Here is a 57000-nt window from a genome sequence, read left to right as displayed (position 1 = left end):
TGAGCGCCGTCGAGACTGCCGGGCGGAACACGATGACCGAGCTGCGGCACCTGCTCGGCCTGCTCGCACCCGCGCAGAACGGCGACGACGAGCCCTACGACATCGACCTGTCACCACAGCCGAGCCTGAGCCGCCTCAGCCCTCTGATCGACCGGATCGCCTTTGCCGGCCTGCCCGTGGAGATGCGCATCTCGGGCGAGCCGCGCCCGCTGCCGACCGGGATCGACGTCACCGCCTATCGGATCATTCAGGAGGCCCTGACCAATGCCCTCAAGCACGGGGACGGAGCGAAAGCCGAGGTGACGGTGCGATACGCGGACCACTACCTGCGAGTCGAGGTACTGAACAGCGGGCCGAGCGTCCTGTCGGGCAGCCGGCCGGCGCGGAGAGAGCCGGTCCCGGGCCAGGCGGACGGAACGGGCCGCGGGCTGCTCGGCCTGCGGGAGCGGGTCGCCGTCTACGGCGGCGACCTGGATGCCCGCCGCCGCCTCGGCGGCGGCTACCGCGTCCGCGCCCGGATCCCGCTGGACCGGCCATGACGACGCGCACCGAGCCCGCCCCTCGCGTCGTGATCGCCGACGACCAGGAACTGGTCCGCACCGGCTTCCGCCTGATCCTGACCGCCCGCGGCATCGACGTGGTGGGCGAGGCCGGCGACGGAGCCGAGGCCGTGGCCGCCGTTCGGAGGCTGCGGCCCGACGTCGTACTGATGGACATCCGGATGCCCATCATGGACGGCCTGGAAGCCGCCCGCCGCATACTCGCGCAGGCCCCGGACTGCCGGGTGATCATGCTGACCACGTTCGACCTCGACCACTACGTCTACGCCGCCCTCGCCGCCGGAGCCAGCGGATTCCTGCTCAAGGACGTCACCCCCGCGCATCTGGCCGCCGCCGTACGCCTGGTCAACACCGGTGACGCCCTGCTCGCACCCTCGATCACCCGCCGCCTGGTGGAACGCTTCGCCCCCAGCGCCCCCAGAACCGGTTCGGACCTCGCAACCCCAGCCGTCCACCGAGACCTGGCCGCGCTGACGCCGCGCGAGCGCGAGGTACTGACGCTCATGGGCCGAGGTCTTTCCAATTCCGAACTGGCACGCGAACTGACGCTCAGTGAGGCGACAGTGAAGACCCACGTGGCCCGGATCTTCGCCAAACTGACCCTGCGCGACCGGGCCCAGGCCGTCGTCCTCGCCTACGAGACAGGACTCGTCTCACCGGGCGAGTCCGCTGACACCGCCAACCCCTGCCGATAGCCGGCAATCTGGAGATCAAGCGTGAATCAGCCAGAGTGTGCAGTTTGGTGTCACACGAGGTGACACCTCGGCTCAGCGCTCCGTTCGGAAACGATGGCGAGCTCAAGCGGTCAGTGCATCAACGCTGTTCAGGAGTCAGCGTAGACCTCTGCCGGAGTGCGGTAGCCGTGGGTCCTGCGCGGACGATGGTTGAGCTCATGGGCGATGGCGTCCAGGTCGGCCTGGCTGATTGTACGGAGGTCCGCGCCCTTGGGGAGGTACTGCCGAAGCAGCCGGCCGAGGGTGAGGAACTCGACACCCTCCAGCCCGGCCGTCCAAGCACCGCGAGCCCCGCCAGGCCCGTCCCGGCGGGGCTCGCGTGGTCGGCTACGGTCGCGCATCAGCGGCGGCTTTGTTCGCGAACAGGTGCATCGAGGAACTCGCCTGGCGAAGGTACGAGGCGATTGCGCCCGTGGACGACCGGGTCGAGAAGGGCCGCTGCGCGCAGGGCGTGTTGACCTCGCAGCAGCGGTAGGCCCGCCGGCGGATCTGTATCTCGGTGGCAACCATCGGCGGGGCCAAGGAACCGGCAAGGGTGTCTCGACTTGAGAGAACTGCCGCCAGCGGGTGGTTCAGGTGACGGTGTGTACTGGACCATGACATCCACACAGGGGGCGTCGGCGAAACACCGCCCTTTGGATGGCCGGAAGTCAGGCGCGCACGTCCCTTTGCTGCACTTCCTTGAGGACCGCCGCCACAGCGGCGAAGTCGTTGTCCACGTGGAGCACCGTGTGACCGTGATGGACCGCTGTCGCACACACCAGGAGATCAACGGCTCCGGCGGCGCGGTGCTGCGCCCGCTGGGTGAGCTTGTACTGCGCGGTGTCGACCCAGCGCCACGCGTTCTTGGGAACCGGCGAGAAACGGCAGAGAGCATCCAGCTCTTCTGCCAACTCGTCCCGATGGGCCGGGCTCATGGCCGAGTAGAGGAACTCCGCCCTCGTGGGCTCGCAGATGTGGAACACACCGGCCGCGATATGCCCTTCCCAGGACCGCAACGCCCCCGACGTACGGAAGAGATGCCACAAGGCGGACGTGTCGAGGAGGTACGTGATCACTCGAAGGCTGCCCGCCGAGCGCGCTTGGCCGCCACTCGCGCCGCAGCCGCAGCCTCGAACTCGCCCCGCTCACCCCGAGCGGCCAGCTTCTCCGCGGCCTCCAGCCGCTTGACGCGCGCCACGTAATCCCGCAGAGCCCCGTTGACCGTCTCCTTCTTCGTCGAGGTGCCCATGAGCCGCATCGCCTCGGCCAGCGCCTCGTCATCAAGATCGACCTGGGTCACAGACATACCAGCCACTCCTCACCGCTAGTCCATGATGTACATAACCATGATACGTCACCAACATTCACGGCGGGCGCTCATCGCGTACGAGGTGGTCGACGTACGGAGAGGGCAATGTCGCGCCGATGCGGTGAGGTTGGGCGGAGTGCGACGCCTCCGTCAACGGCCGTGGGATCGTTCATCGACGCCGCACGGCGACGTCGATAAAAGACCCAGGTCAAAGCCATGCAGGCTCGTCTTCGATATGCGAAGGCCCGCGTTCGCCACACCCCCGCGAGGCGAACGCCGCACGCGAAACGCCCCGCACAACACGTTTCCCCAGGTCAGAACGTTTCTGCCTGGGGATCTTGGTGGGGCGGGTGGGACTCGAACCCACGGCCGACGGATTATGAGTCCGCTGCTCTAACCGGCTGAGCTACCGCCCCGTTTCGGCGTGGCGCGTACAACTGTGCGCCCGTCTGCCGCAGCATAGCCGGTCATACGATCTCTCGCTTCGGATGCCCCGCTTCGCATGACCATGAGGACTGTGCTGGTGGCTGCCCGGTTCCGGCCGTCGCGAAGTCCCCACGAAAGTGTCACGGCCGGGGTCCGTCCAAGAGGTGTGGGCGGGTGCGGTGGGCACGCGAAAAAGGACCCCGAGGGGTCCTTTTCCTGTTTGCTCCTCCGACTGGACTCGAACCAGTAACCTGCCGGTTAACAGCCGGCTGCTCTGCCAATTGAGCTACAGAGGATCGCGCTCCCCCGACTGGACTCGAACCAGTAACCTGCCGGTTAACAGCCGGCTGCTCTGCCAATTGAGCTACAGGGGATTGTGGCGTTGCCTCGAATCGTACCTACCTGGCGGCTGCCGGGCGGCGCGCGTTCGCTGCGACACATACATTAGCGCAAGCAGGGGGGTGCTCCGCCAATCGGTTCCGCCCGGGGTGATCTCGGGTGCCCACGGGTAGGCGGGCAAGCACACGTCGCACGGAGCGAAGGAAGGGTGGCAGCCATGCGGTACCGGCTCACGTTCATCGCCGGAATGGCCCTCGGTTACGTGCTCGGCACGCGAGCCGGGCGCGAGCGTTACGAGCAACTGAAGAAGTCCGCCCAGCAGCTGGCCCAGAACCCCGCTGTCCGGAATGCCGCGGAGTCGGCGGCCCAGGGCGGCCGGGAGTTCGCCGGCAAGGCCTACCACTCGGTGAGCGAGAAGGTCGGCGACAAGGTCGGGGACCGGGTGCCCGCGTCCGTCGCCGACCGGGTGCGCTCGCTGCGCGAACGCAGCGCGCACAACGGTGGCGACGACTGGGGCACCACCAATACCTAGGGCGGCCTGACGGGCCCGCGCCGGACGTCCGACGGCCGTCCGGTGCGGGAAAGCCCGCCGGTGCGGCAGAATCCTGGGTATGGGCATAGTCGCCGGCTTGGACAGTTCTTCCGCCTTCACTCACATCGTCGTCTGTGACACGGACACGGGCGCCGTGCTGCGGCAGGGGTATGCCGCACACCCTGTCGAGGCGAAGGCCTCCGAGGTCGATCCGCAGGTCTGGCTGCTCTCGCTCGGCGAGGCGGCCTCCGGCGGGCTGCTCGAAGGCGTGGAGGCCATCGGCGTCTCCGCCCAGCAGCACGGCCTCGTCCCCCTGGACCACCAGGGCAATCTCGTACGTCCCGCGCTGCTCGGCAACGACCGGCGGGCGCAGGTCGCCGCCGCCGATCTGATCGACGGGCTCGGTGGCCGCCAGGCCTGGGCCGAGGCGGTCGGTGCCGTGCCGCAGGCCGCTCAGCCGGTGGCGAAGCTGCGCTGGCTGGCGCGGACCGAGCCGGAGAACGCCCAGCGCGTCGCCGCCGTCATGCAGCCGCACGACTGGCTGGTGTGGCAGCTGCTCGGCCGCCCGTCCCGGCGGACCACCGACCGCGGCGCCGCCTCCGGGACGGGGTACTGGTCGGCGGGTTCCGCCTCCTACCGTCCCGATCTCGTCGAGCTCGCGCTCGGCCACCAGGCGACCCTCCCCGAGGTGCTCGGCCCGTCGGAATCCGCCGGGACCACGCCGGAGGGGCTGCTGATCTCCGCGGGTACGGGCGAGACGATGGCCGCGGCCTTCGGGCTCGGGGTGGCGGTCGGTGACGCCGTGGTGTCGCTGGGGGCCTCCGGTTCCGTGATGGCCGTGCACCACGAGGCGCTGGCCGATCCGACCGGGATGATCACCTCGTTCGCCGACGCCACCGGGATGCATCTGCCGGTCGTGCACACGTCCAACGCGGTACGGGCCCTGCGCGGTACCGCCGAGATGCTGGGGGTCGAAGGGCTCGACGAGCTGTCCGCTCTGGCGCTGAAGTCGACGCCGGGCGCCTCCGGGCTCGTACTCCTGCCGTATCTGGAAGGTGAGCGCACCCCGCAACTGCCGCACACCGCGGGAACGCTGAGCGGGCTGCGGCGCGAGTCGATGAAGCCGGAGCATCTGGCGCGGGCCGCGTTCGAGGGGATGCTGTGCTCGCTGGCCGACGCGCTGGACGTGCTGCGCGGCCGTGGGGTCGAGGTGCGCCGGGTGTTCCTGCTGGGCGCCGCGGCCGAACTGCCCGCCGTGCAGGCGCTGGCGCCCGCGGTGTTCGGTACGCAGGTCGTCGTGCCGCAGCCCGCCGAGTACGCGGCGCTGGGTGCGGCCCGGCAGGCGGCATGGTCGCTCGGGGTCTCGAAGGGGACGCTCGACCCTCGTACTCCCCCGGCCTGGCAGGGCGCCTCGGCGCAGGTGCTGGAGCCCGGCGACGAGCTGCCGGTCGGGCGGGCCGTGCGCCAGCAGTACGGGGCCACCCGGGATCAGATCCACCCCGGGGCGTTCGGCGGTTCCGTCTGAGGCTGCGCCGGCGGGGGCGCCTCGCAGGTTTGACCTGGGCTTGAGGAAAAGCGTTCGCGGTCGTGGTGCGGAGTGCCGGAAAATGGTTCGGCCTCTGCCCAACGCCGACTCCGAGAGACACGCGTGCTCATAAAAATTCTGCGGACCTATCTCGGCCCGTACCGAAAACCCATCGCACTGCTGGTCTTTCTCCAGCTGCTGCAGACCTGCGCCAGCCTCTACCTGCCCAGCCTCAACGCGGACATCATTGACAACGGTGTCGTGAAGGGGGACACGGGCTACATCCTGGAGTTCGGCGGCGTCATGATCGCCGTGAGCGTCGTCCAGGTCCTGTGCAACGTCGGGGCGGTCTACTACGGTGCGCGGACCGCGTCCGCGCTCGGACGGGATCTCCGGGCCTCGGTCTTCGACCGGGTGCAGTCCTTCTCCGCGCGTGAGCTCGGCCGCTTCGGTGCGCCGTCACTGATCACCCGTACGACCAATGACGTGCAGCAGGTCCAGATGCTGGTCCTGATGGCGTTCACCCTGATGGTCTCGGCGCCGATCATGTGTGTCGGCGGCATCATCATGGCGCTCGGGCAGGACGTGCCGCTCTCCGCCGTGCTGCTGGCCGTGGTGCCGGTCCTCGGCATCTCGGTGAGCCTCATCGTGAAGAAGATGCGCCCGCTGTTCCGCACGATGCAGGAGCGGCTCGACACGGTGAACCGGGTGCTGCGCGAGCAGATCACCGGCAACCGCGTCATCCGCGCCTTCGTCCGGGACGCGTACGAGGAGGAGCGGTTCCGGGGTGCGAACACCGGTCTGACGGACGTGTCGGTGGCGACCGGCCGGCTGATGTCGTTCATGTTCCCGATCGTCATGACGGTGGTGAACCTGTCGTCCATCGCCGTGGTCTGGTTCGGTGCGCACCGAATCGACAGCGGCGGGATGCAGATCGGCGCGCTGACCGCGTTCCTCGCGTATCTGATGCAGATCGTGATGGCGGTGATGATGGCCACCTTCATGTTCATGATGGTGCCGCGCGCCGAGGTCTGCGCCGAGCGCATCCAGGAGGTCCTGGAGACCGATTCGAGCGTGGTGCCGCCCGTGGCCCCCGTCACGGAGCTGCGCCGTCACGGCCATCTGGAGGTGCGGGGAGCGGAGTTCCGCTACCCGGGCGCCGAGGAGCCCGTGCTGCGTGCGGTGGACCTGGTGGCGCGGCCCGGTGAGACGACCGCGATCATCGGGTCGACGGGCAGCGGGAAGTCGACGCTGCTCGGACTCGTACCGCGGCTGTTCGACGCGACGGGCGGCGAGGTGCTGGTCGACGGTGTGGACGTGCGCACGCTCGAACCGGTGCTGCTGGCGAAGACCGTGAGCCTGGTGCCGCAGAAGCCGTATCTGTTCTCCGGGACGGTCGCGACGAATCTGCGGTACGGGAATCCGGACGCGACCGACGAGGAGCTCTGGCACGCCCTGGAGGTCGCACAGGCCAAGGAGTTCGTGGCAGAGCTGGAGCAGGGGCTGAACGCGCCGATCGCGCAGGGTGGGACGAATGTCTCCGGTGGGCAGCGGCAGCGTCTGGCGATCGCCAGGACGCTGGTGCAGCGCCCGGAGATCTACCTCTTCGACGACTCGTTCTCGGCGCTGGACTACGCGACGGACGCCGCGCTGCGCGGGGCGCTCGCGCGGGAGACGGCGGGGGCGACGGTACTGATCGTGGCGCAGCGGGTGTCGACCATCCGTGACGCCGACCGGATTCTGGTGCTGGACGAGGGCCGGGTCGTCGGGACCGGCACCCATCACGAGCTGATGGACGGCAATGAAACGTACCGGGAGATCGTGCTCTCCCAGCTGACGGAAGCGGAGGCCGCGTAATGGCCGGGCCTGGCGGACGCATGATGGCGGGCGGCGCTCCGACCGAGCGGTCCATGGACTTCAAGGGGTCCGGGAAGCGGCTGCTGAAGAGGTTCAGCCAGGAGAAGTCCTCGCTGTACGCGATGCTCGTCGCCGTCGCGCTGAGCGTGGGGCTCTCGGTGGTCGGTCCGAAGATCCTCGGGAAGGCGACCGACCTGATCTTCGCGGGGGTCGTCGGCCGCGGGATGCGGGAGGGGACCACGAAGGCCGAGGCCATCGAGGGGCTGCGGGAGGAGGGCAGCGGCGGTCTCGCCGACATGCTGTCCAAGGTGGACTTCACCCCTGGCGACGGCATCGACTTCGGTGCGGTGGGGAACGTCCTGCTGGTGGCGCTGGCGGTCTATGTGGGCGCGGGGCTGCTGATGCTGGTGTCGACGCGGCTGTCGATCCGGGTGATCAACCGGATCGTGTTCCAGCTGCGCGAGGACCTCCAGACGAAGCTGGCGCGGCTGCCGCTCTCGTACTTCGACCGGCAGAAGCGCGGCGAGGTGCTGAGCCGTGCGACGAACGACATCGACAACATCTCGCAGACGATGCAGCAGACGATGGGTCAGCTCATCAACTCCCTGCTGACCATCATCGGCGTCCTGATCATGATGTTCTGGATCTCGCCGCTGCTGGCGCTGGTCGCCCTGGTGACGATCCCGGTGTCGGTGTTCGTCGCGGCCCGGGTCGGGAAGCGCTCGCAGCCGCAGTTCGTGCAGCAGTGGAAGGTGACGGGCAGGCTCAACGCCCATATCGAGGAGATGTACACCGGTCACACCCTGGTGAAGGTCTTCGGGCGGCAGGAGGAGTCCGCGCGGGACTTCGCCGAGCAGAACGACGGGCTGTACGAGGCGGGCTTCAAGGCCCAGTTCAACAGCGGGATCATGCAGCCGCTGATGATGTTCGTGTCGAACCTGAACTACGTGCTGGTCGCGGTCGTCGGCGGGCTGCGGGTCGCTTCCGGCGCCCTGTCCATCGGCGATGTGCAGGCGTTCATCCAGTACTCGCGGCAGTTCTCGATGCCGCTGACGCAGGTCGCTTCGATGGCGAACCTGGTGCAGTCGGGCGTCGCGTCGGCCGAGCGGGTCTTCGAGCTGCTGGACGCCGAGGAGCAGGAGCCGGACCCGGACCCCGAGCCGCGTGAGCGTCCCGGCAAGCCGCTGGGCGGCGCCTCGCCGGCGAAGGTGGGCAGCGTCTCGCTGGAGAAGGTGTCCTTCCGCTACGAACCGGACAAGCCGCTCATCGAGAACCTGTCGCTGAGCGTGGAGCCGGGTCACACCGTCGCGATCGTCGGCCCGACCGGGGCCGGCAAGACGACGCTCGTCAATCTGCTGATGCGGTTCTACGAGGTGACGGGCGGCCGGATCGTCCTCGACGGCACCGACGTGTCGACGATGTCGCGCGACGAGCTGCGGTCGGGGATAGGCATGGTCCTCCAGGACACCTGGCTGTTCGGCGGAACGATCGCGGACAACATCGCGTACGGCGCTTCGCGCGAGGTCGGCCGGGAAGAGATCGAGGAGGCGGCCAGGGCGGCCCACGCCGACCGCTTCATCCGCACCCTGCCGGACGGTTACGACACGGTGATCGACGACGAGGGTTCCGGGGTCAGCGCGGGCGAGAAGCAACTGATCACCATCGCGCGGGCGTTCCTGTCCGACCCGGTGATCCTGGTGCTCGACGAGGCGACGAGCTCGGTGGACACCCGTACCGAGGTGCTGATCCAGAAGGCGATGGCACGCCTCGCGCACGGCCGGACCAGCTTCGTGATCGCGCACCGGCTCTCCACGATCCGGGACGCGGACGTGATCCTGGTGATGGAGAACGGGTCGATCGTCGAGCAGGGCACGCACGACGGTCTGCTGGCGGCCAAGGGTGCGTATGCCCGGCTGTACGCGGCGCAGTTCGCCGAGGCGCTGGCCGAGGTGGACTAGGGCACGGCCTGGGGCAGGTCCGGTCAGTCGAGGTAGCCGCGGAGCTGGTCGGCGAAGGCGTGGTCCCGCAGTTTGTTGAGGGTCTTGGATTCGATCTGGCGGATGCGTTCGCGCGTCACGCCGAAGATCCGGCCGATCTCTTCGAGCGTGCGGGGCCGCCCGTCGGCCAGCCCGTAGCGCAGCTGGACGACCTTGCGCTCGCGCTCCCCGAGCGTGGAGAGCACGGCCTCCAGGTGTTCGCGCAGCAGCAGGAACGCGGCGGACTCGACGGGGGACGTCGCGTCGCCGTCCTCGATGAGGTCACCGAAGGCGACGTCGTCCTCCTCGCCGACCGGGGCGTGCAGCGAGACGGGTTCCTGGGCGAGGCGCAGCACCTCGCCGACCCGTTCGGGCGTCAGGTCGAGCTGGGCGGCGACCTCTTCGGCCGTCGGTTCGTAGCCCCGCTCCTGGAGCATGCGGCGCTGGACCCGTACGACGCGGTTGATCAGTTCGACGACGTGGACGGGGACCCGGATGGTCCGTGCCTGGTCGGCGAGTGCGCGGGACATGGCCTGGCGTATCCACCAGGTCGCGTACGTGGAGAATTTGTAGCCCCGGGCGTAGTCGAACTTCTCGACGGCCCTGATCAGTCCGAGGTTTCCCTCCTGGACGAGATCGAGCATCGTGAGCCCGCGGCCCACATAGCGTTTGGCGACGGAGACGACGAGGCGGAGATTGGCCTCGATGAGCCGGCGCTTCGCCATCCGTCCCATGACCACGAGACGGTCCAGGTCGACGGCGAGGCGGGAGTCGGGGTCCGGGGTGCGGGCCAGCCGTTCCTCGGCGAAGAGCCCCGCTTCGACGCGGCGGGCGAGCTCCACCTCCTCCGCGGCGGTGAGCAGCGGAATCCTGCCGATCTCGCGCAGATACTGGCGGAACAGGTCGGACGAGGTGCCTCCGGTGTCCGGGCGGCTCGGCCGCTCCGGGCGTTCGGGCACCTCCGGGAGCTCCTCCATCACTGTGTCGCCCACCTCCCCGGGTGGAGCCGCTGCGGCCTCCGGATGGCGCACGGCCCGGTTCTGCGAGGGGATCGCCGGGACATGCTCGGTCGGGCTCGTCACGGTCCGGGTCTGCACGGGGGCGACCTCCAGGTGATCGCGCTGCCGGAGCGCGGCGGGTGTGGGGTCCGCCTCCGGTGGACCGACCGCGCTCCGATGACTCAGGCACCGCCACCCAGTGTGGGGTACGACACATCGCTGCCACGAGGGGCGTGCGGTGACTTTCTGAGTCCTGTGCGTGACCGGCCGGTTACCGGGCGGGTCCGCTCGGGGCGGTGCGGGCGCGTCAGAGCGCGTCTGCGCCGTTGCCGCGGAGGGACTGGGCGTACTGCTGGAGGACCCAGACCTCGTTCTGCGCAGCGGCCAGATGCTCGGGGGCCACGTTGCTGCCGAGGCGGGCGAGGCTGCCCTGCACGTCGTCGATGCGGCGGTCGACGGCGCGCAGCCGGACCTGGACGAGCTGCATGCCCGCGTACGTCTCGTCGATGGACTTGCCGTGGAAGACCTCGACGGCCAGCTCGGTGACGAGGTTGCGCACGGTGTCGTCGGGGGCGGCGTCCAGGACGTTGACCAGGTACTCGCGGGTCTCGGCCAGGCCCTGTTCGGCGCCGCCCGCCTCCGCGATGCACTGCCGGACCGCCGCGTAGGGCGGGGCGGTGAACTCGTCGATCCCGTAGGCGTCGAAGGCCGGTGACACCAGGGCGGGCTTCTGGAGGGCCAGCTTGAGCAGCTCGCGCTCGGTGCGGTGGGCGGGGCTGCGGAGGTTGAGCGCGGGGCCGGAGGGGCCCGAAGGGGCGGCGGAGGAGGGGCCGGGCTGCTGGTGGTGGGAGCCGCCACGGGACGGGCCCTGTGCGGGGCCGCGGTCGCCCCGGTCGCGGGCCCAGCGGGCGATCTGTGCCACGCGGCGTACGACGAACTCCTGGTCGAGGATGCCGACGAAGCCGGCGAGCTGGACGGCCACCTCGCGCTGCACACTGCTCGTCTTGATCTTCGCGACGACGGGTGCGGCCTCGTCGAGCGCGGCGGCGCGGCCGGCCGGGGTCTCCAGGTCGTACCGGCCGACGATCTGGCGCAGTGCGAACTCGAAGAGCGGGGTACGGGGTTCGACGAGGTCGCGGACGGCCTCGTCGCCCTTGGCCAGCCGCAGATCGCACGGGTCCATGTTGTCCGGGGCGATCGCGATGTAGGTCTCGGCGGCGAACTTCTGGTCGTCCTCGAAGGCGCGCAGGGCGGCCTTCTGGCCCGCGGAGTCACCGTCGAAGGTGAAGATCACCCGGGCGCTGCCGTTGTCCATCAGGAGGCGGCGCAGGAGCTTGATGTGGTCGTTGCCGAAGGCCGTGCCGCAGGTGGCGATGGCGGTGGTGACCCCGGCGAGGTGGCAGGCCATGACGTCGGTGTAGCCCTCGACGACGACGGCCCGGCTGGCCTTGGCGATGTCCTTCTTGGCCAGGTCGATCCCGTACAGCACCTGGGACTTCTTGTAGATCGACGTTTCCGGGGTGTTGAGGTACTTCGGTCCGTTGTCGTCGTCGCGCAGCTTGCGCGCGCCGAAGCCGACGATCTCTCCGGAGGTGTCGCTGATCGGCCACATCAGCCGGCCGCGGAAGCGGTCGATGGGGCCGCGGCGGCCGTCCTGGGAGAGGCCGGAGGTGATGAGCTCCTTGTCGCTGAAGCCCTGGCCGCGCAGATAGCGGGTGAGGTGGTCCCAGCCGGCGGGGCTGTAGCCGACGCCGAAGTGGGCGGCGGCAGCCTGGTCGAAGCCGCGTCCCGCGAGGAACTTCCGGCCGATCTCGGCCTCGGCACTGTCCAGCTGCTCGATGTAGAACTGGGCGGCGGCCTTGTGCGCCTCGACCAGCCTGATGCGTTCGCCGCGCTGGTGGGAGGGGTTGTAGCCGCCCTCCTCGTACCGCAGGGTGATGCCCGCCTTGGCGGCGAGGCGCTCGACCGTCTCGGAGAAGGTGAGGTGGTCGATCTTCATCACGAAGGCGATCGTGTCGCCGCCCTCCTGGCAGCCGAAGCAGTGGAACAGCCCCTTGCTGGGGCTGACCTGGAAGGAGGGAGACTTCTCGTCGTGGAAGGGGCAGAGTCCCTTGAGATTTCCGCCGCCCGCGTTGCGCAGCTGGAGGTACTCGGAAACGACGGCGTCGATCGGGACCGCGTCCCGGACCGCCTTCACGTCGTCGTCATTGATCCTGCCTGCCACCCGTGAAGTCTACGGGTGGGCTACGACACCCGGACCGCACGACGGTGTGATCCGTGGAACGGGCGGGGCGGCCGGGAGCATCCTTGCAGGGCTCCCGGCCGCTCCTGCACGGTCAGAGCAGGGATTCCAGCGGTACCGACGGATCGGCGAGCGCGTCGGGATCGATCTGCCCGCCGGCCCGGATCAGCTGCTGGATGCTCTCGGTGACGTCCCAGACGTTGACGTTCATCCCGGCCAGGACCTTGCGGTCCTTCAGCCAGAAGGCGATGAACTCGCGCTTGCCCGCGTCGCCGCGGATGACGACCTGGTCGTAGCTGCCGGGCGGTGCCCAGCCCGAGTATTCGAGGCCGAGGTCGTACTGGTCGGAGAAGAAGTAGGGCACCCGGTCGTAGCTGACCTCCTGGCCGAGCATGGCGCGGGCGGCGGCCGGGCCGCCGTTCAGCGCGTTCGCCCAGTGCTCCACCCGCAGCCGGGTGCCGAGCAGCGGGTGCTGCACGGCGGCCACGTCGCCCGCGGCGAAGATGTGCGGGTCGGAGGTGCGCAGCGAGGCGTCGACGGCGATGCCGCCGCCGTGCGCCCGGTCCGCCAGTTCGAGTCCTGCCGCCTCGGCGAGGGCCGAACGTGGGGCGGCGCCGATCGCGGCGAGCACGTCGTGGGCGGGGTGCTCCTCGCCGTCGTCGGTGCGGACGGCGAGGACCATGCCGTCCTGGCCGGTGATCTCGGTGAGGCGGGCACCGAAGCGGAAGCGGACGCCGTGCTCGCTGTGCAGATCGGTGAAGATCTGACCGAGCTCGGGGCCGATGACCTGTTGCAGCGGGGTCTGCTCGGGTTCGACGACGGTCACCTCCGCGCCGTAGCCACGGGCCGCCGACGCCACCTCCAGGCCGATCCAGCCCGCTCCGGCGATGATCAGGTGGCCGTTGTCCCGGCCGAGGGCGGCCAGGACGTTGCGCAGCCGGTCGGCGTGGGCGAGGCGGCGCAGATGGTGGACGCCGACCAGATCCGTACCCGGGATGTCGAGCCGGCGGGGTTCGGCGCCGGTGACGAGGAGCAGCTTGTCGTAGTGGATGACGGTGTTGTCACCGAGCTGCACGGAGCGGGCGGCACGGTCGATGGCCGTGACCGGCTGGCCGAGGTGGAGCTCGATGTCGGCCCCGGCGTACCAGGCCGTCTCGTGGACGAAGACGCTGTCCCGTTCCTCCTTGCCGCCCAGATATCCCTTGGAGAGCGGAGGCCGTTCGTACGGATGGTCACGCTCATCGCCGATCAGGATCACCCGGCCGCTGAAGCCCTCGGCACGGAGTGTTTCCGCTGCCTTCGCTCCTGCCAGTCCTCCGCCGACGATGACGAACGTGCGATGTGCGTCGACCACTTGTGCCTCCTCGGTGCTGGTGCTGTGCTCCGCCGCCACCTGCGAGCGTCCCGCACACAGCGTGATGGCGAAAGGGGGTGTGCCCCGATCAGGTCACACCCAGTGGTCAGCACACCACTTGTGGCACGGTCGGCCGCATCGCCGCGCCCGGCGCCCGGTGCCTGCCGGTGGCGGGTCAGGAGCTGCGCATGGTGAGGGCCGTGTGCAGGGAGAGCGCGGAGGCGTCGGTGAGGGCGGCGATCTGGTCGACCAGGACGCGCTTGCGGGCCCGGTCGTCCGCCGCGCTCTCGTACTGCGCGCGGAACTGCGGTTCCAGTCCTTCCGGTGCGCGGGCGGTGAGTGCGGCGGCCAGCTCGGCGATGACGACGCGCTGGTCGGCGCGGATGACCTCCTGCTCGGCGCGCTGCATGACGTAACGGTCGGCGACGGCCTTCAGGACGGCGCATTCGTTGCGCGCCTCGCGGGGGACGACGAGCTCCGCGCCGTAACGGCTGAGGCGTCCGGGGCCGTGCTGCTCGTACGTGGCGGCCTCGGCGGCCTGGCAGAACCGGCCGATGAGCTGGCTCGTCGCGTCCTTCAGCCGGGCCTGGGCGACAGCCGATCCGTCGTAGTTGTGCGGCCACCAGTCCTGGTCGATGAGCCGGTCCAGGGCGTCCGCGAGCTCCTGCGGGTCGGTGTCCGCCGGTACGTACCGGCCGATGGCGACGGCCCAGATGTCGCGCCGCTCCGGTTCGGCGAAGAGGCAGTTGGGGTCGATGTGCCCGGCGTGCAGTCCGTCCTCGAAGTCGTGCACCGAGTACGCGACGTCGTCGGACCAGTCCATGACCTGGGCCTCGAAGCAGATGCGGTCCCCAGGGGCGCCTTCGCGGACCCAGTCGAAGACCGGCAGGTCGTCCTCGTACACCCCGAATTTCGGCGAGGCGGGGTCGGTGGGGTGGCCGCCGCGCGGCCAGGGGTACTTCGTGGCGGCGTCCAGGGCGGCACGGGTCAGATTGAGCCCGACGCTGACGAGCTCGCCGCTGTGGGTGTCGCGCACGAACCGCTTGGGTTCGAGGCGGGTGAGCAGACGCAGCGACTGGGCATTGCCCTCGAAACCGCCGCAGTCCGATGCGAAGTCGTTGAGCGCCTGCTCCCCGTTGTGCCCGAACGGCGGGTGGCCCATGTCGTGGGAGAGGCACGCCGTCTCGACCAGATCGGGGTCGCAGCCGAGCGCGGCCCCCAGCTCGCGGCCGACCTGGGCGCACTCCAGGGAGTGCGTGAGCCGGGTCCTGGGGCTGGCGTCCCAGGCGGGGCTGCGGGTGCCGGGGGTGACCACCTGGGTCTTCCCGGCGAGTCGGCGCAGGGCGGCCGAGTGCAGCACGCGGGCGCGGTCGCGCTGGAACGCGGTGCGGCCCGGCCGTTTGTCGGGCTCGGTGTCCCAGCGCTCGGTGTCCCTGGCCCCGTATGCGGCCGTGTGTGTGTCGTGGCTGCCGTGCGTACCGTCCATGGTTCCGACAGTAATCGGCGGGGCTGACAAACCGGGGTCAGGCGGACGTCAGGAGCCGCTCGTTCACCGGGGATTCGTGTCCGAGTGCCGCGTCGTACCGGTGCAGGAGCAGCCGGGCCATCGCCGGGTGCGCGCCGAGCGGGGCCGCGGCGGCCCCCGGTGCGGCGGCTGCCGCGGCGGTGGCGAAGCGGCCGGGTGCGGTGAAGTACGAGGCGATGGCGATCCGGTGGCGGCCCCGGGCGGCGAGGGCGCGTACGGCGGCCGGGACGGTGGGTGCGGCGGCGGACGCGTAGGCGGGTACGACGGGTATGCCGCCGAGCCGGTCGCTGAGCATCCGGGCCGTGCGGCGGGTGTCGGCCGCGGAGTCGGGGTCGCGCGAACCGGCGGCTGCGAGCACGACGGCGGCGCTGCGGCTCGTGCCGTCCGCGGGGTCCCAGCCGGCCTCGGCGAGCCGCCCGCACAGTGCTTCGACGAGCAGCGGGTGCGGGCCGAGCGGTGCGGCGATCCGGCTCCGCAGGGCGGGCGCGCCGGCCGCGGCTGCGGGCAGGTCGTGCTTGACGTGGTGGCCGCGGGAGAGGAGCAGCGGTACGAGTACGGCTTCTCCGGCGCCCACGGCGGCCAGCGTCCGGGGCAGGAGGGGTTCGTTCAGCTCGATGTGGCCCAGGCGGACGTCGAGGCCGGGGCGGAGTTCCCTGACCCGGTCGAGGAGTTCCAGGACGGTGCGCAGGGCCCGGGGGTCCCGGCTGCCGTGCGCGACGGCGACCAGCGTGGGGGCGGGGGTGAGGTGCATGGGCCTGCGGGTTCCGTTCAGGGAGACGAGGCTGAGCTGGGTGCCGAGTTGATCGGTGATGCGGGTCAGGAGTTGCGCGGTGCTGTCGAGGGGCAGGGACTCACGGGGGTGTTCCGATGCCGGCGCCGTCATGAACCGATGGTGCCCGGTGGAGGTTGCCGTGCCGTTGCGCGAGGGTGACGGGTGTTTGCCATGGGCTCACCGCGGATGTCGTGGACGAGTGAACTCTTTCGGCCTTTCGTTCGTCCGGTCATAGGGGACAGCAGAACGTGAAGACGGCGGACCGACAGGGGGCTTGCATGCCGCGGGGACGAGTGAGACTGCCGGGAATGCCCGGATGGGTGGGGCGGCTGAGGTGGCCGATTCGGCGGGGGCCGTCACTGCTGCGGCTGCCGCGTATGGCGCGGCTGCCGCGGACCCGCCGTGGGCAGCGGCTGGTCGTGCAGGGGCTCATGGTGGCCTGCGTGGTGGGTCTCGCGCCCTCCACCTGGATGCACGCCACGGCCGACGCGCGGGTACGGACGACGGCCGACGCGCCCGCGCAGAAGGTCGCGCTCGTGTTCGGGGCCGGGCTGTGGCGGGGCAGGCCGTCGCCGTATCTCGCGCACCGGCTCGACGCGGCCGCCGAGCTGTACCGGACGGGCAAGGTGAAGGTCGTGCTGGTCACCGGGGACAACAGCCGGGTGGAGTACGACGAGCCGGACGCGATGCGGACGTATCTCACCGAGCGCGGGGTGCCGGACGGGCGGATCGTCAGCGACTACGCCGGGTTCGACACCTGGGACTCCTGTGTGCGGGCCAAGAAGATCTTCGGGGTCGACCGGGCGGTCCTGGTGAGCCAGGGATTCCACATCCGGCGGGCGATCGCGCTGTGCCGTACGGCCGGGATCGACGCGTACGGGGTCGGGGTCGACGCCGTACACGACGCGACCTGGTACTACGGCGGCGCGCGGGAGCTGTTCGCCTCGGCGAAGGCGGGGCTGGACGTCGTGTTCCGGCCGGATCCGCAGTTCCTGGGGCCGCGGGAGCAGGGCGTCACGGAGGCGCTGGCGGCCGGCGGGCGGTAGAAGTCCCGAACCTCACCGCCGGGTCCGGGCCGGGCTGAGGCGGGTGTACCCGGTGCGTAACCGGAAGCAGTGGCCCTCGTAATACCCGGCTCGCACGCTGGGCATATGGCCAGCACCGAGACGTCCACCCACTGCCCGTACTGCGCCCTGCAGTGCGGGATGAATCTGCGACCCGTCACCGATGGCACGGTGGTCGAGGTCGTGGAGCGTACCGACTTCCCCGTCAACCGCGGAGCCCTGTGCGGCAAGGGCAGGACCGCGCCCGCCGTGCTCTCGTCGGCGGTACGGCTGACCGGACCGCTCGTACGCAGCGCCGTGAGCGGTGAGCTGGAACCGGCCGGCTGGGACGAGGCCCTGGAGCGGATCGCGGACGGGCTGCGCGGGACCCGGGCGGCGCACGGGGCGGACGCCGTGGGCGTGTTCGGCGGTGGCGGGCTGACCAACGAGAAGGCGTACACGCTCGGGAAGTTCGCCCGGGTGGTGCTCGGCACCTCGCAGATCGACTACAACGGCCGTTTCTGCATGTCGTCGGCGGCTGCCGCGCACCAGCGGGCCTTCGGCCTCGACCGCGGGCTGCCGTTCCCCCTGGAGGACATCCCCCGCACCGGGTGCGTGATCCTCGTGGGGTCGAACATCGCCGAGACGATGCCGCCCGCGCTGCGCTATCTGACGGAGCTGCGCGAGAACGGCGGCAAGCTGATCGTCATCGATCCGCGCCGCACCAGGACCGCCGAGCAGGCGGATCTCCATCTGGCGCCCAGGCCGGGCACCGATCTGGCGCTGGCGCTCGGCATGCTGCATCTGGTGGTGGCGGACGGCCGGGTCGACGAGGAGTTCATCGGCTCCCGTACGAGCGGCTGGGACGAGGCCAGGGCCGGGGTGATGGCGCACTGGCCGGAGCTGGTGGAGCGCATCACCGGCGTCGCGGTGCCGCAGCTGCGCGCGGCCGTGGAGATGTTCTGCGATGCGGAGACCGGCATGGTGCTGACCGCCCGGGGCCCCGAGCAGCAGGCGAAGGGCACGGACACGGTCGGTGCCTGGATCAACCTCTGTCTGGCCACCGGCCGGGCCGGGCGCCCGCTGTCCGGCTACGGCTGTCTGACCGGTCAGGGCAACGGGCAGGGTGGCCGCGAGCACGGCCAGAAGGCCGACCAGCTGCCCGGCTACCGCAAGCTCACCGATCCGGCGGCACGCCGCCATGTGGCCGGGGTGTGGGGCGTGGACCCCGACTCGCTGCCGGGGCCCGGCCGCAGTGCGTACGAGCTGCTGGACGCGCTGGGGTCGGATGTAAAGACGCTGCTGGTGATGGGCTCCAACCCGGTCGTCTCCGCCCCGCGCGCCGGGCACATCGAGGAGCGGCTGCGGTCGCTGGACTTCCTGGCGGTCGCGGACGTGGTGCTGTCGGAGACGGCGGCGCTGGCCGATGTGGTGCTGCCGGTCACGCAGTGGGCGGAGGAGAGCGGGACCACGACCAATCTGGAGGGCCGGGTGCTGCTGCGGCAGAAGGCGGTGACCGCTCCGGAAGGGGTACGCAGTGACCTGGAGGTGCTGAACGGTCTGGCCGCGCTCCTGGGGCACGGCAAGGGCTTCCCGACCGATCCGCGGGAGGTCTTCGACGAGCTGCGGCGGGCCTCGGCGGGCGGCCCCGCCGACTACGCGGGCATCACCTACGAGCGGATCGTGGCGGAGGACGGGGTGTTCTGGCCCTGCCCGGACGAGGAGCACTCCGGTACGCCGCGGCTCTTCCTGGACCGGTTCGCCACGGACGACGGGCGGGCCAGGTTCGTCCCGGTGACGCACCGTCCGGCGGCGGAGGAGACGGACGAGGAGTACCCGGTGGTGCTGACGACCGGGCGGGTCGTCTCCCAGTACCAGTCGGGGGCGCAGACCCGGCGGGTGGCGGAGCTGAACGCGGCGGCGCCAGGACCGTTCGTGGAGCTGCATCCCCGGCTCGCGGAGCGGATCGGGGTGGCCGAGGGCGACCGGGTCGCGGTCACCTCGCGCCGGGGGCGGGCGGTCGCGCCCGCGCGGATCACCGGGGCGATCCGGCAGGACACGGTGTTCATGCCGTTCCACTGGGCGGGCGAGGGCCGGGCCAACACACTGACGAACCCGGCCCTGGACCCGGTGTCGCGGATGCCCGAGTTCAAGGTGTGCGCGGTGCGGGTGGAGCCTGCCGGGTGAGACCGACCGGCAAATAGGGCGACGCCGCCCCCTATTTGCCGGTCGGTCTGCGCCAGTTCCCGCCGGGTATCGGGGTGCCGCCCGTTCTCAGGGAGCGGGTGACGGCGGCTCCGGCGAGGTAGACCCAGGCGGCGGTCGTGGTGCCTTCCACCCGGACGTCCCTGGCCACCCGCTCGTACAGATTGCGCGGGTGGCCGGGGCCCAGGTAGCCCTCCAGCTCGTCGAGCAGTCCGAGCAGTTCCCCGTACGCACCGGGCGCCGCCGTGACGAGGGCGCCGTGGACCGTGCCGTGGCCCTCGATGGCGTACGGGTAGCCGGGACCCTCGTAGAGGAGCGCGCCCGGCAGCAGGGCCGGCCGCTCCCCCGCCGTACGGCCGTCGAGGAACCGGTCGTGATTGCGCTGACCCGGCAGCAACGTGCCGTAGACGAAGAACGGCAGTTCGCCGACGGTCACAGCGCCACGACGGGTGCGGTCTGGGCCGTCACCCAGGCGAGATAGCGGGCGCTGCCCCGCACCACGGGTGTCGCGATGATCTCCGGGGTGTCGTAGTCGTGCACCGCCTCGATGTGCTCCTCCAGCTCGTCGTAACGCTCGGCCGTCGTCTTGAACAGCACCTGCCACTCCTCGGTGGCCTCGATGGCGTTCTCCCACCGGTAGACGGAGGTGACGGGCGCGGAGACCTGCGCGCAGGCCGCCACCCGGGCCTCCACGGCGCTCCGGGCCAGGGACTGGGCCTTCTCCTCGCTGTCCGTCGTGGTCAGTACGGTCAGCCATGCCGGCTCGGTCATCGTCGGGCTCCTCGGGAGTGCGTGGACAAGGCTCTCTCCCTGGATTGTCGGCCGGGACCGGGTCAGGCGCCGTACGGGCGGTGTGTCTTGGCGTCGCGCAGTGCGTGGCCCCACCAGACCAGCTGGTCGAGCATCGACTTGGCCGCCGCGTCCGGGGCCGTCGGGTCCTTGTGGCGGCCCTCGTCGTCGAAGTGGGCTCCGGCGTTGTGGAAGGAGACCGTGTCGCGCATCGTGACGGCGTGCAGTTCGGCGAAGACCTGCCGGAGCTGTTCGACGGCCCGGAGACCGCCGGAGATCCCTCCGTACGAGACGAAGGCGACGGGCTTGGCGTGCCATTCGGCGTTGTGCCAGTCGATGAGGTTCTTGAGCGGGGCGGGGAAGGAGTGGTTGTACTCGGGAGTGAGGACGACGAACGCGTCTGCCTCGGCCAGTCGGGGCGTGACCTGTGCGAGTTGGGCCTGCGCGGTGGGATCGGGGCGGTAGGAGAGGGCGTACGGGAGGTCCAGCTCGCCGACGTCGACCAGTTCGGTCTCGATGCCGGGGTGACGGGCCGCCCTGGAGAGGAACCAGTCGGCGACGACGGGGCCGAAGCGCCCTTCGCGGTTGCTGCCGAGGATGACGGCCACCTTGAGCGGCGCGGTGGTGGCGGTGGATACGGATGCGGGTGCGGATGCCGAAGCGGTGAGGTCCATGACCAGAGACTCACGCCTCAACCATGGTTGAGGTCAAGCCCGTCGGTCATCGCGCCCCACGGCATACGGTGGAGGCATGACAACTTCCCCACAGGCGCTGTACGTCGAGGTCGACGGGCACCCGGCCACCGAGGACGATCTGCGCGTCGCCGCGTTCTTCGGCTACGGCCACTTCACGGCCATGCAGATCCGGGACGGAAAGGTACGTGGCCTGGATCTGCACCTCGGCCGGCTGGCCGCCGCGAACCGGGAGCTGTTCGGCCTCCCTCTGGACGGCGAGCAGGTACGCGGACTGATCGGGCACGCGCTGAAGGGCGCCGGGGTCCAGGACGCCTCGGTGCGGGTCATGGGCCTCCTGCCGCCGGGCGACACGGCGACGACGGTGATGGTGACGGTGCGGGAGCCCGCGTGGACGGCCGCCGCCCCGAGGAGCCTGATGTCCGTCCCGTACGCCCGCGTGGTGCCGCACATCAAGCGCCCCGGCGAGTTCGGCCAGACGTACTACGGCCTGCTGGCCCAGCGGGAGGGCTTCGACGACGCGTTGCTGACCGCGCCCGGCGGCGTGGTCACGGAGGGGGCCGTCACCAACATCGCGTTCTGGGACGGCACTTCGGTGGTCTGGCCGGACGCACCGGCACTGACCGGCATCACCATGGCACTCCTGGAGCGCGGCCTTGCCCGAGCCGGGATGGCGTCGGTGCGGCGGCCGGTGACGCTGGAGGACCTGGGGGCGTACCGGGCGGCGTTCGTCACCAACTCGCAGGGCATCGCACCCGTGCACCGGATCGACGACGTCTCCTTCGAGGTCGACGAGGAACTGATGGGACGGATCGGGAAGGTGTACGAGGACGCCCCCTGGGACACGGTCTGAGCCCGTGGCGCAGCATGGGCCCATGCAGATCCACATCGAAGCCTCCGCACTCCCGGGCCGCAGCTGCGGGCCGGACACCGATTTTCCCGGCTACGAGAACATCCACGTCGGCGTGCAGCGCAAGGACAGGCCGGGCGAGCTGCTCGGGCTGCACCCCGGCGACGCACCCTCCGCCACCTGGACGCTGGACTGCGTCACCGCGGCCACGGAGGAGGGCGTGGAGGTGTCGGGGCCGTACGTTCAGAACCGGCTCGGCGGGCGCTTCGTCTATCTGTCCTGGGGCACCGTGGACGAGTCCGGGGTGTTCACCATGTTCCGGCGGGCCAAACTGATGTTCAGCGACATCGACCCGGCCGTCCTCGACGAGGCCGTAAAGACCGGGCACCTCACCGCACGGCTGCGGCTCACCGACGCGAAGGGCCAGCCGCTGTGCGCCCGGGTGCGCGCGCCGTACGTGGAGTGGGCCGCCACGGACAACGCCTGAGCTCCGGACACGACACCGCCCCCACGAGCCCGGGGGGGGGCGGGCCCGTGGGGGCGGTTGCCGTGGGGCGACGGCGGGGGGATGCCGTGTCCCGTGGGGGGTGTGATGCGTGTGCCCTCGACCGCGGGAGCCATGCATGTGAGGCGCGTCACATCTAACCCGTGGCTCGTCACTCGATCGGCGCGAGTCACCCCGCAGCCGACCGAACGGCCCAGCCGCACCACCGCGACCTGCGCCGATGCCCCGTGGCAAGGGTGCCGCGCCGGTCCGTACGGGTGAAAGCTGACCGGGCGTCAGCAGGCGTGGGCCGCGGGACGCCCGTTACCTCGGAGGCAGGACACACCCGCTCGCGCCGTCTGCCCGGAGGAACTCCCCATGCGCAGTCCTGCCCGCCTCGTGACCGGTACCGCCGCCGCGGCGCTCACCGTCGCCGCGCTCGGCCTCACCCTCGCCACCCCGTCCGCGTACGCGGGAGACCTCGGCCGGCTGGAGATCACTCCGGCGACCGCCGCCCCCGGCTCGACCGTCACCGTGAGCACCACCGCGTGCGGACCCGACGGGTCGGGCATCGGCGACGCGAACTCCCTGGACGCCGGTGACTTCGAGCTGAGCTCCGGGAAGCGCAAGGACGTCACGGTCGGCCGGTTCACCGTGCCGCACGACACCAAGCCCGGGACGTACGGCATCGGTGTCTCCTGCGACAACGGCAAGGAGGCCGGCGGAGACCTCGAAGTGACCGGTGGCGGTGGCCGTCACAAGCCCGACCCCCTCAAGCCCGACCACGACCGGCCCGCCGGGCACGTCAGGACGGGCGTCGGCGGCAGCGTCGGACCCGACACCACCCAGATCGCGGCGGGCGTCGGCGTCATCGCCGCGGCAGCCGTCGGCGGGGCGGTGCTGATGCGCCGCCGGGCGAACGGCACGCACGGGAACTGACGGGCCGGCCGCGAGGACAACGACCGTGTCCCGGAAGACACAGAAGGCCAAGGGCTGGCTGGTCGGCATCGCCGTGCTGTGCGGTGTGTGGCTGATCCAGAACGGGTCCGACACCCTGCTGGTGCCGCCCCAGCCGTCCACGGCCGAGTCCTTCGCCGCCGGCCCCCAGCTCCAGCCCGGCTCCCCCGTCGCCGAGCCGATGCGCCCGTCCGAACCGGTCCGCATCCGCATCCCCGGCATCGAGGTGGACGCGCCGATGATGCGGCTGGGGCTGGGCGAGGACGGCAGCCTCGACGTGCCGCCCGACGGGAACCGCAACGTCGCGGGCTGGTTCAAGAACGGGACACCGCCCGGGGCCAAGGGCACCGCGATCGTCGCCGGTCATGTCGACAACGCGCAGGGCCCGTCCGTCTTCTACGCCCTGGGAGCGCTGAAGCGGGGGACCCTGGTCGAGATCGACCGCAAGGACGGGCGCACGGCGGTCTTCTCGATCGACGCGATCGAGGTGTACGACAACGAGGACTTCCCCGACCAGCGGGTCTACGGCGAATCGCCGCACGCCTCACTGCGGCTGATCACCTGCGGCGGCGGGTTCTCGGAGAAGACCGGCTACCAGGGCAACGTCGTGGCGTACGCGCACCTCACCGAGGTGCGCTGAGCGAACGCCAGGTCAGGCCGTCCACTGATCGAATCCGAGCTTGGCGACCAGCGAGAACACCACGACCAGCAGTACCCCGCGGACAAACTCGCTGCCCTTCCTGAGCGCCATCCGCGCCCCGAGCATGCCGCCCGCCAGATTGAATACGGCCATCAGGGCGGCCAGCTGCCAGAGCACCGTGCCCTGGTAGGCGAACATCGCCAGCGCCCCGGCGTTCGTACAGACGTTGACGATCTTGGCGGTGGCGGAGGCGGTCACCAGATCGAGGTGGAGCACGGCGGTCAGCGCGAGCACCAGGAAGGTGCCGGTGCCGGGCCCGAACAGTCCGTCGTAGAAGCCGATGCCGCCGCCGACCAGGACGATCGCCGTGACGGTACGGGCCCTGGTGACCTTCCGGCCCGTGCCGTCGCCCGCGACCGCCGTGCCGAACGACGGCCGCAGCAGCACGAAGGCCGCGACCCCGAGCAGCACCACCATGATCACCGGGCGCAGGACCTCGCTGCTGATCCCGGCGGCGAAGAACGCACCGGCCATCGAGCCGGTCAGCGCCATGAGCCCGATCCGTACGGCCGTCTTCACCTGGACCGGCGTTTTGCGTACGTACGTCACGGCCGCGCCCGAGGTACCGACGATCGCGACCGCCTTGTTGGTGCCCAGGATGTGCGCGGCCGGCACCTGCGGCAGGCCCAGCAGCAGCGCGGGCAGGAGCAGCAGCCCGCCGCCGCCCACCACGGCATCGATCCAGCCGGCAGCCAGGGCGGCGAGGCAGAGGAAGACGAGCGTGGTCAGTGTTATCTCGGGCATGATCCCGACCCTAAGCTCCCCGCCGGGCCGGCCCGCACGCCCCCTCACACGCTCCCCGGCACCGCCCGTCAGCCCCCTCACACACCCCCGTGTACCGCGCTGAGCGCAAGGTTCCTCCCGGGAAACAGGAGGGATCCCGCCGGGTAACACCCGCCACGCAGTCTCGTCGTCATGAGGACACAGACGGAGAACACGGCGCGCGTGGTGGTGATCGGCGCCGGGATGGCGGGCGCACGGCTCGCCGCCCGGGTCCCCGGCGTCACCGTCATCGGCGAGGAGGCGCACGCCCCGTACAACCGGGTGCTGCTGGCCGAGGTGCTGGCCGGACGGTACGCACCGGACGTGATCGCCCTGCCGCCCGCCGAGGTGCGGCGCGGGGTGCGGGTGGTCCGTATCGATCCCGCCGACCGGCTGGTGCACTGCGACGACGGCAGCGTCGTCCGGTACGGGCGGCTGGTGCTGGCCACCGGATCCAACCCGGTCCTGCCGCCGCTGCGGGGTCTCGGGAACACGCTGCCGGACGGGGTGCATCCGTTCCGCACGCTCGACGACTGCCTGGCCCTGCGCGCCGCGGTACGTCCCGGAACGCGCGCCGTCGTCATCGGCGGCGGCCTCCTCGGGGTGTCCGCCGCCCGCGCGCTCGCCGAGTGCGGCGCCCAGGTGGTGCTGGCCCAGCAGGGCGAGCACCTCATGGAGCGACAGCTGGACGCCGAGTCGGCCGGGCTGCTGCGGCGCCACCTCGAAGCCCTCGGGGTCGAGGTGCACACCGAGTGCCGGGTCAGGGGGCTGCGCTGCACGGACTCGGCGGTGCGCGCCGTGGAACTCGCCGACGGCTACGAGCTGGAGGCCGAGATCACGGTGCTGGCCTGCGGGGTCCGCCCCCGGACGGGGCTGGCCCGCGCGGCCGGTCTCGACGTCCGCAAGGGCATCGTCGTGGACGACGAACTGCGCACGTCCGACCCGTACATCCACGCGGTCGGCGACTGCGCCGAACACGACTCGACCGTCTACGGGCTCGCGGGCGCCGCACTGGAACAGGCGGACGTGCTCGCCGAGGTACTGGCCGGCCGGCCCGCCCGCTACACCGGTACCCGGGCCCTGACCCGGCTGACCCTGCGCTCCCCCGCCCCGGCACTCGCCACCACGGTCCCCGCCTCCCCCAGCACCGGAGGACTCGACCTGGCCGCGTTCGGCGATTCCCGGCCGCTGCCGGGTGACGACGTGGTCCGGCTGGCCGACGCCACCAAGGGCGCCTACCGCTCGGTCGTCGTCCGCGGCGACCGGCTGGCCGGAGGCGTGCTGTTCGGCGACCTCGGCGCCGTCGGCACCCTCGCCCGTACCTGGCAGAACGACGAACCGCTTCCCGCCGACATGTCCCTGCTCCACCTGCTCACCAACGACGGAGGCCTCTGAGATGCCGCTGCCCACTTCCCCGAACGCTCCCGCCGCAGGAGTGCCGACGATCGTGGTCGTCGGGCACGGCATGGTCGGCCAGCGGTTCCTGGAGGCACTCGCCGACCGCGGACTGACCGCCGCTGCGGGCACCGCCCGGGTCGTCGTGCTCTGCGAGGAGCCCCGCCCGGCGTACGACAGGGTCCAGCTCACCTCGTACTTCTCCGGGAAGACCCCGGACGGCCTGTCGCTCGTCGAGCCGGACTTCATGGAGCGGCACGGCATCGAGCTGCACCTCGGCGACCCGGCCGAGACCGTCGACCGCGAGGCGCGCCGGGTGGTCTCGCGCTCCGGGCTGGCCTTCACGTACGACACGCTGGTCCTGGCGACCGGCTCATACCCCTTCGTGCCGCCGGTCCCCGGCAAGGACACCGAGGGCTGCTTCGTCTACCGCACCATCGAGGACCTCCTCGCGATCGAGGAGTACGCGAAGACGGCCACGACCGGCGCGGTCGTCGGCGGCGGGCTGCTCGGCCTGGAGGCGGCGGGCGCGCTGAAGGGGCTCGGACTCGACACGCACGTGGTGGAGTTCGCGCCCCGGCTGATGCCGGTCCAGGTCGACGCGGGCGGCGGCGCCGCACTGCTGCGCACCATCGAGAACATGGGCCTCACCGTCCACACGGGCGTCGGTACGCAGGAGGTCACCGCGGGCGAGAACGGCGCGGTGAACGGGATGTCCCTCTCCGACGGCTCCTCCCTCGCCACGGACCTCGTGGTCTTCTCGGCGGGTGTACGCCCCCGGGACCAGCTGGCCCGTGACTGCGGTCTGGCGGTCGGCCAGCGCGGCGGCATCATCGTCGACGAGGAGTGCCGTACGTCCGACGGCGACGTGTTCGCGATCGGCGAGTGCGCCCTGGCCGCGGACGGCCGGGTGTACGGGCTGGTGGCGCCGGGGTACGAGATGGCGCAGACGGTGGCCGGGGTGATCGCGGGCGAGACGGCCTCGTTCACCGGCGCCGATCTGTCGACGAAGCTGAAGCTGCTCGGCGTGGACGTGGCCTCGTTCGGTGACGCGCACGGCGCGGCCGACGGCTGCCTCGACGTCGTCTACTCGGACTCCCGCTCGGGTGTCTACAAGAAGCTGGTGATCGGCCGGGACGGCACCCTGCTGGGCGGGGTGCTCGTCGGGGACGCCGACCAGTACGGCACGCTGCGGCCGATGACCGGCACGGTCCTGCCCGTGGCGCCCGAGCAGCTGGTGCTGCCGGCGGGCGCGGGCGGTCCGGTCACGCTCGGCCCGTCCTCGCTGCCGGACGACGCGGTGATCTGCTCCTGCCACAACGTCACCAAGGGTGCGATCTGCGAGCACAGCACCCTGCCCGAGGTGAAGAAGTGCACCAAGGCGGGCACGGGCTGCGGGAGTTGCGTCAAGGTCATCGGACAGCTGCTGCCGCAGAGCGCCGACAAGGGCCTGTGCGGCTGCTTCTCGTACACCCGCAGCGAGCTGTACGAGATCGTACGGACGCTTGGCACCACCTCGTACGCGGCGCTGCTCGACTCGCACGGCCGGGAATCGGCGCGCGGCGGTGACGGCTGCGAGATCTGCAAGCCGACGGTCGGTTCGATCATCGCCTCGCTGGCGCCCACGCTCGGCGCGAGCGGCTATGTGCTGGACGGCGAGCAGGCGGCCCTCCAGGACACCAACGACCACTTCCTGGCCAACCTCCAGCGCAACGGCTCGTACTCGATCGTGCCGCGCATCCCGGGCGGTGAGATCACCCCGGAGAAGCTGATCGTGATCGGTGAGGTGGCCCGGGACTTCGGGCTCTACACGAAGATCACCGGCGGACAGCGCATCGATATGTTCGGCGCCCGCGTCGACCAGCTGCCGCTGATCTGGACCCGGCTCGTGGACGCCGGCTTCGAGTCCGGGCACGCGTACGGGAAGTCGCTGCGGACGGTCAAGTCCTGTGTGGGGCAGACCTGGTGCCGCTACGGCGTGCAGGACTCGGTGAAGATGGCCATCGACCTGGAGCTGCGCTACCGGGGACTGCGCTCCCCGCACAAGCTGAAGTCCGCGGTCTCGGGTTGCGCCCGCGAGTGCGCCGAGGCCCGCGGCAAGGACTTCGGGATCATCGCCACCGCCAACGGCTGGAACCTGTACGTCGGCGGCAACGGCGGCGCCGAACCCCGCCACGCGGACCTGCTGGCCCAGGATCTCTCGGACGCCGAACTGGTGCGCCTCATCGACCGGTTCCTGATGTTCTACATCCGTACGGCGGAACGCCTCGAGCGCACCTCGACCTGGCTGGACCGGATCGAGGGCGGCCTCGACCACGTACGGGACGTGGTGGTCCACGACTCGCTGGGCATCTGCGCGGAGCTGGAACGGCTGATGAGCGACCACGTCACCGGCTACCGCGACGAGTGGGCCGAGACCATCAACGACCCCGAGCGGCTGCGCCGCTTCGTCACCTTCGTCAACGCACCCGACGCACCCGACCCCTCGGTGAAGTTCGTCCCCGAACGGGATCAGGTCAAGCCCGACCTGGACATCCTCGCGGGACCCGTGCTCGCCATCCGCACGCTTGAAGGGACCGCCTCCTGATGACCGTACAGACGGCACTGACGACCGAGCAGTCGCAGGACACCCGGGTGATCCAACTCGCCCACGGAGACGCCTGGTTCACGGTCTGCGAGCGCTCGTTGCTGACCCCGGGGCGCGGCGTCGCGGCCCTGCTCCCGGACGGCCGGCAGGTCGCCCTCTTCATGGACAGGTCGGGGCAGGCGTACGCGATCGACAACCGTGATCCGTTCACCGGGGCGTACGTCCTCTCGCGGGGTCTGATCGGCTCCTCGGCGGGCCGGCCGTTCGTCGCGTCGCCCCTGCTGAAGCAGCGGTTCGATCTGGCGACGGGCGCCTGCCTGGACGACGACGAGGTCTCCGTACCGGTGTTCGGAGTCCGGGCGGACTGACCGCATGTGCGGTCCGTTCACTGTCCGTTGACGTCCCGTCAAGGGCGTCGCTCTACTGTCCTGACGCGCGACCCGCCGCCCGACCGGGCGGCGGGCCCTCACGTCACCTGTGGAGTGATCGTGGAACGTCGGAACTTTCTGCGCACAGCGGTGATCGGCACCTCGGCGGCTGCCTTCGGCGGCACGCTGTGGCGGGGCGCCGCCTTCGCGGCCCCGGCCCAGCCTGCCCCCGGCCCGTACGGCGCGCTGCAGCCGGCCAACGCCAACGGCATCCTGCTGCCCAGCGGATTCACCAGCAGAATCATCGCCCGCTCGGGTCAGACCGTCGCCGGAACCTCGTACACCTGGCACAGCGCACCCGACGGCGGCGCCACCTTCGCCGACGGCAGCGGCTGGATCTACGTCTCCAACGCCGAGGTCTCCTCGGGCAGCGGCGGCGGCGCGAGTGCCGTGCGCTTCAACTCCTCGGGCACCGTCACCTCCGCCTCACGCATCCTGTCCGGCACCAACAACAACTGCGCCGGCGGCCACACCCCGTGGAACACCTGGCTGTCCTGCGAGGAGGTCAGCCGCGGATTCGTGTACGAGACGGACCCGTGGGGCGTCAAGGCGGCCGTGCAGCGCCCGGCGCTGGGCCGTTTCAAGCACGAGGCGGCGGCCGCCGACGCGGATCACGGCTACATCTACCTCACCGAGGACGAGTCGGACGGCCGCTTCTACCGCTTCAAGCCCACCACCTGGGGCAATCTGTCGAGCGGCACCCTTCAGGTGCTCGTGGCGGGTACCGGCACCTCGGGCCCGGTGACCTGGAGCACTGTCCCCGACCCGGACGGCTCGCCCACCCTGACCCGCTACCAGGTCTCCGGCGCCAAGGTCTTCAACGGCGGCGAGGGGTGCTTCTACGCGGCGGGCACCTGCTGGTTCACCACGAAGGGCGACAACCGGGTGTGGGCGTACGACGCCAACAACTCCTCCCTGTCGCTCGCCTACGACGACTCGCTCGTCACCGGCGGTTCGGCGCCGCTCACGGGCGTCGACAACGTCACCCGGTCGGGCTCCGGTGACCTCTACGTCGCGGAGGACGGCGGCAACATGGAGATCTGTCTGATCACGCCGGCCAGCACCATCGCGCCGTTCCTGCGGATCAGCGGTCAGTCCGGCTCGGAGATCACCGGCCCGGCCTTCTCCCCCGACGGCACACGCCTCTACTTCTCCTCGCAGCGTGGCACGAGCGGGAGTTCGTCCGGTGGCATCACCTACGAGGTGACCGGGCCGTTCCGCAGCTAGTCGGGCTGTCCGGCGGTGGTGGCGGGTCAGGCCTGGCCCTCCACCGCTGCCGGGTCCATCCACATGACCTCCCAGATGTGGTGGTCGGGGTCCTGGAAGGAGCGGCCATACATGGTGCCGTAGTCCATGGGGTCGTTGGCGGGGAAGCCACCGGCGGCGAGGGCGGCGTCGGCGAGCTCGTCGACCTTCTCGCGGCTCTCGGCGCTCAGACAGAGGATGACCTCGGTCGACTTCTCGGAGTCGGCGATCTCCTTCTTGGTGAACTCCTTGAACTTCGGCTCGGTGATCAGCATGGCGAAGATCGTGTCGCTGATGACCAGGCAGGCGGTCGTCTCGTCGCTGAACTGCGGGTTGGTGCCGTAGCCGAGCTTCTCGAAGAAGCCCTTCGTCGTCTCCAGGTCCTTGACCGGCAGGTTCACGAAGATCATCTGAGGCATGACGTCCCACTCTTCCTTCTCGGTACTTTGTGGTGCTCCGCGGCGCTCTGTGCGGGCGCTTTCGATGGTTAGACGACCGGGCCGCACGGAACTCATCGCTCTGCGGACAGGAAATTTTCCGGAGAGGTCCTACGGTCGGGGTATGAGCGGAACGACGGACAGCGGGGCCACGGGCAGACGCATCACCGAGAAGGTGTCGGCGGACGTCCTGCGCGGGTCGACGGGCCGGGACTGGGACGGCTGGTTCGCCGTCCTGGACGCCTGGGACGCCACACGGCGCACCCACACCGAGATCGCCACCCACCTGCGGGACGAGCACGGCGTGGACGGCTGGTACGCCCAGACGGTCTCCGTCGGCTACGAGCAGGAACGCGGCATGCGCGAGGTCGGCCAGTCCTCGACCGGCGACTGGAACACCTCCGGCAGCCGGACCATCACCGCCTCGCCGCAGCAGGTTTTCGACGCCTTCACGGACCCGGCGGTACGCGAACGCTGGCTGCCCGGCGCCGTGCTCACCGAACGCTCCCGGCAGCCCGCCAAGTCCCTCTCCGCTGACTTCGGCGACGCCACAGGGGACGCGGGACGGCTCACGCTCTGGCTGACCGCCCTGCCCGACGGACGCACCCGGCTGGGCGTGGGCCACGAGAAACTGGCGGACGCCGCCGCCGTCGCCGCGTACAAGGCGTACTGGAAGGAGCGGCTGGCCGCGCTCAAGGCCCTCCTGGAGGAGACCGGCTGACGCTGCGCACGGCGCTAGGAGAGTACGAGCGGGGCGCCGCCCCTGAGCAGCGATCCGCCCAGCGGGGTGAGCGTGTGCAGGACCGAGCTGCCGTGCCGCAGGGTGCGGACCAGGCCCGCTTCGCGCAGCACGCAGGCGTGCTGGCTGGCCGAGGCCATGGATATCCCGGCCCTGCGGGCGAGTTCGCTGGTCGTGCAGCCGTTGCCGATCGCCCCGAGGACGGCCGAGCGGGTGTGCCCGAGGAGCCGGCCGAGCCAGGGGCCCGGTCCGGCGAAGGCAGGGGCGCCGGGATGGGTGACGGGATAGACGAGCACCGGCATGAGCCGCGGGTCGCGGTAGACGACCGGGGTGCCGCGGCAGAAGAAGGAGGGCTGGAGGAGCAGCCCGCGTCCGTCCAGGCGCAGTTCGCGGTCGACGGGGTAGTCGGCCTCCAGCACGGGTGCCCGCCAGCGGATCATGGGCGGCAGGCCGGCCAGGAGTTCGTCGGCGCCCCCGTCGAGCAGGGCCCGGCCCCGGACGGCCCGGTCTGCCTCCACGCTCGCCTGGATGTGCGGCCAGTACGGTTCGACGGCGGCGCGGTGGTAGCCGCGCACGGCGGCGATGAGCCGGCCGAGCGGCTCGGCGCGGCCCTCGGAGAGCGCGCCCAGCAGTGCCTCGGGCGACCGGCCGCCGTCCTGCCGCTCCCGCCCGGCCCCCAGCTCGGCCAGTTCGCTCTGGAGCCGGCCGACGGGGGTGTCGCGCAGGGCCTCGATCCCGGCGTCCAGCGAGAAGGGCTCCGAGCCCTGCTGGGAAGGTGTCAGGAAGTCCGGGAAATAACCGCGCGGCGGGACCACCGCGGCCAGCAGACGTGTTTCACCATTCAACCGGTTCCGGGATTCCGTACGCCATTTCCCGAACACCGAGGAAGCACGCCGGTCCCTCAGCCGGTGAAAACTGAGAATGGTTTCCCATAATGCGTCCGGCCGAGTGGCCATCCGCACCTTGGAAAGGTCCATTCCGGACACATGGATACGCAGCACCGAACCCCCACTTGTTGCAACCGCAATCGCCCCGATCGAAGGGTATGCACACGGTCACACGACGTCACCACGGGGTTTCGGCCAGAGTTGAAACGTCTCGCTTGCATCCGCTTCACCCGAAAAGCTGTACGACGTCGGGCACGAAACCGGAGCCGCCGAAAGAACGAGTGAAGGCCGTGGGGGGCTTTGCCCGTTCGGCGGCGGTCGGCTCCGGTTACGGCTCCGTGTCCGGCGGGGGTAAGCCGGGTGCGGTCCATGGGTGGGGATCCATGGACCGCACCCCGGTCCCCTACGCGCGGAATTTGCGCAACGAACGAGAAAAGGAACAGCTCTCAACCATCCGAAATTCAACGGAATCCACCATCGACGCGATTCCGCGGGTGTCCGGATGTACGCCGGCTGTCCCCCAGGTGTCCCTCGCGCATATTCGTAAGGAACACGGCGAAGCGGCGGCACCCCCGCACAGGGTGCCGCCGCTTCTTCGTAGCTCCCACAGCCGCCGTCGGCCCGGCGAGGGTCGATACGGTCCGCCGGCGGCCCGGGAGTCAGGCAGTCAGTACCGCGTCAGCGGCTGTCGCTCCCCTTGTCCGTCGAGTTCACAGCTGCCGCCCGGCCCGCCTCCAGGCGCGCCACCGGGATGCGGAACGGGGAGCAGGACACGTAGTCCAGGCCCACCTCGTGGAAGAAGTGCACCGACTCCGGGTCACCGCCGTGCTCGCCGCAGACGCCGAGCTTGAGGTCGGGGCGGGTCGCGCGGCCGGCCTCGACGGCGCTGCGCACGAGCGCGCCGACACCGTCGCGGTCGATCGTCTCGAACGGCGAGACCCCGAAGATGCCCTTCTCCAGGTACGCGGTGAAGAACGAGGCCTCCACGTCGTCACGGGAGAAGCCCCACACGGTCTGCGTCAGGTCGTTCGTGCCGAAGGAGAAGAACTGCGCGGCCTCGGCGATCTGACCGGCGGTCAGCGCGGCCCGCGGCAGCTCGATCATCGTGCCGATGGTCAGCTTCAGCTCCGTGCCGGTGGCGGCCTCGACCTCGGCGATGACCTGGTCGGCCTCGTCCTTGACGATCTCCAGCTCCTGGACCGTGCCGACGAGCGGAATCATGATCTCGGGGCGCGGGTCGCCCTTGGCGTTCTTGCGCTGCGCCGCCGCCTCCGCGATGGCGCGGACCTGCATCGCGAAGAGGCCGGGGATGACCAGACCGAGGCGCACGCCGCGCAGACCCAGCATCGGGTTCTGCTCGTGCAGCTTGTGCACGGCCTGGAGGAGGCGCAGGTCGTTCTCGTTCGCGTCCTTGCGGGACTCGGCGAGGGCGACCCGTACCGACAGCTCGGTGATGTCGGGCAGGAACTCGTGCAGCGGCGGGTCGAGCAGCCGTACGGTGACGGGCAGCCCGTCCATCGACTCGAACAGCTCGATGAAGTCGGCCTTCTGGAGCGGCAGCAGCTCGGCGAGCGCGGTCTCGCGCTCCTCGTCGGTGTCGGCCAGGATCAGCTTCTCGACCATCTCGCGGCGCTCACCGAGGAACATGTGCTCGGTGCGGCACAGGCCGATGCCCTGGGCTCCGAAGCGGCGCGCCCGCAGGGCGTCCTCGGCGTTGTCCGCGTTGGCCCGTACGCGCAGCCGGCGCACTCGGTCCGCGTACGCCATGATCCGGTGCACGGCGGCGACGAGCTCGTCGGCGTCGTCGGCGCCCGCGTGCATCCGGCCCTCGAAGTACTCGACGACCGGGGACGGCACGACGGGGACCTCACCGAGGTAGACCTTGCCGGTGGAGCCGTCGATGGAGACGGTGTCGCCCTCCTCGATCACCCGGCCGCCGACGGTCATCCGGCGGCGCTTGGTGTCGACCTCCAGGTCCTCCGCTCCGCAGACACAGGTCTTGCCCATGCCGCGGGCCACGACGGCCGCGTGCGAGGTCTTGCCGCCGCGTGAGGTCAGGATGCCCTCGGCGGCGATCATGCCGTCGAGGTCGTCGGGGTTGGTCTCGCGGCGGATGAGGATGACCTTCTCGCCCGACCGGGACCACTTGACCGCGGTGTACGAGTCGAAGACGGCCTTGCCGACGGCCGCTCCCGGGGACGCGGCGATGCCGCGGCCCAGCAGCTCGGGCCCCTTCCCGTCGGCGACTCCAGCGTCATCAAAGCGCGGGAACATCAGCTGCGCGAGCTGCGCGCCGTTGACGCGCTGGAGCGCCTCGGCCTCGTCGATGAGGCCCTGGTCGACGAGCTGGGTGGCGATCCGGAAGGCGGCACCGGCGGTGCGCTTGCCGACCCGGGTCTGGAGCATCCAGAGCTGGCCGCGCTCGATGGTGAACTCGATGTCGCAGAGATCCTTGTAGTGGGTCTCCAGCGTCTCCATGATCTTCATCAGCTCGTCGTACGACTTCTTGTCGATCGACTCGAGATCGGCGAGCGCCACGGTGTTGCGGATACCCGCGACGACGTCCTCGCCCTGCGCGTTCTCCAGGTAGTCGCCGTAGACGCCCTGGTGGCCGCTGGCCGGGTCACGGGTGAAGGCGACACCCGTACCGGAGCCCGCGCCGAGGTTGCCGAAGACCATCGAGCAGATGTTGACGGCCGTGCCGAGGTCGCCGGGGATGCGCTCCTGGCGGCGGTAGAGCTTGGCGCGGTCGGTGTTCCACGAGTCGAAGACCGCGTTTATGGCGAGGTCCATCTGCTCACGCGGGTCCTGCGGGAAGTCGCGTCCGGCCTCCTGCTTGACGATCTTCTTGAAGTGCTTGACCAGCTTCTTCAGATCGTCGGCGCCGAGGTCGGTGTCGACGGTGACCTTCTTGGCGTGCTTGGCGGCCTCCAGGGCCTCCTCGAACAGCTCGCCGTCGACGCCGAGGACCGTCTTGCCGAACATCTGGATGAGGCGGCGGTAGGAGTCCCACGCGAAGCGCTCCTCACCGGCCTGGGCGGCGAGACCGACGACGGACTCGTCGGAGAGGCCGATGTTGAGAACCGTGTCCATCATGCCGGGCATCGAGAACTTGGCACCGGAGCGGACGGAGACCAGCAGCGGGTCGTCGGACTGACCGAGCTTCTTGCCCATCTTCTGCTCGAGGGCGTCGAGGTGGGCGCTCACCTCGTCGCGCAGCGCGGTCGGAGCGTCGCCGCTGTCGAGGTAGACCTTGCAGGCCTCGGTGGTGATGGTGAAGCCGGGAGGAACGGGCAGCCCGAGATTGGTCATCTCGGCAAGGTTGGCGCCCTTGCCACCCAGGAGATCTTTCAGATCCTTGTTGCCCTCGGTGAAGTCGTAGACGAACTTCTGGCGATCTTTGTTTTCCGACACGGGTCTCGACTCCTCGACGACGCGGTGGCTGCCCTGACGGCGAGGAACATACCCAGATCGAAGGTGTCTGGGTACGTCCACTTGCGCGTCATGCGGCCTCAACCACCCGTCCGCCAGCAGATCGAAAGTGGCACGGCGTGCAGGTGGACGGGAGACGTTCGTTCATTTCTTGAACACATAACTACCAAACGTCATCACTATCGGCCACATCGACCACTCTGGGTAGCAGAAGCGTCGATCGATCAAAGTAAAGTCACCTGGCACCCAGTGCCATCATTTGAGAAATACACCGTCCAAATTATTGCTCATCTGAGCAATGGACTCCTCAGGGGTGGCGAGAATCACGCCCCCGAGCGCGCTCAGATGTCACCATCCGGACGCCATATGGGCACCGACCGGTCACCCAATGCCGCGAAAGCGGGTGCGGAGCGTGATACCGGCGCCGAAATCGCGCCGTATCTCTCCGCACCCGCTTCGAAACAGCCGCTCAGATGAGCAATCATGTACGGGGCACTCGGTGCCCGCCTCAGCCGCCCGAGGTGTCGAGCTCCGCGTCCGCGCTCACGCCCGAGCAGTCGTAGGGATCCTTGAGCCAGCCGTCCGGCAGCACGACCCGGTTGTTGCCCGAGGTCCGCCCGCGCGGCCCGTCCGCGCCGTCCGGCCACGGCTGGTCCAGGTCCAGTTCGTGCAGCTGACCGCCGAGCTCCTCCAGCGAAGAAGTGACGGCGAGCTTCTTGCGCATCTCGGAGCCCACCGCGAAGCCCTTGAGGTACCAGGCCACGTGCTTACGGAAGTCGATCACGCCGCGCGCCTCGTCGCCGATCCACTCCCCCAGCAGCGTCGCGTGCCGCAGCATCACGTCCGCGACCTCCCGGAGACCGGGCGCCCGCCGCGCCTGAGTGCCCTCGAAGGCGCTCACGAGGTCACTGAAGAGCCAGGGACGGCCCAGGCAGCCCCGGCCGACCACCACGCCGTCACAGCCCGTCTCACGCATCATCCGCAGGGCGTCGTCCGCGCACCAGATGTCACCGTTGCCGAGGACGGGGATCTCCGGGACGTGCTCCTTGAGGCGGGCGATGGCCTCCCAGTCGGCGGTGCCGCCGTAGTGCTGGGCCGTGGTCCTGCCGTGCAGGGCGACCGCCGTGATGCCCTCCTCGACGGCGATCCGGCCCGCGTCCAGGAAGGTGATGTGGTCGTCGTCGATGCCCTTGCGCATCTTGATGGTGACCGGGAGGTCACCGGCGTTGGCGACGGCCTGCTTGAGGATCGCGCGCAGCAGGGGCCGCTTGTACGGGAGCGCGGAGCCGCCGCCCTTGCGGGTGACCTTGGGCACCGGGCAGCCGAAGTTCAGGTCGATGTGGTCCGCGAGGTTCTCGTCGACGATCATGCGGACCGCCTTGCCGACGGTGACCGGGTCCACTCCGTACAGCTGGATGGAGCGCGGGGTCTCGCTCGCGTCGAAGTGGATGAGCTGCATGGTCTTCTCGTTGCGCTCGACCAGCGCCCTCGTCGTGATCATCTCGCTGACGAACAGTCCCTTGCCCCCGGAGAACTCCCGGCACAGGGTGCGGAAGGGGGCGTTGGTGATGCCGGCCATGGGGGCGAGCACCACGGGCGGCTGCACGGTGTGCGGGCCGATCCGGAGCAGCGGGGGCGCGGGGGCGAGCGTGGTCATTCACCCATTGTCGCGTACCGGGAAAGTGCCACCGGCGGCCGGGACAGAACGGGACGGCAGGGGCCCGCATACGGGTGCGGGCCCGGATCACGGTGTGATCCGGGCCCGCAGTCGTACAGGCGTCAGCTCTGGGCCGGCGCGTCGTCCGCGGAGTCGTCCGAGGAGGCGGCGGCGGCCTGCGCGCGCTCACGCATCTTGCGCACCAGCTCCTGCTTCTTCTCCTCGGCGGTCTGGCGGTCGGCGTTGCGCGAGGGACCGGCGTCCTGCAGTTCGGCGCGGGACAGCTTCTTGCGCTGTCCGCCCACACCGAGGAGGTTGTTACGGCTCTTTGCCACGGGGTTCTCCCATTCGTGGTGAGAAGTGAGGTCTGAAGTGATCGGTGATCGATCCGATGGGCGACGGGTGGTCAGTCCCGCCGCGCTCTCACTCGTAGATCTGGAAGAACGAAGACATGCCGAAACGGTACCCCGGCTCCGGTGGCCCCGGCACCCGTTTTTCAGGCGGTCGGGTCGACGGTCGCCTGGTGGGCCTCGGCAAGGTGTTCCTGGGCCTTCAGCCACGGCAGGAACTGCGCGCCCTTCCGCCAGCCGCAGGTCTCGCAGCTCAGCTGACGCTGCATCCCCGACTTGCTGACGTGGACTATGTGTTCACGGCCGTGGCCGTCCCATCTGCTGACCTTGCTGGTGGTCATGGACGGCATCCTGGGCCTCCTGTGGACGGGTGCGCCCAGTGTGCAACGAAGCCCCCGGTCCCGTACAAGGAACCAGGGGCTTCGCCCGTCATACGTACGAAATGTCAGCAGCCGAGCAGCCGCGCACCGAGGTACGCCTGGATCTGGTCCAGGGAGACGCGCTCCTGCTTCATGGTGTCGCGCTCGCGCACGGTCACCGCGTCGTCATCGAGGGTGTCGAAGTCGACGGTGACGCAGAACGGCGTACCGATCTCGTCCTGGCGGCGGTAGCGGCGGCCGATGGCGCCCGCGTCGTCGAACTCGATGTTCCAGTTCTTGCGCAGGTCGGTGGCGAGGCCCTTGGCCTTCGGCGACAGCTGCGCGTTGCGGGACAGCGGCAGGACCGCGACCTTGACCGGCGCCAGGCGCGGGTCGAGGCGCATCACGGTGCGCTTCTCCATGACGCCCTTGGCGTTCGGCGCCTCGTCCTCGATGTAGGCGTCGAGCATGAAGGCGAGCATGGCGCGGTTGACGCCGGCCGCCGGCTCGATGACGTACGGAGTCCAGCGCTCGCCGGCGTCCTGGTCGAAGTACCTGAGGTCCTGGCCCGAGGCCTTGGAGTGCGCCTTGAGGTCGAAGTCGGTGCGGTTGGCCACGCCTTCGAGCTCGGAGTACTCGTTGCCGCCGAAGTTGAAGCGGTACTCGATGTCGGCGGTGCGCTTCGAGTAGTGCGACAGCTTGTCCTTGGGGTGGTCGAACCAGCGCATGTTCTCCTCGCGCAGGCCGAGACCCGTGTACCAGGCCCAGCGCTGGTCCATCCAGTACTGCTGCCACTCCTCGTCCTCGCCGGGCTTGACGAAGAACTCCATCTCCATCTGCTCGAACTCGCGGGTGCGGAAGATGAAGTTGCCCGGAGTGATCTCGTTCCGGAAGGACTTGCCGATCTGCGCGATGCCGAACGGCGGCTTCTTGCGCGAAGTCTGCAGCACCTGGGCGAAGTTGGTGAAGATGCCCTGGGCGGTCTCGGGACGGAGGTACGCGGCGGAACCGGCGTCCTGGGTCGGGCCGAGGTGGGTCTGCAGCATGCCGGAGAACTGCTTGGGCTCGGTGAACTGGCCCTTGTTGCCGCAGTTCGGGCAGTTGATGTCGGCGAGACCGTTGGCCGGCGGGCGGCCGTGTTTGGCCTCGTAGCCCTCCTCCAGGTGGTCCGCGCGGTAGCGCTTGTGACAGGAGGTGCACTCGGTCAGCGGGTCCGAGAAGGTCGCCAGGTGACCGGAGGCCTCCCAGACCTCGGAGGCCAGGATCACCGACGAGTCGAGACCGACGATGTCCTCGCGCGCGGTGACCATGGAGCGCCACCACTGACGCTTGATGTTCTCCTTGAGTTCGACACCCAGCGGCCCGTAGTCCCAGGCGGCCTTGGAGCCACCGTAGATCTCACTGCAGGGGTAGACGAAGCCACGGCGCTTGCTCAGGCTGACGATGGTGTCGATCTTGTCGGCGGCCACGGTGCTCTCTTCATTACGACGGCGACGAACGGCGAATGATTCAGATTACCGGCGGGCGCACCCCTTGGATCAAATCGGTTGGGGGGCCGGGCGGTCTCCCTGTGGTGTAACGGACATCTCATCCGCCTTGTTGACAATCGTTTCCACAATTGTTGAAAATGACTGTCATGAACGTACGCCGCCTGATACCCACCGCCGCCGTCGCCGGAACAGTCGTCCTCGGCCTCACCGCCCTCACCGCCTGCTCCACGTCCGACGCGGCAGACCGCAAGAGCGGCGACAAGCTGAACGTGGTCACGTCCTTCTACCCGATGACGTTCCTGGCCGAGGAGATAGGCGGGGACCACGTCTCCGTCGAGAGCCTCACCGAGCCGGGCGTCGAGCCGCACGACCTGGAGCTCACCCCGCGGCAGATCGGCGGTCTCGGCGACGCGGACTACATCCTCTACCTCAAGGGCATCCAGCCCGCCGTCGACGACGCCGTGACCCAGGCCGGCATCGAGAACACCGTCGACGCCGCGACGCTCACCTCGCTGGAGGAGCACGGGGCGGAGGTCGGGGGCGAGGAGCACGGCCACGAGGACGAGCACGCGGATGAGCACGGGCACGAGAGCGAGGCCGGCGCCGACCCGCACATCTGGCTGGACCCCGTGAAGTACGCCGAGGTCGCCAAGGGTGTCGGCAAGTCCCTGGAGAAGGCCGACCCGGACCACGCCGCGGACTACGCCAAGAACACGGACGCCCTGGTCGACAAGCTGGGCGCGCTGAACACGTCCTTCGAGACGGGCCTGAAGGACACCTCGACCAAGACGTTCATCACCACGCACTCCGCCTTCGGCTACCTCGCCGAGCGCTACGGCTTGACCCAGGAGGGCATCGCCGGAATCGACCCCGAGGCCGAGCCCAGCCCGGCCCGGATCCAGGAGATCCACACCGTCGCGAAGGAGAACAAGGCCACCACCGTGTTCTTCGAGACGCTCGCCAGCGACAAGACAGCGAAGACCGTCGCCGAGGACACCGGCCTGAAGACGGACGTCCTGGACCCGCTGGAGGGAATTACGGAGCAGTCCAAGGGCGATGACTACATCGAGGTCATGAAGTCCAACCTGGCCGCGCTCCAGAAGGCCCTCGGCGCGAAGTGACCGACGTAACACCCGTACCGTCCTCAGCAGCATCGGAGGCGTTCATGCCGCAGCCCGAGAGCACTACACCCGACCCCGTGATCCGCCTGCGCGGCGCCACGGCGACGCTCGGCGCGCGCCCCGTGCTGCGCGGGGTCGACCTCACCGTGCACCGCGGCGAGGTCGTGGCCCTCCTGGGGGCCAACGGTTCGGGCAAGTCCACGGCCGTGCGCTCCGTGATCGGGCAGGTCCCGCTCACCGGCGGCACCGTGGAACTCTTCGGCACCGAGCTGCGCCGCTTCCGCCAGTGGGCCCGCATCGGCTACGTACCGCAGCGCACGACGGCGGCGGGCGGCGTCCCCGCCACGGTCCGCGAGGTCGTCGCCTCAGGGCGGCTGTCCCGTACGAAGCTGAGGCTGCCCCGCAAGGCGGACCGCGAGGCGGTCGACCGGGCCATCGAGCTCGTCGGCCTCGCAGACAGGGCCAAGGACTCCGTGAGCGCGCTCTCGGGCGGGCAGCACCAGCGGGTGCTGATCGCGCGGGCGCTCGCCGCCGAACCCGAGCTGCTGATCATGGACGAGCCGATGGCCGGAGTCGACCTGGCCAGCCAGGAGATCCTGGCCGGGACGCTGCGCAGGCAGGTCGCCGTCGGCGCGTCCGTACTGCTCGTCCTGCACGAGCTGGGCCCTCTGGAACCGCTGATCGACCGCGCGATCGTGCTGCGCGACGGCTGCGTGATGCACGACGGCCCGCCCCCCGAGGCGCTGGGCCAGCACGCACTGCCCGGCCACGACCACGTACACCCCCACGCGGCTTCCGAGCCCGTCCGGACGGGACTGCTGAGCTGATCATGATGGAATTCCTCGAACCCGCCTTCATGCAGCGCGCCCTGATCGCGGCCGTGCTCGTCGGCATCACCGCCCCCGCCATCGGCATCTTCCTGGTGCAGCGCCGTCAGGCCCTGATGGGCGACGGCATCGGGCACATCGCGATGACCGGTGTCGGTCTCGGCTTCCTGCTCTCCACCAGCCCCGTCTGGATGGCCACGGCCGTCGCCGTCGCGGGCGCGATCGTCATGGAACTGATCCGCTGGTACGGGCACACGCGCGGCGACATCGCGCTGGCCATGCTCTTCTACGGCGGTATGGCGGGCGGTGTCCTGCTGATCAACATCTCCGACACCGGGTCCAACGCCAACCTCACCTCATACCTCTTCGGCTCGCTCTCGACGGTCTCCGAGGAGGACGTGACAGCGATCTGTGTGCTGGCCGCGTTCGTGGTGCTGGTGACGCTGGGGCTGCGGCGGCAACTGTTCGCGGTCAGTCAGGACGAGGAGTTCGCCCGGGTCACCGGGCTGCCGGTGCGGGTGCTGAACCTCCTGATCGCGGTGACGGCGGCCGTGACGGTCACCGTCGCGATGCGCGTCGTCGGGCTGCTGCTCGTCAGCGCGCTCATGGTGGTGCCGGTCGCCGCGGCGCAGCAGATCTCGAAGTCCTTCAAGGTGACCTTCGTCCTGGCGGTGGTCATCGGTACGGCGGTGACCCTGGCCGGCACGGTGACCTCGTACTACCGGGACGTCCCGCCCGGCGCGACCATCGTGCTGCTGGCCATCGCCGTGTTCGTCGTGCTCACCGCGCTCGCCGCGCCACTGGCACGGCGCAGGGCCCGGGCCACCGAGGCGAGCCGGGCGGAGTGCACCCTTGAGGAGAAGGCCCCCACCGGGGCCGTCCCCGGGGAGCCGGACGACGTCCGGGTGTGACCGTGGACCCGGGGCGGGCTGGCACAATGGCCCGACACATGTACGGGCGACACGAGGAGGCAGCTGTGACGGCGCCGATCAGTGGCACGAACGCAGCGCCGGTACGCGGACGGTCGACCCGGCAGCGGGCGGCGGTCGCGGCGGCGCTCGACGAGGTGGCCGAGTTCCGCAGCGCGCAGGAGCTGCACGACGTACTCAAGCACCGGGGTGACTCGGTCGGGCTGACCACGGTCTACCGCACCCTGCAGTCCCTCGCCGACGCGGGCGAGGTCGACGTGCTGCGCACCACGGAGGGCGAGGCGGTCTACCGCCGGTGCTCGACGGGCGACCACCACCACCACCTGGTGTGCCGGATGTGCGGCAAGGCCGTCGAGGTCGAGGGCCCCGCCGTGGAGCAGTGGGCGGAGACGATCGCCGCCCAGCACGGCTATGTGAACGTGGCCCACACCGTGGAGATCTTCGGGACCTGCGCGGACTGCGCGGCCACTGCGAAGAGCTGACCCGGGAGGGCCGGGGCTCAGCCCCGGCCCTTAGGGCCTTCCGTCGGGATCAGGCCGGGCCCTCGGCGGTTCCCGCCTCCACCGCGCCGCCGAAGCGGCGGTCGCGCTGTGCGTACTCCAGGCAGGCCCGCCACAGGTCGCGGCGGTCGAAGTCCGGCCACAGGACGTCCTGGAAGACCATCTCCGCGTACGCGCTCTGCCAGATCAGATAGTTGGACGTGCGCTGCTCGCCGCTGGGGCGTACGAAGAGGTCCACGTCCGGCATGTCCGGGTAGTAGATGTACTTCGCGAACGTCTTCTCGTTGACCTTCGACGGGTCGAGCTTCCCGGCCGCGACGTCCTCGGCAATGCGCTGCGCGGCGTCGGCGATCTCGGCCCGGCCGCCGTAGTTGACGCAGAAGTACAACGTCATCTTGTCGTTGTCCTTCGTCTGCTCCTGGGCGACCTGGAGCTCCTGCACGACGGACTTCCACAGCTTCGGCATCCGGCCCACCCAGCGGATGCGGATGCCCAGCTCGTCCATCTCGTCGCGGCGGCGGCGGATGACGTCCCGGTTGAAGTTCATCAGGAACTTCACCTCGTCCGGGGAGCGCTTCCAGTTCTCGGTGGAGAAGGCGTACAGCGAGAGGTTCTTGACGCCCATCTCGATACAGCCCTTGAGGACGTCCATGACGACGCCCTCGCCGACCTTGTGGCCCTCGGTGCGCGGGAGTCCCCGCTCCTTGGCCCAGCGGCCGTTGCCGTCCATCACGACGGCCACGTGCTTGGGCACCAGCTCCCCGGGGATCTTCGGGGGTACGGCGCCGGAGGGGTGCGGCTCGGGGGTCTTGAATGTGCGCCGGTTACGACCGCCGAGAATCCCGCGTACTGCCATGAGCTTCTTCGTCTCCCTGTGTCACTTCTCTACGTACCGCAGCGAGCGCAGTCCCCGCTCCAGATGCCAGTGCAGATACGCGGACACCAGCCCGCTCCCCTCCCTGACATGACGCGCCTCGCACGCGTCCGCCGTCTCCCAGTCACCCGTGAGCAGCGCGCTCAGCAGTGCGACGGCCTCAGCTGAGGGTACGACGCTGCCGGGCACCCGGCAGTCGCCGCATACGACGCCGCCCGCCGCCACGGAGAAGAACCGGTTCGGACCGGGCATTCCGCACTTCGCGCAGTCCTCGAAGCTGGGCGCGTAGCCGTTGACGGCGAGGGAACGCAGCAGGAACGCGTCGAGGATGAGGTTCGGCGCGTGTTCCGCCCTGGAAAGCGTCCGCAGCCCTCCCACGAGCAGGAGGTACTGCTGGACCGCGGGCTCGCCCTCGTGGTCGGTGAACCGTTCGGCGGTCTCCAGCATCGCGGTGCCCGCGGTGTAGCGGGCGTAGTCGGCGACGATGCCGCCGCCGTACGGAGCGATCGTCTCGCTCTGGGTGCACAGGGGAAGGCCGCGGCCGACCAGTTCGCTGCCGCGCGCGAAGAACTGCACGTCCACATGGGAGAAGGGTTCGAGCCTGGCCCCGAATTTGGACTTCGTACGGCGCACGCCGCGCGCGACGGCGCGCACCCGGCCGTGGCCGCGGGTCAGGATCGTGATGATCCGGTCGGCCTCGCCCAGTTTCTGCGTACGCAGCACGACGCCGTCGTCCCGGAACAAGCTCATGCGTCCATTGTCGCCCACCCGGGGTCCCGGCCGGCCTCGGTCACCGTTCTCCGCCGCCCTCGGGACCCACGGCCGGGACGACGAGCCCGGACTCGTACGCCACGATGACCAGCTGGGCGCGGTCCCGGGCACCCAGTTTGCCCATGATCCGGCTGACATGGGTCTTCGCGGTGAGCGGGCTGAGGCCCAGGGTCTCCGCGATCTCGGTGTTGTTCAGGCCGCGGGCGACGAGGCCGAGCACCTGGCGTTCCCGGTCCGTGAGGCAGTCCGGGCCGCCCGGGGAGCCCGGGGCGGGCGCGGTGGGGGCGCTCAGCACCCGGGCGATCAGCCGGGCCGTCGGGCCGGGCGAGAGGAGGGCCTCGCCCGCGGCCACCGTGATGATGGCGGCGAGGAGTTCGGCGGGTCTGGTGTCCTTGACCAGGAAGCCGGAAGCGCCCGCGCGCAGCGCCTCGACGACGTGCTCGTCGGTGTCGTACGTCGTCAGGACCAGCACCTTCACTCCGGCGAGGTCCTCGTCGGCGACGATGCGGCGGGTGGCCTCGATGCCGTCGAGGTCGGGCATCCGGATGTCCATGACGACGAGGTCGGCCCGTTCGCTGCGGGCCAGTTCGACCGCCTCGATGCCGTTGCCCGCCTGGCCGACGACCGTCATACCGGGGTCGGATTCGACGAGCATCGCGAAGGCGGCCCGGACGAGCGTCTGGTCGTCGGCGAGCAGGACGCGGATCACAGCGCCGCCTCCCGTACCGTCACGTCGCCGTCGGCGGATGCCGCTGCCGCTGTCGCGCCGTCCTGGAACGGCAGCACCGCAGCGACCTCGAACCCGCCGCCGGGGCGCGGCCCTGCGGTCAGCGTGCCGCCGGTGCTGCGGGCCCGCTCGCGCATCCCCACGATGCCGAACCCCGGCCCCTGACCGCCCTCCTGGGGGCCCGCGCCGTCGTCGGTGACCGTGACCCGCAGCGCGGGTCCTGCGGGCTCCGGCTCGACGGCCACCGTGATCCGTACGCCGGGCCCCGCGTGCCGTACGGCGTTGGTGAGGGACTCCTGCACGATCCGGTAGGCGGCGGCCCCGGTCGCGGGGGCGAGCCGGCCCTGTGGGGTCCGTACCGAGAGATCCACCTGCGCACCGGCCGCTTCGGCGGCCCGGACGAGACCCGGCAGCGCGGCCAGGTCCGGCAGCGGCCCGTCGCTCTCGTCGGAACCGGCTCGCAGGACCTGGAGCGTGGTGCGCAGTTCGGCGCGGGCCTCGCGGCAGGTCTCGGCGATGTCGTCGAGGGACCTGGCGACCGCCTCCCGGTCCAGGCGCTCCGGGTCGACGGTGAGGATGTGCGAGGCCACCGAGGTCTGCACCCCGATGACGGTGATGCTGTGGGCCAGCAGGTCGTGCAGATCGCGGGCGATCCGCAGCCGCTCCTCGGCGACCCGGCGCCGGGCCTCCTCCTCACGGGTGCGTTCGGCCCGTTCGGCGCGGTCCACCACCGAGGCGACGTACCGGCGGTAGATCCGCACGTCGACGCCGAGGAACAGCATGGCGATGATCCAGCCGGAGATCCGCAGCAGTTCGAGGCCCTGGTGGGCGTCGATGCTGCTGACGACGGACACCATGGCGGTGAGCACGACCACACCGGTCAGGATCGTGCGCAGCGGTCTGCCGGTCACCGCCACGGTGTAGAGCGCGATGAAGGTCTGCGGCATCGGCCCCGAGTGCGCGTTGTCGAACCCGTGGTACGGCATGAGTACCGGGATCATCGCCAGCAGGACGAGGAGCGGGTTCTTACGGCGCCACACCAGCAGCCCGGCACTGACCATCAGCAGGACCCAGCCGAGCGCGTCGGGCTCCCGCCCGTCGTCGGTGACGAGCGCGAGTACGACGGAGAGCGCACCGGCGCCCCCGGCAATGAGGGCGTCGGTGCGCAGCTTGTGCGGGGCGTCCATGGGGTCGCGGTTGACGACGGCCAGGACGCGCTCGCTGCGGCGCGTGGTTCGGGGTGCGGACACGCGGCCATCCTCCGGCATGGGTACGGGCTCCGTCAGCGGGTCGCGACGAGTTCCGGTTCGCTGGGTGCGCCGGGACCTGCGGCCGGAGGCTTCCGGCTGAGCGCGCCCGGCCACCACACCTTGCGTCCCAGGGCCACGCTGGCCGAGGTCACCAGGTACGTACGGACCAGGAAGGTGTCGAGCAGCACACCGACCGCGATGACGAAGCCCAGTTCGGCGAGCGCCACCATCGGCATGCTCATCAGCACCCCGAAGGTCGCCGCGAGCACCAGTCCGGCCGAGGCGATCACCGCACCCGTGGTCCGCAGCGCGGTGAGCGCCGCGTCCGTGGGTCCGGCCCCGGAGAGGGCTTCCTCCCGCATGCGGTGCATCAGGAAGATGCCGTAGTCGACTCCGAGGGCCACCAGGAAGACGAAGGAGAGCAGTGGCAGTCCCGGATCGGTGCCCTCGAACCCCAGGAGCGGTTCGAAGACGAGCCCGGCGATGCCGAGCGAGGCTCCCCAGACGGCGACGACCGCGGCGACGAGCATCAGCGGGGCGAGGAGGCTGCGCAGCAGCACGACGAGGATCAGCAGGACGGAGAGGATGACGAGCGGCACGACGATCTTCAGGTCGTGGGAGTTGGTCACCTCCAGGTCCAGCTGCTGGGCGCTGGGCCCGCCGACGTGGCTGCCGTCCAGAGTGCCGCGCAGGGCCTCGATGGTGGCCTGCTCCCCCGGTGACTCGGGCCGGTCCCTGGGGACGACGGACAGCTCGGTCCAGCCGCCGCCGCTGCGACCGCGTTCGACGGAGACGACGCCCTCGATGCCACGGGCCTCCGCGAGGGTCTCGTCGGCCCGGCCGGTGGGTGCGATCACGGTGATGGGCTGGGTTCCGCTGTCGGGGTAGGCGGCACCGAGGGTCTCCATGGCCGCGATCGAGTCCGGCTTGCTGGTGAAGAAGTCCTCCTGCTTGAGGTCACCGGGCAGGGCGAAGGCCCCGAGGGACAGCGCGCCCAGCAGGACACCGCCGGAGACGAGCACCGCGACGGGCCTGCGCCCGGCCGAGCCGCCCATCGCGGCGAACAGCGAACGGCGCTGCTTCGGCACGCTCCCGTACTTGGGCACGATCGGCCAGAAGACGCGGCGGCCCAGTACCACCAGGACGGCGGGCAGCAGGGTCAGCATGGCGAACAGGGCGCACAGCACACCGACGGCCGCGATGGGGCCCATGCCCCGGCTGCTGTTGAGGTCGGCGGCCATCAGGCAGAGCAGCCCGGCGGCGACGGTCCCGGACGAGGCGACGACGGCGGGCCCGCAGCCGCGCAGGGCGGCGGTCATGGCGTCGTACGGCCTGGTGAAGCGGCCCAGTTCCTCGCGGTAGCGGGCGACGAGGAGCAGCGCGTAGTCGGTCCCCGCGCCGAAGACCAGGATCGTCATCACCCCGGAGCTCTGGCCGCTGATCGTGACGTCGAAGCCACGGTTGAGTCCGTACGCCACGGCCATCGACAGGAAGTCGGCCATGCCCGCGACGACGAGGGGCACCAGCCAGAGGAACGGGCTGCGGTAGATCAGGATCAGCAGGATCGCGACGACGGCGACGGTCGTGTAGAGCAGCGGTCCGCCGAGCGAACCGTAGACCTCCTGGGCATCGACGGTCAGGGCTCCGGGCCCGCCGACCTCGACGCTCAGCCCTTCACTCCCCTTCGCGATCTCGCGGATCTCGCCGACGAATTCGGCCCGGACTTCCTCGTCCTGGCCGGGCTCGGTCGAGGACACCGCGTACATCAGCGTCGTACCGTCCTCGGACGGGACGCCCCGGGGCGCGGCGCTCAGCTCGTGAGCGTCGGCGATCGCGGCGGTCTGCTCGCCCGCCGTGGTCCGGTCGACGGGGGTCAGCCCGCTGTCGCGGTGGTACACGAGGACGAGATCGGTGGACTCGCCGCCGGGCAGCGTGTCCTGGATCTTCGCCACCTGTGTGGAGTCGGCGTTCGCCGGCAGATAGTCGACGGCGCGGTCCTGCTGTACGTCGGCGAGCTTGCCCGCGAACGGTCCGGCGACCGCGATCAGCGCGACCCAGAACGCGACGACCAGCCACGGCAACGCCCGTCGCACCCCCGGCCGTGCTCTCGTACCACTCATTTCCTTGTCGGCCCCCATGACGCGGGCCCTCCCCTCCTGGACGGTGTCCGGCTCATCACCAGACTCCCGCCCGGGCAGGGCACACGCGTCACACGAGGGACCGACTTGGCGGCTACTGCCGGAGGTGTCGCCCGGCTCCGCGTACTCCCCCGGGAGTACGCGGAGTCGAGGAACCCACGTTCCTACGAGGGCGTCCGGGCGGCAGCCGCCAGCAGCCGGGCCGTGTCCTCCGCGCACAACGACAGCGCGCTGCCCACGGTGGCCAGCACCTCACGCTCGGCCGGGCTGTACGGCCCGTCGGCGAGCGCGATCCGGGCTCCCTGGAGCAGCACCGACTCCCGCCCCGCCGTGGCCAGATGAGGGGCGAGCGGTTTCAGCACCTCGTGGAGTTCGATGGCGAGGGTCGCCCCGCACGCCTCAGCGGCCGGGTCGGAGCCGGGCCCGTGTCCCGTGTCGGCGGCGAGCACCTCGACGATGACGGCGAGCTGTTCCTGCGTGCAGTCCTCGAGACCGGCATCGCGCACGGTGGCGACCGCGGTGTCCAGGACCGTACGGGAGCCGGTGCCGCCGGCCGCGAGGACACCCAGGGTGACGGTGTGCACGGCGTCCCGGAGCATCGCGGAGAACCGGGTGGTCGTGGGGTGGTCGAGGGCGTCGGTCGGGAAGTGCGCCCGGCAGACGGCGCATTCGACGACCGGCCCGGCAGTGCCGCGCCGCAGCAGCGGCACCCCGAGGACGGCGAAACGGCGACGCCCCGTGAGGCGCCGGTAGTTGCGGTCGCCCCCGCAGCCGGGGCAGAAGAACTCCCCGTCACCGACGGTGTCCCAGACGGTACGGATGCCGTAGATGCGCAGTCTTATGGCGCGTTGTCCTTTGGCCGACCCCACGTCGCACACCTCCGTAACGCTCCGGCAACATTGCCGCGTTGGACGTGATGTTAGCCACACCCGTGATGTGACGTCAGCATCTCGGATGTCACAACCCTCGGAGATGGCCGAACCCCGCCCACCCTGAGCAGGTGGACGGGGTCCTGGAACCACGGGGATACGGGGCTTATCGCACGTTCGTCCGCAGGGGAGCGGAACGGCGGCCGGTGGTCACCGGGTCGCGCGGTTGACCGCGGAGACGACCGCCTTGAGCGAGGCGCGCGTGGTGTTGGCGTCGATACCGATGCCCCACAGCACCTTGCCGTCGATCGCGCACTCGATGTACGAGGCGGCCTGGGCGCTCGCACCCTCGCTCATCGTGTGCTCGGTGTAGTCCAGCAGACGGGCGTCGATACCGATGGCCTGCAGCGCTTCGAAGAAAGCGGAGATCGGACCGTTGCCCGTACCGGTCAGCACGGTGTCCGTGCCGTCCACGGTCGCCTCGACGGTGAGCGTGTCCTTGCCGTCGGTGTCGGTCGTGCTCTGGCCGGAGCGGATCTGCACGCGCCCCCAGGCGTTGTCGGGGTTGGGCAGGTACTCGTCCTGGAACGCCGACCAGATCTGCTTCGGCGTGACCTCGCCGCCCTCGGCATCGGTCTTGGCCTGAATGATCCGGGAGAATTCGATCTGCATCCGGCGCGGCAGGTCCAGCTTGTGCTCGTTCTTCAGGACGTACGCGATTCCGCCCTTGCCGGACTGCGAGTTGACCCGGATGACGGCCTCGTACGAGCGGCCGACGTCCTTCGGGTCGATCGGCAGGTACGGCACGGCCCACTCGATGTCGTCGACGGACTTGCCCCGGGCTGCGGCGTCCGCCTCCATGGCGTCGAAGCCCTTCTTGATGGCGTCCTGGTGGGAGCCGGAGAAGGACGTGTAGACCAGGTCGCCCGCGTAGGGGTGGCGCGGGTGGACCTCCATCTGGTTGCAGTACTCGGACGTGCGGCGGATCTCGTCGATCTGCGAGAAGTCGATCTGCGGGTCGACGCCCTGCGAGAACAGGTTCATGCCCAGCGTGACCAGGTCGACGTTGCCGGTGCGCTCGCCCTGTCCGAACAGGCAGCCCTCGATCCGGTCCGCGCCGGCCATGATGGCCAGTTCGGCGGCGGCGACGGCGGTGCCGCGGTCGTTGTGCGGGTGGACCGACAGGCAGACGTACGCGCGACGGCTCAGGTTGCGCGACATCCACTCGAACCGGTCCGCGTGCGTGGACGGCGTCGAGCGCTCCACGGTGGCGGGCAGGTTCAGGATGATCTCCCGGCCCTCCTCCGGCTGCCAGACGTCACAGACGGCCTCGCAGACCTCCAGGGCGAAGTCCAGCTCGGTGTCGGTGAAGATCTCGGGGCTGTACTGGTAGCCGAAGACCGTCTCGGGGCCGAGGATCTTCTCGGCGTACTCCATCACCAGGCGGGTGCCGTCCACGGCGATCTGCTTGATGTCGTCCTTGGAGCCGCGGAAGACGACCCGGCGGAAGGTCGGCGCCGTGGCGTTGTACAGGTGCACGGTGGCCCGGTGCGCTCCGCGCAGGGACTCCACGGTGCGCTCGATCAGGTCCTCGCGGGCCTGCGTCAGGACGGAGATCGTCACGTCCTCGGGGATCGCGCCCTCTTCGATGATGGAGCGCACGAAGTTGAAGTCGGTGTCACCGGAGGACGGGAAGCCGACCTCGATCTCCTTGTAGCCCATGCGTACGAGCAGGTCGAACATCTCGCGCTTGCGGGCCGGGGACATCGGGTCGATCAGAGCCTGGTTGCCGTCGCGCAGATCGGTGGACAGCCAGCGGGGCGCCCGGGTGATCCGCTTCTCGGGCCACGTGCGGTCGGGGATGTCCACGGCGTCGTACTGACCGTACTTGTGGACGGGCATCCCGGAGGGCTTCTGGAGCTGCGTCGCGTTGGTGATCGGCGTGGGCCGGCCGACTGCGTTCTCGACGGGGTTTACGGCGGTCATGGCGTAGGGCTCCTCGGGGTCCAGCGGGGGACGGCCGACGTGTTTGCTGCAACACCAGACTCCGCGGGGAGGGGGTCGGCCTACGACTACAGGCCCTCGCCGCGGCAGCTAAGAAGAAGCAGCCCGAAACGCATGATGCGACGACATTAACCGAGAGGCGCCCAGGACGTCGGTGCGTATCAGTATGCGGGATCGGACATCGGCGTCGACCAAACAGTGACGCATCACTCTATTTCGTCAATCATCAGCGCAACCAGTGACAGCACGATTACCCAGTGCCACAGTCGTCGGCATGCACCCCGTCTTCTGCACCATCGTGCCGCCCCAGATCCTCGACAAGCTTGCGCAGTCGGACGACCCGCTCCTCGCAGGTCCCGCACGCCGCACCCTGGAGACCGACGCGGCGGGCCGCGCCCGCCGCCGGCTGGCCGCCCTGGCCGGCGTCCCGGACAGCCGGACCACCGCGGGCACGGCCCCCACCAAGCCGCACCGCACCCTCTACGACTGCCGCCACGGCACCGACCTGCCGGGCCACGAGGTCCGCGACGAGGGCGAGGAGCCGACCCGGGACGCGAGCGTCAACCGGGCGTACGCGGGACTCGGCGCCACGTTCGAGCTGCTGCACACGGTGTACGGCCGCAGCTCGATCGACGGCAACGGGCTGCGGCTGATCGGCTCCGTGCACTACGACGAGCAGTACAACAACGCGTTCTTCGACGGCGAGCAGATGGTCTTCGGCGACGGGGACGGGGAGATCTTCCTCGACTTCACGGTCGCCATCGACGTGATCGCCCACGAACTGGCGCACGGGCTGACCCAGCACACGGCCAACCTGGTGTACGAGGGCCAGCCGGGCGCGCTCAACGAGTCCGTCTCGGACGTCTTCGGCGCGCTGGTGAAGCAGTACTCACTGGGCCAGAACGCGCAGGAGGCGGACTGGCTGATCGGTGCGGGGCTGCTCGCCCCCCGGGTGAGCGGGGTCGCCCTGCGCTCGATGAAGGCTCCGGGCACGGCGTACGACGACGACGTACTCGGCAAGGACCCGCAGCCCGCGACGATGGACGACTACATCGAGACGGACGAGGACAACGGAGGGGTCCACCTCAACTCGGGCATCCCCAACCGCGCGTTCTACCTGCTGGCCACGGCACTGGGCGGCAACGCGTGGGAGCGCGCGGGCCGGATCTGGTTCGACGTCCTCACCGGCGGCGACCTGCCCCAGGACGCGGACTTCGCGACCTTCGCCCGCCTGACCGTGACAGCGGCACAGACCCGCTTCGGAGCGGGCGACGAGGCGGAGGCGGTGACCAAGGCCTGGTCGGAGGTGGGCGTACCTACCATCTGAAGCCCGTCCGGCGTTTGATGGCACGCACGACCACACGCCGCGCACCATCGAACCCAGGCAGGGGACCATGCGGATTCAGGTGAGCCGGACCGGCGGATTCGCCGGCATCGCACGACACCGCGAGGTGGACACCACGGACCTCCCGGACGCCGCGGAATGGGAGGCCCTGGCCGAATCCGCGCTCACCACGGACCGCGGCGAACCGGCGCCAGGAGTCCGGGACGGCTTCCGCTACCGGATCACCGTCGGCGACCGGACGGTCCACTGCGCGGACCCCCGGCTGACGGAGGCCCAGCGCACGCTGATCTCACGCATCCTCAAGGAGGGTGCGTGAGATCCCCGTACCGCGTGGGACAGCCGTACCGCGAGAAGCCCGGGTTCGGCTAGAAACCCAGCTTCCGCAGCTGCTTCGGATCCCGCTGCCAGTCCTTCGCAACCTTGACGTGCAGGTCGAGGTAGACCGGCGTGCCGAGCAGCGCCTCGATGTGCTTGCGCGACTTCGTGCCGACTTCCTTCAGGCGCTTGCCCTGCGGGCCGATGATGATGCCCTTCTGGCTGGGCCGCTCGATGTAGACGTTCGCGTGGATGTCCAGCAGCGGCCTGTCCGCCGGCCGGTCCTCGCGCGGCAGCATCTCCTCGACGACCACCGCGATCGAGTGCGGCAGCTCGTCCCGTACACCTTCCAGCGCGGCCTCGCGGATCAGCTCCGCGACCATGACCATCTCCGGCTCGTCGGTGAGGTCGCCCTCCGGGTAGAGCGGGGGGCTCTCCGGGAGCAGCGGGGCGATCAGATCGGCCAGCAGCTCCACCTGGTCGCCCTTGACCGCGGAGACCGGGATGATCTCGGCCCACTCGAAGCCGAGCTCCTCGCCGAGGCGGGAGACGGCCAGCAGCTGCTCCGCGAGCGCCTTGGAGTCGACCAGGTCGGTCTTGGTGATGATCGCGATCTTCGGCGTCTTCTTGATACCCGCGAGTTCCTTGATGATGAACTTGTCGCCGGGGCCCAGCTTCTGGTCGGCGGGCAGGCAGAAGCCGATGACGTCGACCTCGGCCCAGGTGGTCCGCACGACGTCGTTCAGCCGCTCTCCGAGCAGCGTGCGCGGCTTGTGGAGGCCGGGGGTGTCGACCAGGATCAGCTGCGCGTCCTCGCGGTGCACGATGCCGCGCACCGTGTGCCGGGTGGTCTGGGGGCGGTTCGAGGTGATCGCCACCTTCTGACCGACCAGAGCGTTCGTGAGGGTGGACTTGCCCGCGTTGGGGCGGCCCACGAAGCAGGCGAAGCCGGCCCGGTGGGGGGCGTTGTTCTCAAGGGTACGAGCGCTCATGGCGCCCATTCTCCCCGATCGCGGCGGCTGCGGCGTACAACGGGCCGCCGCGGACCTTGTCGCGGACGCCTCATGGGGCATCCGCGCGGCGCCGACGTGCCCGTATCCACAGGCCCGAACCCGCGCCGACGATCACCAGCAGGGCCGCCGCGAACAGCCAGGGCAGCGCGACGTACGACACGGCCGCGCTCTCGCGGGTGTCCCGGGCGCTGGCGGTGAGCTCGACCTGACCCCATTCCAGCTGGGGCGCGCCGGCCCAGGGTTCCGTGAGGCGGACCTTCTGCCGGGGCAGCAGTTCGGAGGGGAGCTTCTTCAGGTCGCGGGCGAGGAGCGTCCGGCCGAAGAGTCCCTCGGCCTTCAGGGCGACCTTGGGGTTGAGCGTCACGTTGCCGCGGTTGTGGAGGGTGTACGAGATGACGGCCCGGCTCTTCCCGGTGCCGGGGACCAGTGGCCTGGTGTGCTCGACCGACAGGTCGTCGACGGTGAGGGCGGGCATGACCGGTCCGTTCACCCGCAGATAGATCCGGGCGCCGACCGCCTTCTGGACGCCGACGGCGACGGCGCCCTTCCCGCCGCGTACGACACGCTCGTCGAGGGCGACGACGGCGCCCGGGTGGTCGCCGGGTTCGGCGGTCTCGGGGACGGTGAGGGTGTACGGGACCGTGACCGAGGAGCGCGCGGGGACGGTGACCCGGTCGCGGGACGGTTTCACCCAGGCGCCGACGCCGCGCCGGGGCTCGTCGCGGGTGCGGACGGCGAAGCCGCCGTCCCGTGCCGTGTTGTACGCGTCGGCGGCGTAGAGCAGGAAGGTCAGCGGGCGGGCGGTCTTGTTGGTGACGGTGACCCGGTCGGTGAGTGTGGTGCCGGGTCCCGTGGAGAGGTAGAAGTACGGGCGGCCGGTCCCGGACGAGGCGGGCTCGACGGACCATTCCCCGTTGTCGGCGGCGTGGGCGGCGCCCGGTGCGGCGTACAGGAACGCGATCGCGGCCAGGAGCAGTGCGGACAGTCTGCGCACGGTGCGAAACCCCCGGGTTCGGGGCGGGCCGGACGGGTGCGCGTCCGGCCTGCCGTGGGTGTCGGGTGAGGGTCAGGTGAGCGTGAGTGTCAGGACTCCGGAGTAGGAGCCGGGGGCCGTGAACTCCGGTACGTCGAGCGAGAGACCCGCGTCGACGGTGAACTCACCGCCGGTGAGGGCGGCGTTCGGAGTGGATGCCAGGGTCGCCCCCGCCATGCCGACCGCGCCTTCGGAGCCGGCGGCGCAGGTGCTCGGGCTGCCGGCCTTGGCCGTGCAGGCCGGGGTCCAGCTCAGTTCCCCGGCGTCGATCTTCGCCCCGCCCGGACCGGTGAAGTCGGTGACTCTGCCGGTCAGGGACCAGCCCGCGGGCCCGCCGCGGAAGTCCTTGACCGTCACCGTGTTCAGCGCTCCGGTGGAGGGGCCGCCCGCGCCGAAGTCGACGGCGGACAGCTGGACGGCGTCGCCGGCCTGGGTCATGGACAGGGTGCCGCCCTTCACCAGGGAGTCGAGCCGCTGGCTGAGCGGGGGAACGTCTCCGACGAGGGCGTACGCGACAGGTCCCGCGCCCTTCGCCGGGTCCCAGCTCGCGCCCTCGAACGCGACGATGCCGACGGTCGCCGGATCGGTGATCTTCGGCCGGAAGGTGAAGCCGCCGCTGGAGGCCGCCTTGGAGGTGATCTTGTCGGCGGTCGGCGCGGAGCCGTTCCAGCCCGCGACGGTCACCTCGGCGTCCGGGGTGAACTTGGTGCCGGTGACCGTCACCCGGTCCCCGGGCTTCCCGGAGGCCGTGCCGAGTGTGATGGCGCGTTCGTTGACGGGACCGCCGCCGCCCGTCGCGATGATCGTCTCGGAGACGGGGGCGGGCGGGCTCTTCACGGTGCAGGGGGTGTCCAGCTCCATGAGGTAGCTGGTGTGGATGTTGTAGTCGCCGGGCGACAGCTTGATCTCGCCGGGTGCGGAGACCACGAAGGTGCCGGTCATCTCGAAGGGCGGGAACTCGCCCAGACCGGGCACCGGTGCGTTCTTCTTCGGCCCGGTGACGGTCACGGAGCCGGTCTGCGCTCCGCTGAGAGTGAGCTTTCCGGTGGGCGTCATGATGTCGGCGGGCAGCGGCAGGTCCACGGGATTGCTGGCCGCGGGCTTGACCACCTTGTACGTCACCGTGACCGTGTCACCCACCGCGGGCGCCGCGTTGTCGACGGTGATCTGCGCCGTGGTCGTGCCCTCGATCGGCGGGATGCCTGCGATGGGCGGCGGTACGCAGCGGGTGGCGAAGTCCACCGCGACCGAGGCCGTCGCCGTGGCACCGGCGGCCGGTGCCATCACCCCTCCCCCGGTGACCGCGAGCACGGCCACCCCCAGAACTGCCGCCCAGCGACGCCTTCGCCCGGCGGATCTTCGGCTCGGTGGAACCGGAGTTGCCATGTGTTGTGCCCCCTCCAGAGGGTGTGGGCGCAGCGGCTCTGCGGTACTTCTGCGCCTACGGGCGGCCATTGACGACCGGCCGGACAAAGAAGTCAAGGGACGCGAAACGACTGAACTGATGGGCCATCAGATACTGTCAACTTGCCCACAGCTGGGGCAGTATCGGTACTCACCGGATGACAAAACGCCGGTGGGCCGCTGCCGCCCATTTGTGCGGCGGCAGCGGGCGGTGTGCGGCCCGGGCAGGGTCCGCTCTGTGTCTTATAAACAAAAGACGCA

The 57000-nt window shown here is 70.3% G+C and carries 51 protein-coding genes, 3 tRNA genes and 1 pseudogene (1 of these 55 only partly in view); 23 read left to right on the top strand and 32 right to left on the bottom strand.

The genetic code is table 11. The annotated features are described in order from the left end of the window. Both ACWGO0_RS26390 and ACWGO0_RS26385 read left to right on the top strand, forming a co-directional pair. A protein-coding gene (locus tag ACWGO0_RS26390) for a sensor histidine kinase (RefSeq protein ID WP_453539921.1) crosses the window boundary here: on the top strand, positions 1-539 show its 3' portion. The gene continues 301 nt to the left of window position 1, outside the view; the window shows 539 of its 840 coding nt (coding positions 302-840); its start codon lies off the left edge, out of view; the stop codon is at positions 537-539. Next, on the top strand, positions 536-1255 hold the full coding sequence (locus tag ACWGO0_RS26385) for a response regulator (protein ID WP_453539918.1): 720 nt from the start codon (positions 536-538) through the stop codon (positions 1253-1255). Before ACWGO0_RS26390 ends, ACWGO0_RS26385 begins: the two co-directional genes overlap by 4 nt. 128 nt (positions 1256-1383) lie before the next feature. Here ACWGO0_RS26385 and ACWGO0_RS26380 read toward each other — a convergent pair. The 6 genes and pseudogenes from ACWGO0_RS26380 to ACWGO0_RS26355 all read right to left on the bottom strand — a co-directional run. Beyond that, a pseudogene (locus ACWGO0_RS26380) lies at positions 1384-1527 on the bottom strand (IS30 family transposase); the annotation flags it as partial. 417 nt (positions 1528-1944) lie between these two features. Next, positions 1945-2352, bottom strand: coding sequence for a PIN domain-containing protein (locus ACWGO0_RS26375; protein ID WP_453539915.1), 408 nt, complete (start codon positions 2350-2352; stop codon positions 1945-1947). Continuing rightward, complete coding sequence (locus tag ACWGO0_RS26370) at positions 2349-2582, bottom strand: type II toxin-antitoxin system VapB family antitoxin (RefSeq protein WP_453539912.1); 234 nt, start codon at positions 2580-2582, stop codon at positions 2349-2351. Before ACWGO0_RS26370 ends, ACWGO0_RS26375 begins: the two co-directional genes overlap by 4 nt. Positions 2583-2924: 342 nt before the next feature. Then, a tRNA-Ile gene (locus ACWGO0_RS26365) sits at positions 2925-3001 on the bottom strand. A gap of 233 nt (positions 3002-3234) precedes the next feature. Then, positions 3235-3307, bottom strand: a tRNA-Asn gene (locus ACWGO0_RS26360). A 5-nt stretch (positions 3308-3312) separates the two neighbouring features. After that, positions 3313-3385: transfer RNA gene (locus ACWGO0_RS26355), tRNA-Asn, on the bottom strand. Positions 3386-3567: 182 nt separating this feature from the next. On the opposite strand from ACWGO0_RS26355, the gene ACWGO0_RS26350 reads away from it, so the two are divergent. From ACWGO0_RS26350 to ACWGO0_RS26335, 4 genes are all read left to right on the top strand, one after another. Further along, positions 3568-3882 (top strand): YtxH domain-containing protein, encoded by a 315-nt coding sequence (locus tag ACWGO0_RS26350; protein WP_453539957.1) that lies wholly within the window; start codon positions 3568-3570, stop codon positions 3880-3882. Between the two features lie 79 nt (positions 3883-3961). Beyond that, positions 3962-5407 carry an FGGY family carbohydrate kinase gene (locus tag ACWGO0_RS26345; protein WP_453539910.1) on the top strand — a complete coding sequence of 482 codons (1446 nt, stop codon included), beginning with the start codon at positions 3962-3964 and terminating at the stop codon, positions 5405-5407. Positions 5408-5530: 123 nt separating this feature from the next. Continuing rightward, a complete protein-coding gene (locus tag ACWGO0_RS26340; RefSeq protein ID WP_453539907.1) occupies positions 5531-7264 on the top strand; it encodes an ABC transporter ATP-binding protein in 1734 nt (577 codons plus the stop codon). After that, positions 7264-9222 (top strand): ABC transporter ATP-binding protein, encoded by a 1959-nt coding sequence (locus ACWGO0_RS26335; RefSeq protein ID WP_453539904.1) that lies wholly within the window; start codon positions 7264-7266, stop codon positions 9220-9222. Before ACWGO0_RS26340 ends, ACWGO0_RS26335 begins: the two co-directional genes overlap by 1 nt. A 23-nt stretch (positions 9223-9245) precedes the next feature. Here the strand turns inward: ACWGO0_RS26335 and ACWGO0_RS26330 are convergent, their stop codons facing one another. The 5 genes from ACWGO0_RS26330 to ACWGO0_RS26310 all read right to left on the bottom strand — a co-directional run bounded on the left by ACWGO0_RS26330 (position 9246) and on the right by ACWGO0_RS26310 (position 16242). Beyond that, the gene (locus ACWGO0_RS26330; protein WP_453539901.1) at positions 9246-10337 is read right to left on the bottom strand and encodes an RNA polymerase sigma factor; all 1092 of its coding nucleotides are present in this window, start codon (positions 10335-10337) and stop codon (positions 9246-9248) included. Between the two features lie 208 nt (positions 10338-10545). Further along, entirely contained in the window at positions 10546-12462 is a 1917-nt protein-coding gene (gene dnaG, locus ACWGO0_RS26325; RefSeq protein ID WP_453539898.1) for a DNA primase, read from the bottom strand. A gap of 112 nt (positions 12463-12574) precedes the next feature. Continuing rightward, positions 12575-13834 (bottom strand): NAD(P)/FAD-dependent oxidoreductase, encoded by a 1260-nt coding sequence (locus ACWGO0_RS26320; RefSeq protein ID WP_453539895.1) that lies wholly within the window; start codon positions 13832-13834, stop codon positions 12575-12577. A gap of 175 nt (positions 13835-14009) precedes the next feature. After that, complete coding sequence (locus ACWGO0_RS26315; protein WP_453539892.1) at positions 14010-15320, bottom strand: deoxyguanosinetriphosphate triphosphohydrolase; 1311 nt, start codon at positions 15318-15320, stop codon at positions 14010-14012. A 37-nt stretch (positions 15321-15357) separates the two neighbouring features. Then, the gene (locus ACWGO0_RS26310) at positions 15358-16242 is read right to left on the bottom strand and encodes a sirohydrochlorin chelatase (RefSeq protein ID WP_453539889.1); all 885 of its coding nucleotides are present in this window, start codon (positions 16240-16242) and stop codon (positions 15358-15360) included. Positions 16243-16439: 197 nt separating this feature from the next. Between ACWGO0_RS26310 and ACWGO0_RS26305 the strand changes: the two genes are divergently transcribed. Together ACWGO0_RS26305 and ACWGO0_RS26300 are read left to right on the top strand one after the other, a co-directional pair. Then, positions 16440-17177 (top strand): SanA/YdcF family protein, encoded by a 738-nt coding sequence (locus tag ACWGO0_RS26305; protein WP_453539886.1) that lies wholly within the window; start codon positions 16440-16442, stop codon positions 17175-17177. Positions 17178-17282: 105 nt separating this feature from the next. Next, on the top strand, positions 17283-19361 hold the full coding sequence (locus ACWGO0_RS26300; RefSeq protein WP_453539883.1) for a molybdopterin oxidoreductase family protein: 2079 nt from the start codon (positions 17283-17285) through the stop codon (positions 19359-19361). 31 nt (positions 19362-19392) lie between these two features. Here ACWGO0_RS26300 and ACWGO0_RS26295 read toward each other — a convergent pair whose 3' ends face one another. From ACWGO0_RS26295 to ACWGO0_RS26285, 3 genes are all read right to left on the bottom strand, one after another. Then, complete coding sequence (locus tag ACWGO0_RS26295) at positions 19393-19815, bottom strand: gamma-glutamylcyclotransferase family protein (RefSeq protein WP_453539880.1); 423 nt, start codon at positions 19813-19815, stop codon at positions 19393-19395. Next, positions 19812-20150 (bottom strand): divalent-cation tolerance protein CutA, encoded by a 339-nt coding sequence (gene cutA, locus ACWGO0_RS26290; RefSeq protein ID WP_453539877.1) that lies wholly within the window; start codon positions 20148-20150, stop codon positions 19812-19814. The genes ACWGO0_RS26295 and cutA overlap by 4 nt, the downstream gene beginning before the upstream one ends. A 62-nt stretch (positions 20151-20212) precedes the next feature. After that, a complete protein-coding gene (locus ACWGO0_RS26285; RefSeq protein WP_453539874.1) occupies positions 20213-20842 on the bottom strand; it encodes an NADPH-dependent FMN reductase in 630 nt (209 codons plus the stop codon). 76 nt (positions 20843-20918) lie between these two features. On the opposite strand from ACWGO0_RS26285, the gene ACWGO0_RS26280 reads away from it, so the two are divergent. The 4 genes from ACWGO0_RS26280 (at position 20919) to ACWGO0_RS26265 (ending at position 23791) form a co-directional block, all read left to right on the top strand. Next, positions 20919-21713: an aminotransferase class IV family protein gene (locus tag ACWGO0_RS26280; protein ID WP_453539872.1), complete on the top strand. Its 795-nt coding sequence runs from the start codon at positions 20919-20921 to the stop codon at positions 21711-21713. Between the two features lie 22 nt (positions 21714-21735). Next, positions 21736-22197, top strand: coding sequence for a DUF5990 family protein (locus tag ACWGO0_RS26275; RefSeq protein ID WP_453539869.1), 462 nt, complete (start codon positions 21736-21738; stop codon positions 22195-22197). A 375-nt stretch (positions 22198-22572) separates the two neighbouring features. Further along, positions 22573-23133, top strand: a complete 561-nt coding sequence (locus ACWGO0_RS26270; protein ID WP_453539866.1) for a hypothetical protein — start codon at positions 22573-22575, stop codon at positions 23131-23133. 25 nt (positions 23134-23158) lie between these two features. Next, complete coding sequence (locus tag ACWGO0_RS26265; protein WP_453539863.1) at positions 23159-23791, top strand: class F sortase; 633 nt, start codon at positions 23159-23161, stop codon at positions 23789-23791. 12 nt (positions 23792-23803) lie between these two features. On the opposite strand, the gene ACWGO0_RS26260 is transcribed toward ACWGO0_RS26265, so the two are convergent. Beyond that, the gene (locus ACWGO0_RS26260; protein ID WP_453539860.1) at positions 23804-24595 is read right to left on the bottom strand and encodes a sulfite exporter TauE/SafE family protein; all 792 of its coding nucleotides are present in this window, start codon (positions 24593-24595) and stop codon (positions 23804-23806) included. A gap of 171 nt (positions 24596-24766) precedes the next feature. Between ACWGO0_RS26260 and ACWGO0_RS26255 the strand changes: the two genes are divergently transcribed. The 4 genes from ACWGO0_RS26255 (at position 24767) to ACWGO0_RS26240 (ending at position 30250) form a co-directional block, all read left to right on the top strand. Next, on the top strand, positions 24767-26008 hold the full coding sequence (locus tag ACWGO0_RS26255; RefSeq protein ID WP_453539857.1) for an NAD(P)/FAD-dependent oxidoreductase: 1242 nt from the start codon (positions 24767-24769) through the stop codon (positions 26006-26008). A gap of 1 nt (position 26009) precedes the next feature. Next, entirely contained in the window at positions 26010-28595 is a 2586-nt protein-coding gene (nirB, locus tag ACWGO0_RS26250; protein WP_453539854.1) for a nitrite reductase large subunit NirB, read from the top strand. Further along, entirely contained in the window at positions 28595-28963 is a 369-nt protein-coding gene (gene nirD / locus ACWGO0_RS26245; protein ID WP_453539851.1) for a nitrite reductase small subunit NirD, read from the top strand. The genes nirB and nirD overlap by 1 nt, the downstream gene beginning before the upstream one ends. Before the next feature lie 120 nt (positions 28964-29083). After that, positions 29084-30250 (top strand): alkaline phosphatase PhoX, encoded by a 1167-nt coding sequence (locus ACWGO0_RS26240; RefSeq protein ID WP_453539849.1) that lies wholly within the window; start codon positions 29084-29086, stop codon positions 30248-30250. Between the two features lie 26 nt (positions 30251-30276). On the opposite strand, the gene ACWGO0_RS26235 is transcribed toward ACWGO0_RS26240, so the two are convergent. Continuing rightward, entirely contained in the window at positions 30277-30687 is a 411-nt protein-coding gene (locus tag ACWGO0_RS26235; protein WP_453539846.1) for a VOC family protein, read from the bottom strand. Between the two features lie 142 nt (positions 30688-30829). Here ACWGO0_RS26235 and ACWGO0_RS26230 point away from each other — a divergent pair, with 142 nt between their 5' ends. Continuing rightward, on the top strand, positions 30830-31426 hold the full coding sequence (locus ACWGO0_RS26230; RefSeq protein ID WP_453539843.1) for a hypothetical protein: 597 nt from the start codon (positions 30830-30832) through the stop codon (positions 31424-31426). A gap of 14 nt (positions 31427-31440) precedes the next feature. Here ACWGO0_RS26230 and ACWGO0_RS26225 read toward each other — a convergent pair whose 3' ends face one another. From ACWGO0_RS26225 to ACWGO0_RS26200, 6 genes are all read right to left on the bottom strand, one after another. Further along, the gene (locus ACWGO0_RS26225) at positions 31441-32445 is read right to left on the bottom strand and encodes an ArsR/SmtB family transcription factor (protein ID WP_453539840.1); all 1005 of its coding nucleotides are present in this window, start codon (positions 32443-32445) and stop codon (positions 31441-31443) included. A 564-nt stretch (positions 32446-33009) separates the two neighbouring features. Then, positions 33010-35745: a pyruvate, phosphate dikinase gene (ppdK, locus tag ACWGO0_RS26220; RefSeq protein WP_453539837.1), complete on the bottom strand. Its 2736-nt coding sequence runs from the start codon at positions 35743-35745 to the stop codon at positions 33010-33012. 526 nt (positions 35746-36271) lie between these two features. Next, positions 36272-37420 carry a tRNA dihydrouridine synthase DusB gene (gene dusB / locus ACWGO0_RS26215; protein ID WP_453539834.1) on the bottom strand — a complete coding sequence of 383 codons (1149 nt, stop codon included), beginning with the start codon at positions 37418-37420 and terminating at the stop codon, positions 36272-36274. 122 nt (positions 37421-37542) lie between these two features. Beyond that, entirely contained in the window at positions 37543-37755 is a 213-nt protein-coding gene (locus ACWGO0_RS26210) for a DUF6243 family protein (protein WP_453539831.1), read from the bottom strand. A 161-nt stretch (positions 37756-37916) separates the two neighbouring features. Beyond that, positions 37917-38120 (bottom strand): hypothetical protein, encoded by a 204-nt coding sequence (locus ACWGO0_RS26205; RefSeq protein ID WP_185300965.1) that lies wholly within the window; start codon positions 38118-38120, stop codon positions 37917-37919. Between the two features lie 95 nt (positions 38121-38215). Further along, entirely contained in the window at positions 38216-39598 is a 1383-nt protein-coding gene (locus ACWGO0_RS26200; protein WP_453539828.1) for a glycine--tRNA ligase, read from the bottom strand. A 167-nt stretch (positions 39599-39765) separates the two neighbouring features. Between ACWGO0_RS26200 and ACWGO0_RS26195 the strand changes: the two genes are divergently transcribed. The 4 genes from ACWGO0_RS26195 (at position 39766) to ACWGO0_RS26180 (ending at position 42978) form a co-directional block, all read left to right on the top strand. Beyond that, the gene (locus tag ACWGO0_RS26195; protein WP_453539825.1) at positions 39766-40740 is read left to right on the top strand and encodes a metal ABC transporter substrate-binding protein; all 975 of its coding nucleotides are present in this window, start codon (positions 39766-39768) and stop codon (positions 40738-40740) included. A 44-nt stretch (positions 40741-40784) separates the two neighbouring features. Beyond that, positions 40785-41567, top strand: coding sequence for a metal ABC transporter ATP-binding protein (locus ACWGO0_RS26190; RefSeq protein ID WP_453539822.1), 783 nt, complete (start codon positions 40785-40787; stop codon positions 41565-41567). A 5-nt stretch (positions 41568-41572) separates the two neighbouring features. Then, the gene (locus ACWGO0_RS26185) at positions 41573-42478 is read left to right on the top strand and encodes a metal ABC transporter permease (RefSeq protein ID WP_453539954.1); all 906 of its coding nucleotides are present in this window, start codon (positions 41573-41575) and stop codon (positions 42476-42478) included. A 65-nt stretch (positions 42479-42543) separates the two neighbouring features. Further along, on the top strand, positions 42544-42978 hold the full coding sequence (locus ACWGO0_RS26180; RefSeq protein ID WP_453539819.1) for a Fur family transcriptional regulator: 435 nt from the start codon (positions 42544-42546) through the stop codon (positions 42976-42978). 49 nt (positions 42979-43027) lie between these two features. Here ACWGO0_RS26180 and ACWGO0_RS26175 read toward each other — a convergent pair whose 3' ends face one another. From ACWGO0_RS26175 to leuA, 7 genes are all read right to left on the bottom strand, one after another. Then, a complete protein-coding gene (locus ACWGO0_RS26175) occupies positions 43028-43852 on the bottom strand; it encodes an isoprenyl transferase (RefSeq protein ID WP_453539817.1) in 825 nt (274 codons plus the stop codon). A gap of 21 nt (positions 43853-43873) precedes the next feature. Beyond that, a complete protein-coding gene (gene recO / locus ACWGO0_RS26170) occupies positions 43874-44620 on the bottom strand; it encodes a DNA repair protein RecO (protein WP_453539814.1) in 747 nt (248 codons plus the stop codon). Between the two features lie 40 nt (positions 44621-44660). Further along, a complete protein-coding gene (locus ACWGO0_RS26165; protein ID WP_453539812.1) occupies positions 44661-45350 on the bottom strand; it encodes a response regulator in 690 nt (229 codons plus the stop codon). Beyond that, positions 45347-46636, bottom strand: coding sequence for a sensor histidine kinase (locus ACWGO0_RS26160; RefSeq protein WP_453539809.1), 1290 nt, complete (start codon positions 46634-46636; stop codon positions 45347-45349). Before ACWGO0_RS26160 ends, ACWGO0_RS26165 begins: the two co-directional genes overlap by 4 nt. Positions 46637-46650: 14 nt before the next feature. Next, on the bottom strand, positions 46651-48738 hold the full coding sequence (locus ACWGO0_RS26155) for an MMPL family transporter (RefSeq protein WP_453539806.1): 2088 nt from the start codon (positions 48736-48738) through the stop codon (positions 46651-46653). Between the two features lie 182 nt (positions 48739-48920). Further along, positions 48921-49625, bottom strand: a complete 705-nt coding sequence (locus tag ACWGO0_RS26150; protein WP_453539803.1) for a tellurite resistance TerB family protein — start codon at positions 49623-49625, stop codon at positions 48921-48923. A 210-nt stretch (positions 49626-49835) separates the two neighbouring features. Beyond that, a complete protein-coding gene (gene leuA, locus ACWGO0_RS26145; protein WP_453539800.1) occupies positions 49836-51611 on the bottom strand; it encodes a 2-isopropylmalate synthase in 1776 nt (591 codons plus the stop codon). 292 nt (positions 51612-51903) lie between these two features. Between leuA and ACWGO0_RS26140 the strand changes: the two genes are divergently transcribed. Together ACWGO0_RS26140 and ACWGO0_RS26135 are read left to right on the top strand one after the other, a co-directional pair. Beyond that, positions 51904-52956, top strand: a complete 1053-nt coding sequence (locus tag ACWGO0_RS26140) for a M4 family metallopeptidase (protein ID WP_453539797.1) — start codon at positions 51904-51906, stop codon at positions 52954-52956. A 67-nt stretch (positions 52957-53023) separates the two neighbouring features. After that, positions 53024-53290 carry a protealysin inhibitor emfourin gene (locus tag ACWGO0_RS26135; RefSeq protein ID WP_453539794.1) on the top strand — a complete coding sequence of 89 codons (267 nt, stop codon included), beginning with the start codon at positions 53024-53026 and terminating at the stop codon, positions 53288-53290. Between the two features lie 49 nt (positions 53291-53339). Here ACWGO0_RS26135 and era read toward each other — a convergent pair whose 3' ends face one another. The 3 genes from era to ACWGO0_RS26120 all read right to left on the bottom strand — a co-directional run bounded on the left by era (position 53340) and on the right by ACWGO0_RS26120 (position 56721). Continuing rightward, the gene (era, locus tag ACWGO0_RS26130; protein WP_453539791.1) at positions 53340-54290 is read right to left on the bottom strand and encodes a GTPase Era; all 951 of its coding nucleotides are present in this window, start codon (positions 54288-54290) and stop codon (positions 53340-53342) included. 61 nt (positions 54291-54351) lie between these two features. Beyond that, positions 54352-55296 carry a WxL protein peptidoglycan domain-containing protein gene (locus tag ACWGO0_RS26125; RefSeq protein ID WP_453539788.1) on the bottom strand — a complete coding sequence of 315 codons (945 nt, stop codon included), beginning with the start codon at positions 55294-55296 and terminating at the stop codon, positions 54352-54354. Positions 55297-55368: 72 nt separating this feature from the next. After that, the gene (locus ACWGO0_RS26120) at positions 55369-56721 is read right to left on the bottom strand and encodes a beta-xylosidase (protein WP_453539785.1); all 1353 of its coding nucleotides are present in this window, start codon (positions 56719-56721) and stop codon (positions 55369-55371) included. Positions 56722-57000: the final 279 nt, after the last annotated feature.

Source organism: Streptomyces sp. NPDC055749, from assembly GCF_053617235.1.
Note: the sequence above shows the minus strand (reverse complement) of the source record. Positions and strands in the feature narration are given on the sequence as shown.

Coding starts and splice junctions, on each gene's coding strand:
- ACWGO0_RS26385 (WP_453539918.1), top strand. CDS start 536: ATGACGACGCGCACCGAGCCCGCCCCTCGCGTCGTGATCGCCGACGAC.
- ACWGO0_RS26370 (WP_453539912.1), bottom strand. CDS start 2,582: ATGTCTGTGACCCAGGTCGATCTTGATGACGAGGCGCTGGCCGAGGCG.
- ACWGO0_RS26350 (WP_453539957.1), top strand. CDS start 3,568: ATGCGGTACCGGCTCACGTTCATCGCCGGAATGGCCCTCGGTTACGTG.
- ACWGO0_RS26345 (WP_453539910.1), top strand. CDS start 3,962: ATGGGCATAGTCGCCGGCTTGGACAGTTCTTCCGCCTTCACTCACATC.
- ACWGO0_RS26335 (WP_453539904.1), top strand. CDS start 7,264: ATGGCCGGGCCTGGCGGACGCATGATGGCGGGCGGCGCTCCGACCGAG.
- ACWGO0_RS26315 (WP_453539892.1), bottom strand. CDS start 15,320: ATGGACGGTACGCACGGCAGCCACGACACACACACGGCCGCATACGGG.
- ACWGO0_RS26310 (WP_453539889.1), bottom strand. CDS start 16,242: ATGACGGCGCCGGCATCGGAACACCCCCGTGAGTCCCTGCCCCTCGAC.
- ACWGO0_RS26305 (WP_453539886.1), top strand. CDS start 16,440: ATGCCCGGATGGGTGGGGCGGCTGAGGTGGCCGATTCGGCGGGGGCCG.
- ACWGO0_RS26300 (WP_453539883.1), top strand. CDS start 17,283: ATGGCCAGCACCGAGACGTCCACCCACTGCCCGTACTGCGCCCTGCAG.
- cutA (WP_453539877.1), bottom strand. CDS start 20,150: ATGACCGAGCCGGCATGGCTGACCGTACTGACCACGACGGACAGCGAG.
- ACWGO0_RS26285 (WP_453539874.1), bottom strand. CDS start 20,842: ATGGACCTCACCGCTTCGGCATCCGCACCCGCATCCGTATCCACCGCC.
- ACWGO0_RS26280 (WP_453539872.1), top strand. CDS start 20,919: ATGACAACTTCCCCACAGGCGCTGTACGTCGAGGTCGACGGGCACCCG.
- ACWGO0_RS26275 (WP_453539869.1), top strand. CDS start 21,736: ATGCAGATCCACATCGAAGCCTCCGCACTCCCGGGCCGCAGCTGCGGG.
- ACWGO0_RS26270 (WP_453539866.1), top strand. CDS start 22,573: ATGCGCAGTCCTGCCCGCCTCGTGACCGGTACCGCCGCCGCGGCGCTC.
- ACWGO0_RS26260 (WP_453539860.1), bottom strand. CDS start 24,595: ATGCCCGAGATAACACTGACCACGCTCGTCTTCCTCTGCCTCGCCGCC.
- ACWGO0_RS26255 (WP_453539857.1), top strand. CDS start 24,767: ATGAGGACACAGACGGAGAACACGGCGCGCGTGGTGGTGATCGGCGCC.
- nirB (WP_453539854.1), top strand. CDS start 26,010: ATGCCGCTGCCCACTTCCCCGAACGCTCCCGCCGCAGGAGTGCCGACG.
- nirD (WP_453539851.1), top strand. CDS start 28,595: ATGACCGTACAGACGGCACTGACGACCGAGCAGTCGCAGGACACCCGG.
- ACWGO0_RS26235 (WP_453539846.1), bottom strand. CDS start 30,687: ATGCCTCAGATGATCTTCGTGAACCTGCCGGTCAAGGACCTGGAGACG.
- ACWGO0_RS26230 (WP_453539843.1), top strand. CDS start 30,830: ATGAGCGGAACGACGGACAGCGGGGCCACGGGCAGACGCATCACCGAG.
- dusB (WP_453539834.1), bottom strand. CDS start 37,420: ATGACCACGCTCGCCCCCGCGCCCCCGCTGCTCCGGATCGGCCCGCAC.
- ACWGO0_RS26205 (WP_185300965.1), bottom strand. CDS start 38,120: ATGCCGTCCATGACCACCAGCAAGGTCAGCAGATGGGACGGCCACGGC.
- ACWGO0_RS26195 (WP_453539825.1), top strand. CDS start 39,766: ATGAACGTACGCCGCCTGATACCCACCGCCGCCGTCGCCGGAACAGTC.
- ACWGO0_RS26190 (WP_453539822.1), top strand. CDS start 40,785: ATGCCGCAGCCCGAGAGCACTACACCCGACCCCGTGATCCGCCTGCGC.
- ACWGO0_RS26185 (WP_453539954.1), top strand. CDS start 41,573: ATGGAATTCCTCGAACCCGCCTTCATGCAGCGCGCCCTGATCGCGGCC.
- ACWGO0_RS26175 (WP_453539817.1), bottom strand. CDS start 43,852: ATGGCAGTACGCGGGATTCTCGGCGGTCGTAACCGGCGCACATTCAAG.
- recO (WP_453539814.1), bottom strand. CDS start 44,620: ATGAGCTTGTTCCGGGACGACGGCGTCGTGCTGCGTACGCAGAAACTG.
- ACWGO0_RS26160 (WP_453539809.1), bottom strand. CDS start 46,636: ATGCCGGAGGATGGCCGCGTGTCCGCACCCCGAACCACGCGCCGCAGC.
- ACWGO0_RS26155 (WP_453539806.1), bottom strand. CDS start 48,738: ATGAGTGGTACGAGAGCACGGCCGGGGGTGCGACGGGCGTTGCCGTGG.
- leuA (WP_453539800.1), bottom strand. CDS start 51,611: ATGACCGCCGTAAACCCCGTCGAGAACGCAGTCGGCCGGCCCACGCCG.
- ACWGO0_RS26140 (WP_453539797.1), top strand. CDS start 51,904: ATGCACCCCGTCTTCTGCACCATCGTGCCGCCCCAGATCCTCGACAAG.
- ACWGO0_RS26135 (WP_453539794.1), top strand. CDS start 53,024: ATGCGGATTCAGGTGAGCCGGACCGGCGGATTCGCCGGCATCGCACGA.
- era (WP_453539791.1), bottom strand. CDS start 54,290: ATGGGCGCCATGAGCGCTCGTACCCTTGAGAACAACGCCCCCCACCGG.
- ACWGO0_RS26120 (WP_453539785.1), bottom strand. CDS start 56,721: ATGGCAACTCCGGTTCCACCGAGCCGAAGATCCGCCGGGCGAAGGCGT.